Below are 57,671 nucleotides of genomic sequence, written 5' to 3'. Positions count from 1 at the left end.
CATCAGGCGCTGAGAAAGAGGCGTGGACAGTTGGCGATAAGGCGAGCCATAAGAAATGGGGCGTCGGAACGGTTGTCAGCGTGAAAGGAACGGGGAGCAACATGGAGCTTGACATTGCATTCCCAAGTCCAACTGGAGTAAAACGATTGCTGGCGGAATTTGCGCCTGTTGAAAAAGTATAAGTAGGTGAAGCGAAATGGCTGAAAGAAAACGTTATGAAGAATTAATTAAAGAACTGGAAAGGCTTAGCTATGAGTACTATGTTGCGGATAACCCAACAGCTCCGGATTCTCTTTACGATCAGCTCTTGCACGAATTGATTGGGCTGGAGGAGAAGAATCCGGACTGGGTAACACCAGAATCGCCTTCACAGCGTGTCGGTGGAGAGGTATTGGCTGGCTTTCAGAAGGTGGCGCACGAAACGCCAATGCTTAGTCTTGGCAATGCTTTTAACCATGAGGATTTGCAGGATTTCGACCGTCGGGTGCGTGAGAAGGTAGGAGATGATGTCGCTTACATGTGCGAACTCAAAATTGATGGTTTAGCGGTTTCTTTGCAATACGAAGCAGGAAAGTATAAACGTGGCGCAACACGTGGTGACGGAACGATTGGTGAGGATATTACATCGAATTTGCGAACCATTCGCTCGATTCCGATGTCACTCAAAGAGCCGTTCACGATTGAAGTTCGCGGCGAAGCGTTCATGCCGAAACAGTCATTTCAAAAACTAAATGAAAAGCGAGAAGAAGATGGCTTAGAGGTTTTTGCCAATCCTCGTAATGCAGCAGCAGGATCTCTACGCCAACTAGATACTAAAATTGCTGCATCGCGGAACTTAGATATTTTTTTTATATGCAGTTGCGGATTTTGGCGATATGGGTGTCGCGTCACATAGTGAAGGATTGGCACGCTTGGAGAATTTGGGCTTGAAGGTGAATAAGGAGCGTCGCTTGTGTCAGTCTCTAGAAGAAATTTTTGCATACATTGAAGAATGGACGGCAGGCCGTGCAAACCTTGCTTATGACATCGATGGAATCGTGATTAAGGTAGATAGCTTAGCGCAGCAACAAGCACTTGGATTCACTGCAAAATCACCGCGCTGGTCGATTGCTTATAAATTCCCAGCTGAGGAATTGGCAACGAAACTGCTAGATATCGAGCTTGGTATTGGACGAACGGGTGTCGTGACGCCGACTGCGATTTTAGAGCCCGTGCGTGTGGCAGGGACAACGGTTGGTCGAGCTTCACTTCATAATGAAGATTTGATTCGCGACCGAGATATTCGGATTGGCGATACTGTGATGATAAAAAAAGCCGGTGATATTATTCCGGAGGTCATTCGAGTGGTGGCAGAAGACCGAACAGAAGAACAAGTGCCATACCAAATGCCCACGCATTGTCCAACATGTGAGAGTGAGTTGGTTCGTCTGGAAGGTGAGGTGGCACTACGCTGTATTAATCCAAAGTGCCCAGCACAGTTAAAAGAAGGCTTGATTCATTTCGTTTCGCGCAATGCGATGAACATCGACGGTTTAGGTGAAAAAGTAGTCGTGCAGCTATTCGAACAAAAATTAATTACAGATGTGGCAGATTTGTTTTTCCTTTCGGGCGAAAAGCTGGTAGAATTAGAGAGAATGGGCGAGAAGTCTGTTCAGAATTTATTAGCTTCCATCGATAAGAGCCGCGAAAATTCGTTAGAGAAATTACTGTTTGGTCTTGGTATTCGTCATGTTGGCGCAAAGGCTGCGAAAGTTTTAGCCCAGTATTTCGAAACGATGGACGCGCTTCGTACCGCTGAAAAAGAAGCATTGATTGAGGTGCCTGATATTGGCGAGAAGATGGCTGACTCGGTCGTTGCTTATTTTGAGAATGAGGAAGTACATGATTTGTTAGCGAAGTTAGAAAAAGCCGAAGTAAATATGATTTATACAGGCCCAAAATTAGAATTAATGCCGGAAGAAGCGCTAGTTTTTGCAAATCAGAAAGTTGTTTTAACAGGGAAATTAGAGCATCTGAAGCGTGAGGAAGCAAAGGCATTAATTGAAAGTTTAGGTGGAAATGTAACGGGGAGCGTAAGTAAAAATACGGACGTTGTTGTGGCAGGAAGTGATGCGGGTTCCAAACTGGCTAAGGCTGAAGAACTGGGGATACCAGTATGGAGCGAGCAAAAATTAATGGAATATTTACCAGATGAAGGTGGTCAAAACAAATGAAAAAATTACTAGTCGTTTCCCTTAGCACCGCTCTTTTACTTGCAGGTTGTGCCCCGAGTCTCGATTCGGATGAACAGGTTGTGCAGAAAAAAGACACGCAACAAGCAGAAACAGGAATTATGACAAAAAACCAGATTTCCGCGAATTACTATAAAACAGTTTTACCATATAAGGCGAGTAAATCACGTGGGTTAGTCGTTTCAAATATTAACTCCCGCTATGATATTAATGAATTAGAATCTGGATTGATGCGAGTTTCCCAGCAGAGTTATTCACCAGATGATTATCTATTTCAAGAAGGGCAATATTTGACGACGGAGACGTTAACGAAGTGGTTAGATCGCTCAAGTGATAAGAATAAGGATGGTCTGAATCCGAAAGATAACGGCAAGGATGGCGATCAGCGTGCCCCAATTTATTTGGCACATATTTTGGAACAGAATTATTTGAAGAAGACAGACAAGGATACAGTAGGACTGGGCGGTATTTCGATTGCACTTGCGATGAATTCTGTGGATTATTACCAGAAAGAGAAATTTGGTGCGACATTTGAGCAAAATATTTCTGATAGCCAATTATTGGCGCAAGGTAAAGAGATGGCTACGACCGTTTTGAGCCGGATTCGGGCGATAAAAGGCTTGGATTCTGTACCTGTGACGATTGCAATTTATAAACAAGGAAAGCGTGATGGCGTTGTGCCAGGTAATTTTCTTGCTTTTGCTAATGCAGATGGCGCGAGTCTTGGCAAATGGAAAACAATCGATGAGAAGAGTTATGTGTTGCCTTCTGCGGACGCGAAATCAGACCACAAGACGGATAACACTTCGTTTGAAGATTTTAAAGCCGACATCGAGAAATATTATCCAAACTATACAGGTGTCGTAGGGCGTGCTCGTTATGAGGACGGCGAGATGACAGATCTTAATATTGATATCCCATTGCAATTTTATGGAGAGGCAGAAATTATCGGATTTACGCAGTATGTGACGGATTTAATTGGAAAACATCTCTCGACAAATGCGGCAATTCAGGTTAATATTACTACAACCGATGGTACTGCGGCGCTTATCACGCGCAAGGCAAATGATGACACGCCAACAGCACACATCTTTGATTGATAAAATTTGGAAGGTGAGCACCGATTCACGCGGTGCTTCCTTCCAATTTAAAAAGGAGGAAAAATTTTGACAACTATTTCAAAAGAGACTGTAGAACGAGTGGCAAACTTGGCGCGCCTAGAAGTAAGTGACCAAGAGGCTGAAAACTTTGCAACACAATTAGGAAACATTATTCATATGGTGGAGAAATTGAGCGAGTTAGACACGGCTGATGTTGAACCAACGTCACACGCGATTGAAGTATCCAATGTATTGCGTGATGATATATCAATTCCAGGCCTACCGCGCGAAAAAGTATTACAAAATGCACCGAATCAACAAGATGGTATGTTTAAAGTACCGACGATTATGGAAGACTAATTTTAGATATATCAGGAGGGAATTAATTTGGGATTATTTGAGCATTCGGTAAAAGACTTACATGAAAAGCTTGTAAAAAAAGAGATTGCACCATACGATCTTGTGAAAGAGTCATTTGATCGCATCGATGCTGTTGAAGATAAAGTAAAATCGTTTATTACACTAAATCGCGATAAGGCGCTAGATGTTGCGGAAGAACTAGGAGATGCTGGGATTGACCCGAACAATATGTTAGCAGGCCTTCCGATTGGTATTAAAGATAACATTGTGACGAAAAATCTACGCACAACGGCTGCAAGTAAAATTTTAGAGAACTTTAATCCAATTTACGATGCAACGGTCATGCAAAAATTGAAAGCCGCGCAAACAATCAATATTGGAAAAGTGAACTTGGACGAGTTCGCTATGGGTTCCTCAACGGAGAATTCTTATTTTCATACAACGACAAATCCGTGGAATTTAAACAAAGTACCTGGTGGTTCTTCGGGTGGTAGTGCTGCAAGTGTTGCTGCTGGTGAAGTATTATTTTCATTGGGATCAGATACGGGTGGATCCATTCGTCAGCCAGCTGCATTTTGTGGTGTTGTTGGGATGAAGCCTACATATGGCCGTGTTTCTCGATATGGCTTAATTGCCTTTGCTTCATCGCTTGATCAAATTGGACCAATTACGCGTACAGTAGAAGATAATGCGTATTTGCTAGAGGCAATTTCCGGCGTCGATCCATACGACTCAACGTCTATCGATCAACCAGTAGAGAATTTCGCGGCTCATTTGACAGGAGATATTAAGGGGTTGCGTATCGGTGTACCGAAAGAATACATCGGTGAAGGTGTGGAACCAGGTGTGAAAGAAGCCGTTCTAAAAGCGTTGAAAACATTAGAAGATTTAGGCGCAACATGGGATGAAGTTTCTTTACCTCACTCTGAGTACGGCGTTGCAAGTTACTATATCCTAGCTTCCAGTGAGGCATCTTCCAACTTAGCACGTTTTGACGGTGTACGCTATGGTTATCAGTCGCCAAATGCGCATACATTAGAAGAACTTTACAAAAAAAACACGTGCTGAAGGTTTTGGTGATGAGGTAAAACGTCGCATTATGTTAGGAACTTTTGCTTTAAGCTCTGGTTACTATGACGCTTACTACAAAAAAGGACAACAAGCACGTACGTTGATTAAGCAAGATTTTGCGAAAGTGTTTGCTGATTACGACGTGATTATCGGCCCAAGTGCACCAACTGTTGCGTTTGATATTGGTGGTTTGATTCACGATCCAATCACGATGTATTTGAACGATTTGTTGACAATTCCGATTAACTTGGCTGGACTTCCAGCGATTTCGGTTCCTTGTGGGCTCTCAGAAGGCATGCCAGTCGGGCTACAAGTGATTGGTAACTACTTTGACGAGAAAACGATTTACCGTGTCGCACACGCGTTTGAACAAGCTACAGAATTCCATAAAGAAAAACCAAGTTTATAAGGGAGGGCGAGACATATGAATTTTGAAACAGTAATTGGACTTGAGGTTCACGTAGAATTAAAAACAGAATCCAAAATCTTTTCGCCGGCACCTGCTCATTTTGGCGCTGAACCGAATACAAATACACACGTGGTAGACCTTGGAATGCCGGGCGTTTTGCCAGTTTTGAATAAAAAAGCAGTAGAATACGGTATGAAAGCAGCGATGGCAATCAACTGTGAAATCGCAGAGCATACGAAATTCGATCGCAAAAATTATTTTTATCCAGATAATCCGAAAGCATACCAAATTTCGCAATTTGATAAACCAATCGGCGAACATGGTTGGATTGATGTGGAAGTGAATGGCGAGAAGAAACGTATCGGTGTAACCCGTCTTCATTTAGAAGAAGATGCTGGTAAAAATACACATACATCACACGGTTATTCACTTGTTGATCTTAACCGTCAAGGTACGCCACTTGTGGAAATCGTTTCTGAGCCAGATATGCGTACAGCTGATGAGGCTTACGCTTATCTCGAAAAAATTAAATCAATCATCCAATATACCGGCGTGTCTGATGTGAAAATGGAAGAAGGATCGATGCGTTGTGATGCTAATATTTCGATCCGTCCAGTCGGACAAAAAGAGTTCGGCGTGAAGACCGAGCTTAAGAACTTGAACTCGTTTACAAACGTGCGTAAAGGTATCGAATATGAAATCAAACGTCAAGCAGAAGTTTTGATGGCTGGTGGAATTATCGAGCAAGAGACGCGCCGTTTTGAAGAAGCAACTGGTAAGACGACATTAATGCGTATTAAAGAAGGTTCAGATGATTATCGCTATTTCCCAGAGCCAGATTTGGTAGATTTATATATCGATGATGCTTGGAAAGAACGCATTCGTGCTGAAATTCCCGAGCTTCCAGATAAACGCCAAGCGCGCTATGTTGCTGACTTAGGTCTTCCAGCATATGATGCGATGGTTTTAACACTAACAAAAGAGATGTCTGATTTCTTTGAAGCGACAATCGAAAAAGGTGCGGACGCGAAACAAGCATCTAACTGGTTGATGGGTGAAGTTTCGGCCTATCTAAACGCAGAGCAACAAGAACTTGCTGATACGAAATTAACGCCTGAAAATCTAGCTGGCATGATTGGTTTGATTGAAAAAGGTACGATTTCATCTAAAATCGCGAAGAAAGTTTTCCGTGAGCTGATTACAAATGGTGGGGATGCTGAGGAGGTTGTGAAAGCAAAAGGACTTGTTCAAATTTCTGACGCTGGTGAACTTCGTAGTATTATTTCCGGAATCCTTGACCAGAATGAGCAATCTGTTACCGATTTTAAAAATGGAAAAGATCGTGCAGTAGGTTTTCTCGTTGGACAGGTAATGAAAGCAACGAAAGGCCAAGCCAATCCAACGATGGTTAATGAAATTTTAGTGGATGAAATGAATAAGCGTTAAATAGCATTATATATCAGACTGTAGATAAACCTACTTTACATGATTTCTTGCCAAACCTCAGCGTTTATCGACACGCTGGCATTATATATTACTGGGAGCCGTATTTAGCTCCCGGTATTTTTTTGCATATCAACTGTCTTCAAAATGGGTTTTTGAGTAGAAATTTGGTATAATGAAAAGTATTCGGGGCTGAGATGGGCGTAACAGCGTTTATATTCAGATTTGAGAGGACGGAGAATATACTATGCAAAAAAGAGCACGGGTGATTTATAACCCAACATCAGGACGGGAAATCATTAAGAAAAACTTGGCTGATGTGCTGACTATATTGGAGAATGCAGGCTATATAACGAGTTCCCATGCAACGACACCAGAAGAGAATGATGCCAAAAACGAAGCACGGAAAGCTGTTGAGGATCGTTATGATTTGGTTGTGGCAGCAGGTGGCGATGGCACGATTAATGAGGTTATTAATGGTATCGCGGAGCAGGATTACCGACCAAAAGTAGGGATTATTCCGACTGGAACGACAAATGATTTTGCAAGAGCGCTGAAAATTCCACGTGATGTGATTAAAGCGACAGAAATTATCGCAAACGGCGCTAGCGTTGCGATGGATATTGGTAAAGCGAATGATACGTATTTTATTAATATTGGTGGTGGTGGTCGAATTACCGAACTGACATATGACGTGCCAAGTCGCTTGAAAACGATGCTTGGACAGCTGGCTTATTATTTGAAGGGCATTGAAATGTTACCTTCCTTGAAACCAACGCAAGTCAAGGTTGCCTATGATGATGGCGTTTTTGAAGGTGAAGCGATGTTTTTCTTGCTGGGCCTAACGAATTCAATTGGCGGTTTTGAGAAAATTGCGCCTGATGCTAAGTTGGATGACGGTAAATTTTCATTAATTATCGTGAAAAAAGTGAATTTGGCGGAATTTATTCGATTAGTGACACTGGCTTTGCGAGGCGATCATATTAAAGAGCCGAATGTTATTTATGTGAAGTCAGAGAAAGTGATTGTGCATTCGGAAGATCAAATGTTAATTAATTTGGACGGTGAACTTGGTGGTGAGACACCGATGACATTCCAGAACTTGCGCCAACATATTTCGTTTTTCGCTAATGTAGCGGATATCCCAGCGTCAGATTTAAACAATAAGCAAATGGAAATGATTGATTAATACAGGATATAGTGGCCGAATGTCTCTTGAAATACTATGAGATATTCGGTTTTTGTAATATGTTTCGCGATAAATGTAACTTTTGTAAAGAAGTTGTATTAATTCGTAAAATGTGATATACTTGCAGAAGCCTCCAGTGGGCAGTCAGAAATAAGGAAGAAGGTGTTTACGACTTGAAGAACAGTCGTGTAAGCCGTTTTATTATTGGTTTGTTGGCATGCATAGCCGTCGGTGGTGCAGCCTTTCTAATATTTTGGAATGTACAGGCGGAAGAAATGACACCTGTTGTTGATCAAGCGAAATTAATGGATAGTAATAGAACGTGGATTAAAACAAACACTAGCATTGCAATTGGGCCGAATTTAGTTCTTCCAATTAAGGGCGACGATACAGTAACGAGTATCGCGAGCAATGGTGATTTAATTCTCGACACAACGAACAAAGCTGTTTTAGCAAAAATGGCTAAAGTGGATACAAAATATCAAGCTATAGATCGTTTTCGAGTGCGAATTTTCGCGAATAAGGTATCGACAGTAATGAATCCAGCTGCTTTTCAGTATACGCATGACAAAGTGGATGGTTTCTTGACGAGTTATTCTATTTTGAGTGGGACACTAGACAAAACTGCGGGTAAAAGTTTTGAACTCACCGCAGAAGTTGGAATGCCGATACAGGTGAACGAGAAGTTAGACACAAAATATTCTAGCGGTCTTGCTGAGAAAGTTGCGCCAGTTTTGGGAATCGATCCGAAAATAGAGTGTCAGTACTTAGAGGATGAGTTTAACATTGTAGCTGGAGAAACGGTGAGAGCTTTCCCTAGACAATTGGCGTATCATTTTAGCGCTGAGAAAACGTCTTTTGCCTTTTTTAAAGGAAATAGCAATGAGGAAATCACACAACCAGTTGGATTGGAATATGTGATTAAGGAAAAAAGATAGGTGTGCGCCTATCTTTTTTTTGGTATAATGTGAGGAGTTGAAATATGAGAGGGAGGGCAAGTATGGGTGCTCCAGTGAGTAAGAATGAGTGTATTGATGTTGTTTTTGAGGATTTGACACATGACGGTAATGCTGTCGCTAAGATAAATGGATATCCGATTTTTGTGCCTCAAGGTTTGCCGGAAGAGATGGCGCGAATTAAGGTTATTAAGACGAATAAGAACTATGGATTTGGCAAAATTATCGAGTTGATGAAAGAAAGCGCGGACCGGGTAAGACCGCCTTGTGTTGTTTATGCGCAGTGTGGTGGTTGTCAGTTGCAGCATTTGAGCTATGATGGGCAATTGCGTGTCAAGCAGAAACAAGTGGAGCAAGTGATGAAACGGATTGGGAAACAGGATGTGGAAGTATTACCGACGCTTGGAATGGCAGAGCCTTGGCGCTATCGGAATAAGGCGCAGGTTCCAGTTGGATTTGTGAATGGGAAGTTGGTTGCAGGCTTTTATCAGCAACGGACGCATCAAATTATTGATATGGATACATGCTTGATTCAGCATGAGCAAAATGATGCGGCGATTCAGATGGCACGTGGAATTTTTGCGAAATATCATGTGGAGCCTTATGATGAGGTGACTCGAAAAGGAGTACTGCGCCATTTGATGACGCGTTTTGCGACATCAACGGGTGAGTTGATGCTTGTGATTGTTACGACAAAGCCAAATTTTCCGAATAAAGAGCAGATCGTTGCGGACTTACAGGCAGCGATTCCAGGCCTAACATCGCTTGTTCAAAATGTGAATGCGGCGAATACAAATGTGATTTTTGGCGACCGTACAGATGTTTTATGGGGCCGTGAGTATATTATGGATACGATTCATGGCATTTCTTTTGCAATTTCGGCTCGTTCGTTTTATCAGGTAAATCCGGAGCAGACGGAGATTTTGTATGCAGAAGCGTTACGTATGGCGGGACTTACAGGAGATGAGACAGTAATTGATGCGTATTGTGGCATTGGTTCGATTTCACTTTGTTTGGCGAAAGAGGCGAAGCATGTTTATGGTGTAGAGATTGTGCCACAAGCGATTGAAGATGCGCGTGCTAATGCAAAGTTAAATCATATGGATAATGTGACTTTTGAAGTGGGGAAGGCCGAGGAGATTATTCCAGCTTGGTTTAAAGATGGCATTGTGGCGGACGTGCTCGTTGTCGATCCACCGCGTAAAGGTTGTGATGAAGCATTACTCGAAACGATTTTGAAAATGAAACCGAAGCGGGTTGTATATGTGTCGTGTAATCCATCAACGTTGGCGCGGGATATGCTTGTGTTGACGAACGGTGGGTATGAGGCGAAGGTGGTTCAGCCTGTTGATATGTTCCCGCATACCGCTCATGTGGAGTGTGTGACGGTGCTACGACTAAAAAACTGATAGAAATGAAATCCTTAGTTTTAAATACTTTTAATTTTGATAGGGCGAGAGCTTTATTGAAAAAGAATATGGTAAAGAACTTCCGCCATTTAAAATTAATCAAATAATAGACACGCAGCTCAGAAAGTTTATTTTAGAAAAGTAAATTGTTTCTGAGTTTGGTTAAGAATCATAGTAGAATAAAGAAGAACAGGATTTTCTGAAGAAGAGAATCCTGTTTTTACGTATGTTCTGCTAGCAGTTTTTAATTACCATATGGAATGGTATAATTAAGAGGATATAAGAGAATACGATCCAATTATCACACAGACAATCCAACTAGAAAAGGAGGGCAAGTTAATGTCGAAGAAAATCCAATTACCAAGTGGGCGGTTATCGGAGCACGCAAAAGAAATCAGCAATAGCGCCAATGATATATCATTCCATTTAAGCCCTACGATGTCATATTCAACGAGTTCTGCACGTCAATTAGTACAAAGTAGTATGGACGCAGCAAACATGATTAAAAGTATGCCAGAAGCCTTTAACAAGGACGTTCAAAATTTAAAAAAATGTCGAACAAGCTTTTGTTGCCTCGGAGAAAGCGATGGGGGACATGTGGAGTAAAGCGCTCCACTTAGACAAATAAAAAAAGACATGAGGAGTGAACATAGGGAATGAAACAGCAGGAAGATGCGGTAAGAAGGAGTTTAGAGAAACAGCGGGAATTAGAAGATGTTGAGCGCGAGTTTCGGCAATTAAAACAGCAACAAGAAAACTTACTCGCACAAATTGGGAATGCGTGGCGAGGAAATCATTCGGAGAACAAATTAGGTGCCATCGCATTAGATTTAACACAAGAACAACGCATGACACAAAAGAAACTCTACAACCTAGATGACCAACTGCAAGCCGAATCCAAACAAGCAAAAGCCGACGTCGAACGAGCGAAAGAGGCGAAAGCGGATGCCACGCATTGATATTGGCGAAGTACGTTATTTTGTGGAACAGTTTTTAAGAGAATCTCAACAATTGAAAGAAGCACTGACAAATTATCGAAAAGCCGTCGCAAAAATTGTTGCGGACAATGACATCAAAGGAGAAATGGCAGACAGCGCGAAAGACTATTACCAAACGGTTCATTATCCGATTGTGGATACAACGAAATCGTGTATGACTGATGCCGAAGAAATTCTTAAAAAATATGTTTCGGATTTTCATAACCAAGTCGATCCATCCATGAACGCCCGAATTGATTCTGATGAATTACAGGAACTCCAAGGCGAAGTGCGCAAATGTCAAAATCGCTATGAAGATCTGCTAGTGAAAATGAAATCCATGGCAGGGGGCTCGTTGTTAGGACAACAAATTGGGATGCAATTAGGGATGCAAACGGCGATGGGACAATTACAGCATGAAATGCAAATCATTGAACGGTATTTAGATTTTGATATGAGCCATCAAAATGTGATGTACGACGTCCTATCTAAGTTGCATCAAGTGAAGCAAGGCTTAGCGGAAATTCAAAGTAGTAAAGCCTTTAATACGGTCAGTCATACATTCAATACGAAAGCAATACATATGGGATGGCTGAATGGCTTGGTAACCGAGAAAAAGCCGAAACAATATAACTTTGACGACTACACGAAAACACTAGAAGGAAGTTATTGGGTACTAAGTAAGAATGGCATCACCGACCAAGAAAGCGCCAAAGCCACCATTGCTTTCAATGATGCCTTAAAAGATGGTACAATTAAACTAGCCGATGAAGAATCAGGCGACTTTATGACCGATTATATGATTGGTGCTGTTAAAGGAATCAATATACTGAATCCAGATCAGCCATTAACCAAGATGCAAAGTTTCTCCATTATTGCAGGTGTTATGACTAGTATGGTTGCGGTTAGGGGAAGCCGAAGCATAATGTATTCTAAAAAAAAATATTTCGAAAATAGAATCGGATTTAGTAATAAAACAACCGAAAAAAGAAAAAAGGAGCCAAACACATCAAAATTAGAACCTGTAGTTGTTCCGAAAAATGTAAATAAAGCACAATACAATGTCATTAGAGATGTTGAGAGCGGAGCAGTCAAGCTCATAACAACAAAGAGAAAAGGGAATTATGGCGAGATGAAAATGGATGTACACTATGAAAGTACTACCTACACTCGAATTAGCTCAGATAGGGCTACTAGCTTAGATGATAAAATAGTAAAAGGAATCGATGGTATTTATGAAAACGCGAGTCCACCGCCCAAATATGTTATTGCAGAGGCTAAGTATAATACATCACGTTTAAGTAAGACTCAAGATGGACTACAAATGAGTGATACATGGGTGGAGCAATCAAGAAGGCTTGAAAAAGCTGTTGGCAAGTCAAAAGCTGATGAGATTATTCAAGAAACACTTCTAAATCCAGAAAATGTTGAGAAAGTATTAATCAATATTGATAAAAATGGAAAAGTTGTAGAAAGTGTTTTAGATGAAGCAGGTAAAAAAATAAAAAAATTAGAATAGAGGTCACACGCATGAGGGATACAAGAAAAAACAAGCAATATTATGAAGAATATTTAAATGAAGAAGATCAAAGAATTGCTAATTATAAAGATTTAGTGATAAAAGTCCAAGATAAATTTCCCAATGATCATGAAAGAATTAAAAAAGCATATGGGATGGTACTCAACTTATCAGTATTTAGACTTAATGCTCTGTACTCTATGGGGACGGAAATAGAGACAATTAAGGATTACTATTATGAAGTTGTCGAATATATGCAGAAAGGGTGGAATTCTGAAAACTATACTACCATGCTATGGATGGTGTCATGGGGGATTTTACTTGGAGCATCTCATGAAAGCATGCAATCATTGTATGAGTTACAGAGTAAAGCGAAAAAAGAAGATTTTCTAATTGAATATTTATTTCATGCAAACAACTCTATCTGGGGAATTAACACAAAAAATCTTTTGTTTCCCGAGGATTTTAAAACTCTTATGGAGGTAGTTCAATTAGAAGATAAGAAAGTAGCGATAAATAGACTAAAATTTTATTTAGAAAATGAATGGTATGAAATGTATGATGATACAGGTTGGTATGAATCACATAACCATTCTGAAAAAAATATATAGTGGATATTGGAGTTATGAAAGTGGTGCGATTGCTAAAGTATTACAGCTTGATGATGAAGTACTGAAAGAGGTTAAATATTACCCGTATGATCTAGTGCATTACAAATGATGCAACATGAATAATACATGATAACCTTCTAGCAGAAATGTAAAATAAACGGTTTAGATAATGAATCCTAGGGTTATTTTCTAAATCGTTTTTTCTCTTTTGTACCAAGAGCACACTTCTTATTTCATAGATTATATATGTGGCAGTTTGCTATAAAGTTAAGGTCAAAGGAGTAGATCAGTGAAGAAAATTAACGATGATTTATTCGGTGAAATAAAATTCGATTTATATTGGAGTGGAAAAAAATCAATCAACATGTTCGGAAAAAAATATGACGTTATTTTAAGTATTGATGGGGAAGAAGATGCTGATTTTTCACCAATTCAGCCCAAGGCATACACACGTATGTCAAATGGAAGATTAGATTTACCAGAAGGTTTAAGGAGATAATTAGATGAATAGTAAAAATTATGCTTCACTATGGTTAGGTAATATGGATGAAACAACTTTTAATGAGTATTTTGAAATAAAGTACATAAAAGATGGAGATAGTATACCGTCTCCATTCGAAAAAGATTTTACGATCGGGTATTATGACCGAGATTTAGTTGAAAAATTTTGGGCGGAGGAAGGCTCTGATAATATTGAAATTCTGCTAGAAGATTTTTCATATGATGAGCAATTGATAGAGCAATTTCGCAATGTGAGTTTGAGTGAATCTTTTAATGCAATAGTTTTAGTGTATGGTTATAATTATATTGGTAAGACCAAAATAAGTACTTATAAAAATGGGATTCTAAATTTCATAGGTGTTTCCACATATATGGACGAATAAGTTAATTAGCAGAAAATGATTTACTAGAGGCAGCGGGTAAAAATATTTTATGACTAATCACAAAATGTTTTTGCACCAAGGAGCGAAGAAATAATGAAATATAATTTTTTAACAGAAAATCCAAATAATAAATTTTATCCAGTAGATTCAGAGGATATTGACATAGTACAGACTGACTTAGATATTATCTTCCCTCAAGAACTATTCGGTATGTATACAAACATTGGCTATAGATTCATAAAAGGTTCGAGGCATAATGTGAACAGGCTGATGGACCCGTTATCTGTTAGAGATTTTCGTTTAAAGCAAAATGATTTTGAACTCTTCCCTGATATTGATGTGTATGATGATTTAGAGGATGAATTGATTTTTTTCGAGGCAAATGAAACTGCCATGATATCAATCAAGCTAGTAGACAGTGAGTCAAGTCCAATTTATTATGATGAATTTAAAATTGCCAATTCTTTAGCTGAATTTTTACAAAAAGTTGCCCTAAATAAGGAAGGATTATGATGATTACAAAATATAGAACAGAAAATCTTGATAGCTGTGTATCCCTATTAATAGAAAGTTACAATTGTGAACCTTGGAATGATTGCTGGACCCCAGTAACTGCCAGAAAGTACTTGGAGGAATTTGCAGAGGCAAGAAGGTTTATTGGCTTTTTATTTTGGGATGGAAACGAAATTATCGGTGTAGCATTTTCGCATGAGAGAACGTGGATGGATTCTAGTGAATTATATATCGATGAATTCTACATTTCGCCTCATCACCAAAGAATGGGGATTGGCAAAAAAAAAATTAATGAGAGCGTTGGAAGACTATGCAGTTGAAAATGGCTGTGAGAGTATAGCTCTAGTTACAGATAAAGATAAACCAGCGTTTGAGTTTTATAAAGAATTTGGCCTGTCCAGTTCACGTCATACTGTTTTCATGTTTAAATCAGAATTGAATTAATAGGAGTTATCTAGGAACCAAATTTGCAACTCCTCCTAAATTAAGTTAAAATGACACGTGATACGGAAAATAGAAATTTAGAGTGAGGTGTTCTTTATGACAGCAGGTGAAATGACGCCTAAAGTGGATGAGTATCTAGGGAAGGCGAAGCGATATAAGGACGAATTTACAGAGTTGAGAAGAATCGCACTTGAATGTGGTTTAACGGAAGATATTAAATGGAAAAATATTTGTTTCATGTCTGAGGGCAAGAATGTGGTGCTGATTCATGGCTTTAAAGAATATTTTGCATTGCTGTTTATGAAGGGCGTTTTAATTAAGGACCCAAATAGTATTTTGATTCAGCAAACGCCAAATGTGCAGTCAGCACGCCAGATTCGCTTTACGAGTTTGGAGCAAGTTACAAAAATGGAGCCGATTATTAAGGCTTATATCGAGGAAGCGATTGCGGTCGAAAAGTCGGGTGTTGAGGTAGAATTCAAAAAGCAAGAGGAGACAGACATTCCAGAAGAGTTACAGCGGAAATTCGATGAGATGCCTGCTTTTAGAGAGGCTTTTGAAAAGTTGACGCCTGGACGTCAGCGGGCTTATATTCTGTTTTTTGCGGCTCCAAAACAAGCAAAAACGCGGGAATCACGGATTGAAAAAAATGTGGATCGGATTATGGATGGCATTGGCTTGAATGACCGATTTTAATGAGGAGGAGATACAAAATGGAAAAATTATTTGATGAAACACATGAATCGGAAGCTCGCTATTATCGTACGATTTGGTATGGTTATTTCGAAGGTGATTTAGATCAGGCATTGCAAGAAACCATCATAGCAACGGTTCAAAATGATTTAGCACAAAAGCAGGAAAATCCGCCGACTGCAACGCATTGGGTATTTTATAGCGGGGAAACGAATAGAGATGCGGTTGATGCTTCGGTTCGTGCTTCTTTCATGGTTCGTTATCGTGATGGTGAATTTGTGAGTAACTACAACATGAGCGATTTTAATTTTGTGATTGCTTTTGATAGTATTATGGCTTTTAAAGAAAACTTGGAAAAGAAACTAAACGCGTAAAGGTGCAGATTTTATGATTACAGTCAGTCAATTATTTTGGTTTGTACTTGTTGCTTTACTCTCACATGTCGTTGGTTTCATACCAAAAGATAAAGGACGTTCGTGGATTACGATACTTATCTTGGTATTACGTATTTACTGGTCGATTTTTTTGCTTGGCATAGGTGTTCAGGCGACGATAATTTTGGTTGCTTTTGAAGTGATTACGGTTATTATTGCTGCGATTTACATGGCTGCAACCAAGAATGAACGGGCGAGTTATAAGTGATTACGTACTTTTCAAAAAAGATGCCACACTGTACAATTTTTTTGTGCAGTGTTTTTTTGCTCGGTATATGTTTATTTTTATATGGAAATGGCTATATACATATAATTAGTGAGGAGTGATTATTATGCGGGAACTTCATTTTCAAGAAAAGATGAATGGTTTTCAAATGAGATTAGTCTCCGAAAGCACCAAGATGTATACGCATATTACAATCATTGCTAGAAATGATGTGGGTGAGAGCTTTGAGAATAGTACGAAACATCTCACATTTTTGTTGCACCCAGAGATAATGCTCGGCCGTGCAACAAAGAAATTCAATCGTAAAAATCCGTACGGCATCAGGTTCGATTGGAAAAGGAAGGCGGATATGATATGAGGAGTCCATGACAAAACTCACAGCTATTACCAATCCTTTTTGTATTCATAATTGTCAAAAATCTACATTGACAAACGTTGTTGTTAGCTATAAAATGAGAACAATCAACTGGAAAGGGTGACATCAAAATGGTACAGATAATTAAAAAAGGCACACCGATTTATGCGATGGATAAAGCGAATAAACCGGTTGCAACTGTGAAAGATGGCGATCGATTGATTTTTGAAGCATATGATTGCTTTGAAGACCAAATTACAGACGAACAAGGCGCTTTTGAGAAGTTGGACTGGAATCGAATTAATCCGGCAACAGGCCCAGTTTTTGTAGAAGGGGCAGAGGTTGGCGATATTCTTGCAGTGACGATTGAAAAGCTTGATATTGGTGACACGGCGACGCTTTTTACAGGTCCTGATTCGGGCGTTATGGGTGATGAGCTAACGGAAAATACAATTCGTCGCCTCCCGATTGTAAATGGATCGATTGAGTTTTCAGAAAATATCGAACTACCGCTAAATACAATGATTGGTGTCATTGGGACGGCGCCTGCTGGGGATGCGGTTTCATGTGGAACGCCTGATTCGCACGGTGGGAATATGGACTGTAAAGAAATTGGCGAAGGGACGACATTATTTTTGCCAGTGAATGTTGCGGGAGCTTTGCTTGCGATGGGTGATTGTCATGCGGCAATGGGTGACGGTGAAGTTTCGGTTTGCGGAGCAGAGGTGCCTTGTGATATTACAGTGACAGTAAAGGTTATCAAAAATAAAGATTGGCCGACACCGTTTTTAATTCGTGATGGGAAGTTGGCGACGATTGCTTCGGCGAAAACGTTAGATGAAGCAAGTGTGATGGCAACGAAGCAGATGGCTCACTTTGTGGAGCAGTACACAGATTTGTCAAAAGGAAACGCGATTCATTTGCTATCATTAGCAGCAGATTTGCGCGTTTGTCAAGTTGTTGATCCGAATAAAACAGCGCGGATGGTATTACCACTTACGTATCTTACAAAATGGAGCACAGAGGAGCTGAACTAACATGGCACAACCAGAAAAAGGGAGCTTGGAGTCATTTGGCTACAAGCAGGAATTAAAGAGAACACTAACATTGAAGGATTTAATTATTTATGGACTTATATTTATGGTCCCGATTGCTCCGTTCGGTATTTACGGAGAAGTCGTAACAGCATCAAAGGGAATGATTGTGCTAACGTACATGATTGGTATGGTTGCGATGCTGTTTACGGCACTTAGTTATGGCTCGATGTCACGGGCTTTTCCAATCGCTGGTTCGGTATATGCTTATGCTCAGCGCGGAATTAATAAAACAGTCGGATTTCTCGCAGGTTGGATGATTTTACTGGACTACGTTTTTGTGCCGGCGCTACTTTATGTCGTTTCGGCGAACTCGTTAAAAGCGATTGTGCCGGATGTGCCAGTTTGGATTTGGCTTGTAATATTTATTTTAGTAAACAGTTGGATTAACATTCGCGGGATTGCATTTACGGCGCGTGCGAATATTATTTTCCTAGTTGGAGAATTGATTGTGCTGGCGATTTTCATTGCGGTTGGTGTTGTTGCCATTTCGAATGGTGCGGGCGATGGTGTGACGATGAAACCGATTTATAACGCCGCTGATTTTAACTTGCCATTCGTGATGACTGCGGTTTCTGTGGCGGTGCTTAGCTTCCTAGGTTTTGACGGGATAAGCACGCTTGCCGAGGAGACAAAAGGTGGCAATAAGACAGTCGGAAAAGCGATTCTGTGGGCGTTGATGTTAGTCGGATTTTTATTCATCATTCAAACGTACATTGCAGCTTTGATTCATCCAGATTATCTTAATTTTGACAATATTGACACGGCATTCTACCAAATTGCCGGAGAAGCTGGTGGACCGTTTCTGAAAAATGTAACGATTATTGCAACGATTCTTTCTTGGGGTTTTGCGAATGCACTTGCTGCACAGGCAGCCATTTCAAGAATTTTATTCGGGATGGCGCGCGATCAAAATTTACCTAAGTTCCTGGCAAAAGTACATCCACGTTTCCAAACACCATATTTAAGTACGCTTATGGTTGGATTCGTATCTTTAATAGTCGGACTGATTTTCGTAAATGATATTGGAATACTGTCATCCATCGTTAACTGCGGTGCATTGACAGCATTTCTAGTTATTCACGTTTCGGTAGTGTACCATTACATCATCAAAATGAAGTCGAGAAATTATCTGCTACATTTATTAGTCCCAGTAATCGGCTTCTTGATTATTTTGTACGTAATGATAAATCTTGATAATCTAGCGAAAATTATCGGTATTTCCTGGCTTGCCGCTGGGGTTGTCTATTACACGATTCTGCGTCTGACTAAAAAGAAAACAACGATTGATATGGATTAATTAAAAATAATGCCAATACTATTATTTCGTCATGATACAAAAAGTTCCTAATCAGTGTCCTTGTCACGATGTTTCTTGATGCATCACTATGTTTAAAAGAAGTGGAGAGGCTTCGGCGCACAGTCACAAAACGAACATAGGAATAAAAAACTCAAGTCTAGAAAAAAGCTAAACAAGATAAAATCGCCTTACTCATTTTTGGTTGAGTAAGACGATCATTATGCTTGGTACAAATCGAGTGCTTGTCGCCGATTTATTTGGCCTATATTCTAGACTCGAGCTTTTTTTCGTGTCAGGAGGCTTACAATAAGCGTTATAATAACATTTGCTGCCAGTGGTAAGAAACCAATGTTGATATCGCTTATCGCAGTTGGCGCATCTGGCAGTAGCGTGGCAAGTGTCATGCTGTAATTACTAATGAAAATCGTAATCAGTATACCGACGATAATTCCCGCAAGCGCACCTTGTTTTGTCACTGGGTTATTTTTCATGAGACTGGCGAACAATGACGGGCAAAGTTGCACAATCAAACTATAACCAACTTGCAGAATCGCGGCAAGGGCATTTCCACCTTGAAACACAAATAAGCAAGAAATAATTGCGAGAATTGGGACACAAAACTTAGATAGGCTTGCAATCTTAGCATCGGGTGTATTTGGTTTGTAGCTATAAATAATGTTTTTCGTTAGTAGCGTAGCAGCGCTCATGAGTAGCATGGAACCAGGAACGAGAGCCGTTAGCATACCCGCAGCGCCAATAATTCCAACGAACCACGGATCAAAAGTCTTCATAGCGAGTTGCAATAGTGCAAGGTCGCTGGCGTCACCTTCTAGCCCAGGAATCTGCAAAACAGCGGCAAGTCCGATAAAAATAACAAATAAGAGCATTAATGTGTAAATTGGACTAACAATTGCATTTTTGCGGAAGGTTCGGGCATTTTTAGCTGTGAAAGTGGATGCGAAAACTTGGGGCCACATGTAGAAACCAAGTACGTAAAACAGAACGGTTGAAATGAACCAAGTTACGGTATATGTCGTGTGTGGAAATGTGAGTAGTTCTGGTTTTACCGTTGCAATTTGGTCGAACATTTGGCCAATACCGCCGTAATAGTGAATCGGCAAGTAAATCCCCATAAAAACAATAACTGCAAGAATCATGAAATCTTTGAGAACGGCAATCCAAGCGATACCTCGGACACCGGAGATAACCGAATAAATAATGATGGCAATTGTACCCACGACCACAGCAACTTGCATCGGAATCGTGCCATAAGAAGTCAAGGAGACGATAATGCCGAGCCCTTTTAACTGGATGACAACGATTGGAATAATCGCGATAACACCAACGAGCGCTACGACAACACCGAGCAAATTACTATCATATTTTTTGGCGAAAAAATCAGATTGGGAAACGAGCCGGTGTTCGTGTGCATATTTCCAGATGAGTGGCAATAAAAAATAAGATGTGACGTAGGATAGTGCAATGTAAACCATCACGTATACCGCAGATATACCTTTGGAGTATGCCCAGCCGCTTCCTCCAAGAAAAGAAAATGTCGTGTAAACTTCACCTGCTGTAAGTAGGAATACGAAAACGGTATTAAAACTACGGCCACCAACGGCCCAATTTTCCAGATTCATTTTTTGTTTTTGGCGTGCCCTTATTCCGATGACTAAAGTAAGCAGGAAAAATGCGGTTAAGATGATGAGTGCGGTCATTTTTCTTCCCCCTTATTTTGCTTATCGAAGTGGTAGACGATGCCTAGAATGCATGTGGAAAGTAGGATTCCTGCAGCGACCCAGAATAAGTTGAATGGCATTCCAAGAATCATCGGCTGTATCCGGTTAGCAAAGGGCATTCCGGCTAATATAAAGATAAATGGAATAATGAGTAGCAACTTTGCCATGACATTCCCTCTTTTCCTAATTGAAAACTGCTTTCATCTTACATTATTATAAGTATTTTTTCAATGAGAAATGACTTTGTTTTAGGAAAATGAAATGGATACACGAAAAGCTCACGAGCTGTTATCTAAATCGTGGGCTTTTCGTGTATCCAACTAGTTAACAAACGTTGTATTTTTTGCTTTCCAATCTTCCAATTTAATAAAGACCCAGAAAGAATAGATGCCAAGTGTGATGATGATGAGTAATAACCATTTTATCCAATTGCCAAATAAACCAAACGCAGAGCCACTGAATTGCATTCTGCGTCCTTCGATGACAGTATGGTTTATTTTCCAGCCGTAAATCATCGTCAATGCCCAAGGGTAACAGATACCAAACGTAATAGCAGTTACAATAATTCCTAGGATACTCCAACCGATAAATTGCAATAAACCACCATCAAAAAAAGAGGTTCGTCCGTTCTTCGTTTCGTAATAATCTTCTCTGTTCATTTTTATCCACCTCCATTACATTTAGGCTTATTTTAACGTAAAAAAGGAAAGTTTGTCGAGGATAACCCTATCTTTCTCGTTTTATTCAAGGTACAATAATAGTAAGTCTAAATTTAAATGAGGTTTTTATTTTGATCGAAAATTTTGGAGAAAAGATTGCAAGTGGAGAAAAGGCACAATTTAAGGTGAATCATCTATTAGTTATTTCAAGTAGCTTGTTGTGGATTGCGATAGGGCTATTATTATATGTTGTTTTTGATTATGTAAAGGCGATAAATGGCACCGAAAAGCTGATTTTACTAATTTTTATTGGCTTTGTTGTGTTACGTCCGTTATTTCGTTTGCTTAATTTGTCACCGACGCTGGAGCTTTCTATGGACGGAATCGCGTATCGTGGTGATTTTCAAGCATGGAGCCAGGTTGAGGACGTAAAGATTGTAATTCCATCGTTTAAGCTTTTTTCACAAGGTAGGATGCTGGTTTATACAAAAATCAAGGATAAACGGGAAATGGCCTGGGATATCGTTGCGGCGGATGTGAATATGCCACTTGCAGATTTAGAAATATTAATTGAAGAATGTATGTCATTGTACAAAAAGGAAGAATAAGCATAAATAGAGCTTTTCTTGATTGATTTGGAGTCGTCATGAAAGGCTTTTTTTTGTAACTACATCTTAAGGTCAGGTGGGCAAGCAGGTGTCATTTAGTGTACAATAGATACAAGAGATTTTGGAGCGGAGGTTTTTTGGTGGATGGGGGTTATTTTGCAAGCGAAGAATGTTCGAAAAGTATATGGCTCGAAAAGTACGCTTTTTCCTGCGCTAAATAGTGTCAGCTTAGAGGTGCATGAAGGTGAATTTGTCGGTGTAATGGGGCCGAGCGGTGCTGGGAAATCGACGTTATTGAATGTGCTGTCAACGATTGATAAAGCAACTTCTGGTAGCATTGAAATAGATGGTAAACCTTTTGAGGATATGCGCGCAAAAGAGATGGCTGTTTTCAGAAGGGATAAGTTAGGCTTTATTTTTCAGGATTATAATTTGTTGGATACGATGACGATTAAGGATAATATTGCGCTACCATTGTCGCTTTCGAAGGTAAAGCCAAGCGAAGTTGAGACACGTGTTGGGGATGTGATGCGTCAGTTTGGAATTGCTGATTTAGCGGATAAGTATCCGAATGAAGTTTCTGGTGGGCAGAAGCAAAGGACAGCGGTTAGTCGGGCGATGGTGACCAATCCGGCACTGATTTTTGCAGATGAGCCCACAGGAGCACTAGATTCGAAAGCTGCGACAAATTTGCTGGAAAGCCTAGTTCAGGCGAAGGAGGCGCGAGATGCAACAATTATGATGGTGACGCATGATGCCTTTGCAGCGAGTTTTTGTGAGCGGATTTTGTTTATTAAGGACGGGGAGTTGTTCACGGAAATTTATCGGGGAACGGCGACACGGAAGCAATTTTTTCAGAAGATTTTAGATGTGTTGGCGATGCTTGGTGGTGGTATGAATGACACTATTTAATATTGCTTTTACGAATGTACGCAAAAACTTTAACCAGTTTTCGATGTATCTTGGTTCGTTAATTCTAAGCGTGTTGATTTATTTTACGTTTGTATCGTTGGCGTACAATAAGAGTATCGGACTGATTTTTGATAAGTGGGGAATCGGCGGGCAAGGTGTCTTTTTGGCAGCGGCGATTGTATTGATATTGTTTGTTGCTTTTTTTGTTTTTTATTCTAGTAATTACTTTACGCGGAGTAGGAAACGGGAATTAGGGCTGTATTCTCTGTTAGGGTTACGTAAGGGGCAGATTGGCCGAATTATTTTTTATGAGAATTTGATGATGCACCTTATGGCGGTTGTCGGAGGAATCTTGATTGGGATTTTCTTTTCTAAGTTTTTCTCGATGTTATTATTCCGGATTATGGATTTATCGATTCCGAGTGGTTTTACATTCTCATTTTCAGCGATTTTGTCTACGATTTTCGTGTTTGGAATTATTCTTGTCGTAACGACTGCGAATGGATATTGGATTGTTTATCGGCATAGCATGGTGGAACTATTTAAAGCAGATGCGCGGGAAAAAAATCCTGCGAAAGGCTCGCTTACGTTATCTATCGTGGGTATCTTTTTGATTGGATTTGGTTATTTTTTAGCAACCAGCTCGGTGGAAAGTTCAATCTTTTGGTCGAATAACTTTTTTTTTGGCGACGACTGTATTTGTATTGTTCGGTGTGGTTCTAGGGACTTGGCTTGTACTGCGTTTTTTTGTTCCCATATGTTGTGTATAAATTGTTTTTAAACAAGTCGTTTTTCTATAAAGGAACGAATATCTTAACCGTGACTTGGCTTCGCTATCGCATGAAAAAGACGGCAGGGACACTAACGATGATTGCTGTGTTGAGTGCCACAACTTTGACGATTATTGGTGCGCTGGGATCGATTTATATGAATATCATTTCTTTTGCGGAGAGTTCCAACCCAAACAGTTATCAAACGCTGTGGAGTACGCAAACGGAGCGAGAAAAAATTTATGAGGCGATTAAGGAAAGTGACTCACATACGTTGATTTACCATGAGACAGTAGATCTTTATGAGGCGGATGTATTAGAGAATGTGAATGAAAATGTGCCTTTTGAGGAACAGCGGATGACGTATTTTGAGGTGATGTCGCTCTCAGACTATAACAGGCTGGCGAAGAAATTGAACAATCATTCGCAACAAGTGAAGGAATTGGCAGCTGGAGAAGCCATATATCTTAGCCCGAGTGGTCGTTTTGAGAATAAGAAGCGTATGCACTTGTATATGGAGAAACCTTATACATTACAGTTTAGAAATAATCCAAATAAGTATACATTAGAAATCGTAGATGTTTATAGTCATGCCGTGTTGAATACGGATATGGCTATCTCGGTTTTAGTTATAAATGACGCGCTTTATAAGGAAATCAGTCAGAAATCGATGCCAAGACATATCGACATTTTTCAGGTAACAAATGCAGATAAGGCAGAGGCGTTAGATCATAAAATTCAGGATATCGTTGGTGGAGATCCCTACATGTGGAATAGAAGCTTGTCAAGTTTTTATTCGAATTATCATTTGATTAGTACGCTTATCGGCGTGATGCTTTATATCGGGATGTTTATGGGCTTTGTATTTTTTGCTGCAACTGGGAGTATTATTTATTTTAAGCAAATTACGGAAGCGGTGGATGAAAGACCACGTTTTGCTGTGCTTCAAAAGATGGGCATGAGTCATAAAGAGATTCGTACTGTTATCGCTAAGCAAGTGTTACCGGTGTTTTTAATCCCGCTTATTTTGGGGGTTTGTCACAGTATAGCAGCGATGGTTAGTTTGTCGGTGAATCTGATGTACAGTATTGGTGCGCCTGTGCTAATTAGTACGACGATTTATACGGTATTTTTCATTATTTATTATTTTGTTTGTGTATCAACATATACGAATATGGTATCGAATGGCGATGATTAACGTTTGAATGGTGGCTGAATTTTCTGTACAATGGAATGAAGCGAAGGAGAGATGAGTATGGTAAAAGTATATATAGTGGAAGATGACATCGTTATTCGTGATACGATACAAAAACATTTGTCAAAATGGGGATTTGAGGTCGCGGTTGTGACTGATTATAACAATATTTTGAATGAATTCTTGAAAGTAGAGCCTCAATTGGTGATTTTGGATGTGAATTTGCCATACTTTGATGGGTTCTATTGGTGTAATAAAATTCGTGAAGTATCCAATGTGCCGATTATTTTCTTGTCGTCGCGGGATTCGCGAATGGATCAAATTATGGGGATGAATATGGGGGCGGATTATTACATCGAAAAACCTGTGGATTTAGATGTATTAATGGCGCGAATTAATGCACTGATTCGCCGTACGTATTCGTATGCGGAACTGGAAGAGCCGAATGTGATGGAGCATAATAATGTTTTCTTGCATATTGATACGAATACATTGACGTATTTGGATGAAAAAGTGGAATTGACGAAAAATGAATTCTTGATTTTATATGAGTTATTGAAGCAAAAAGGACGAATTGTGAGCCGTGATGAGATTATGCGTGTGTTATGGGAAGATGAGAGTTTCGTGGATGATAATACACTGACGGTAAATGTTGTTCGGATTCGCAAAAAATTGACGGAGATTGGTTTAGCGGACTTTATTACGACTAAAAAAGGACAAGGGTATATGATTGAGTAAGGGAGTGCTTCATTTGAAAATTTTAGTTTTTGGTGGAACGCGTTTTTTTGGTAAGAAATTGGTCATGCGATTGCTTGCAGATGGGCATGATGTGACGATTGCGACACGCGGCAAGACGGCGGATGATTTTGGTGATTCGGTGAGGCGAGTGAAAATAAAGCGTGAGGCTCGTGAGGATTTATTTTGTTTGGCGCAGGAAAAGTGGGATGTTGTTTATGATAATATTTGTTTCTCGCCACAAGATGCGCTTTATTCGATTGCAGCTTTTCGGGATAAGGTCGGAAAATACGTATACACATCTTCGCTTTCGGTCTATCGGATGCGAGATCGGGCGCTAGTAGAAGCAGATTTTGATCCGTTTCATTATGAGATTGTGACAGGATCGCGTGAAGATTTTGATTATGGTGAAGGAAAACGTTTGGCGGAGGCGGTATTTTTCCAAAAGGCGAATTTTCCTGTCGTTGCGGTTCGCTTTCCGATTGTGCTTGGTGAGGATGATTACACGGGAAGGCTTGAGTTTCATATCAATCATGTGCAAGCAGGTGAAGAGATTGGAATGCCAAATGAAGAAGCTGAAATGGGCTTTATTTCGTCGGATGAGGCGGCTGATTTCTTGGTTTGGATTGGCACGAAGTCAGATGTCGTCGGCCCGATTAATGCGGCGAGTAATTCGGTCTATCGATTGTCTGAGCTAATGAATTTAATTGAAGTAGCGACTGGAAAACCCGCCATTGTAGAGGTGAATACAGAGGATAATGATGATTCTCCTTTCGGTGTTGAAAAAACGTATTATTTGGATAACGCAAAGGCAAATGAGGCTGGGTTTGAATTTCGCGACTTACGAGAATGGTTGCCGAAGTTGATTGACAAAAAAAATATAAGTATGTGAAAACAGGTGTCTTTTCGTTGGGCGCTTGTTTTTATTTTTTTTCACGTTTTGTATGTGAATTTAGTGTATAATAAGGCAGTGAAGAAAAATGAGAAAAAGGATGTGACGAAGGAATGCTTTCCTTTGAAGAGAAAAAGAATATTATTGATGAATACACTGAACTAGAGGCACATCCCGTTTCGATGGGGCGGATTAATTATCATTTTCCTAATAGTGTGCGTGAAAAAAGAATTGCGGTCAATCATTTGCATCCGAATGGTAATGCGTTTGTTTATGCGCCTTATCTAGATGATGCGGACAAGAATGGCTTTGTTAATATTCGTGAGGCGACGGAGAGTGAGATTCGAGAACTTGTGTCGGGCGCCATTTCATTTTTGAGTACGGATGGGGATGAATTTGAAGAAGGGTATGAGGAAGAATTTCGTGATGCGTACCGGACTGTTCTAATTTTGCGTTATGAGAATAAGATGTGGGCGATTTATTCGGATGATCATTTGGAGGCAATTTTTCCTTCTCGCGAGGCGGCAGATGGTTATTTGGAGGACGAAGGTTTCCAAGCAAGATAAGAACGGTTAGGGCGTGAGAGGGGGAAACGTTGATGCGGAAAGTGAAACAATTACAGGAACGGGTCGCGGTGAGTGATTTGCGTGTAGCGGCGGATATTGTTATTAAGAATGGTCGAATTGTGAATGTTTTTTCGGGTGAAATTATGGAAGGCGATGTCGCGATTAAGAGTGGGTATATCGTTGGGATTGGCGATTTTGAGGATGCAGCGGAGATTATTGATGCTCGCGGTCAGTTTATTGTTCCTGGTTTCATTGATGCGCATGTCCATGTAGAGAGCGCGATGGTGCCTCCTTCTGAATTTGCGCGTGTGTTGTTACCAAACGGAGTGACGACGATTGTGACGGATCCGCATGAGATTGCTAATGTGGCAGGGGTAGAAGGCATTGAGTTTATGCTGGCGGATGCGCAAGAATCCCCGCTCGATATGTATGTAATGTTGCCCTCTTCTGTTCCTGCGACGCCTTTTGAGCATAATGGTGCAACGCTTGAGGCAAGCGATTTACGAGCGCTTTACCAGCATGAAAAAGTGATTGGGTTGGCCGAAGTCATGGATTTTCCTTCTGTGGCGCATGGTCAAAAGGATATGCTACAAAAAATAGTGGATGCTGAGCGACATGGTGGTCGGATTGATGGACACGGTGCTGGGCTTTCGAAGGCGGATTTGAATAATTATTTAGCTGTTGGAATTCGGACGGATCATGAGAGTACAACGGCAGTTGAGGCGATGGATCGTTTGCGTGCTGGCATGTTTGTGATGCTCCGTGAGGGAACAGTTGGACGTGATATGATACACACGTTGCCTGCTGTGAATCCGAAGAATAGCCATCGTTTTTGCTTTTGCACGGATGATAAACTAATTGACGATTTGTTAGAAGAGGGCTCAATCAATTACAATGTGCGTCTCGCGATAGCCAATGAAATCGATCCGGTGATGGCAATTCAGATGGCGACGATTAACGCGGCAACATGTCACAAATTACCGCATATTGGCGCTGTTGCAGCGGGTTATCAGGCGGATATTTTGTTTTTGCGTGATTTGGAGACAGTGACGATCACGAAAGTAATGAAGCGTGGCCAGGTTGTTGTCGATGATGGCATACGCGAGGAAGCTTTGTTTAAAAAGGCGGATAGTGCGTTTCAGTCACCGATGATTAGACATTCGCTACAACGTGATGATTTGAAGCTTGCCATGAAGCATACTACTGCGAATGTGATTGGTATGCAACCAAATAGCTTGTTCACGGAACATTTGGTGGAAACGGTTAATGTTCAAGATGGTGAATTTCAAGTTTCGGTGGATGCGGATCAGTTGAAAATGGTCGTTGTCGAGCGCCATAAGGGAACGGGGTGCGTCGGTGTTGGGATTGTGAAAGGCTTTGGTATTCGAAATGGAGCAATTGCGACGACGGTTGCGCATGATTCTCATAATATTGTGGCAGTCGGTTCATCGGATGCAGACATTATGCTAGCTGTTGACCACATTACGAAAATTGGTGGTGGCGTTGCAGTCGTAAAAGATGGAAAAGTAGCAGCAGATTTAGCATTGCCAATTGCTGGACTATTGAGTGTGCAGCCGTATGAGCAAATTCAATATCAGCTTGGACGACTAAATGATGCTTTCCGTGATGTGAGTGGGAAACAAGGTTTTGATCCATTTTTGACGTTATCTTTTTTGACTTTACCAGTTATTCCAAATTTGAAATTGACGGATCAGGGATTGTTTGATTTTAATCAGTTTGGCTTTATTGAAGTGGAGGTTTAATATGAATTGGTGGAGCTATGTACGCGATAAGAAATTTTTTCTATTGTTCTTTGTGGTCGTGATGTTTTTTATTGGTGTTTTGCTTGCAGTTGATCCGAACAGTCAGTTGACACTCGGTAATATCATTTATTTGTACGTATTTATGTTACTGTTTTTGCTGGCGTATTTGGTACTCGGTTATTCGTTTAAACGTACGTATTGGAACGAGATGAAGAAATTGGTAGATGGCGAGATTGAGGAAAATATTCTGGAGTTACTGCCAAAACCACGGACGCGCGAACAGGCTTTTTTCAATGAATTGATGCGGAAAAAACATTTGGAGGAACAGCGGGCACTTACGAAGCTACGTGATAAACAAGAGGAGTATCACGATTTCATTTTATACTGGGTACACGAGGTGAAAACGCCGATTGTGGCGAGCAAAATGCTGATTAACAATCCCGATTTGAACGATCCTGCGACGATTTATCGCGGTGTGGAGGCGGAGCTTGATTCGATCGATCGACTCGTCATGCAGGCGCTTTACTATTCACGACTGGACACGTTTGCAAAGGATTACTTTATTCAGGAAATGGCGTTAGGGCCTGTGATTCGAGATTGTGTGAAGCGACATTCAAAACTGTTTATTTCGAAAAAAATGAAGCTTGATTTGGCGGAAATTAAGGTCGATGTGCGCAGTGATAGCAAATGGCTCGGTTTTATTTTGGATCAGGTGATGACGAATGCGCTGAAATATACGGATGATGGTGGCGAAATTAAGGTTTGGTGTGATGTGAGTGCTTCTGATGGAACTGTGGCGCTACATATTCGTGATAATGGCATCGGAATTAAGGATGAGGATTTACCACGCGTTTTTGAGCAAGGCTTTACTGGAATGATTGGTCGGACGGAGAAGAAGGCAACTGGAATGGGGCTTTATTTAGCGCGACAAATGTCGGGTAAATTAGGACATCAGATTGCTATATCTTCGGAAAATGGTGTTGGAACAGAGATTGTAATTACGTTTCAACAAAAAGAGGATTATTTATTAATTGCAAAGGACTGAGGGCTTGTGGAAAAAAGTTTGATTGTTCGCGGTGCACCGCAGGAATTTGAATGTCGCGTTGGTGCATGGGAGGCGCTTGGCGAGCATTTGGAACGTCGTGATGTGAAGCGTATTTTGGTGATTCATGGTGGTGTTTCTTGGGAGAAAGCGCGCCGTTTTTTTCCAGAATTGCCAGGTGTGGAAATGATTTTTGAGCAATATGGCGGCGAATGTTCGTTTGAGGAACGAGATCGGATGGTTGCTGTTGCAAAAACAGCGAATGTGGAAGCAATTATTGCTGTCGGAGGCGGAAAAGTTGCGGATTTGGCGAAGGCGGTTGCGGTTTGTTTGGTGGTACCGGTCGTTATTTTACCAACCTTGGCGGCTACTTGTGCTGCTTGGACGCCGCTTAGTGTGATGTATGACGCGCGCGGGGAAATGTTGCAATATGATATTTTTGCGCGAAGTAATGCGCTTGTGTTGCTCGATCCTTCGGTGATTTTGGATTCGCCAATCGAGTTGATGGTCGCTGGGATTGGTGATACATTGGCTAAATGGTACGAGGCTGATGTGATTATTTCGCAACTTGCGGAACGTTCTGTGGAGATTGATATTTCGCTTTACACGGCAAAATTATGTCGGGATATTTTGCTGGAATCGAGTGCTGCGGCGCTTGCAGCGATGCGTGATGGAGAACTGAGTGAGGCGTTTGTGAAAGTAGTTGAAACGAATATAATGATTGGTGGCATGGTCGGTGGTTTTGGCGATGATTATGGCAGGACTTCTGGCGCGCATTCGATTCATGATGCGCTGACGGCTGTGGAGGCGACGCATCATTTACTGCACGGGAATAAAGTGGCATACGGTGTTTTTGTGCAATTGATGATGGAGGGACGGTCGGATGAGATTATGAGATTGATACCATTTTATCGGGAGTTAGGGCTTCCGACGTGTTTGTATGACATGGGATTGGATAGCTTGTCGGACATGGAATTAAAGCAGGTGGCAGAGCGTGCGACCGCGGTGGATGAGACGATTCACTTAATGCCGGGCGTGATTACGGCGGCCACTGTTTTGAGAGCAATCAAAGAATTGGAAGTTCTAATGACAGGAGTGCGTTCTATATGATTACGATTGATGTAGTAAAGCAAGAAGATACAATCGGAGTTCGTGAGGTACTAAAAGCAAGTTTTCCAACGCATGCGGAAAGCCATTTAGTGGATGCAATTGTTGATTCTGAACATTACGTGCCGGAACTGGCGCTTGTTGCGAGGACTGGCGCAGAAATTATTGGCTATAGTTTGTTGAGTGAGTGCTATGTTGGTGAGGAGCTAATTCTAGTATTAGCACCAGTTGCTGTGAAACCCGAATGGCAAGCCAAAGGTATTGGTGCACAGTTAATTGAGGCTGGGATTGTAAAAGCGAAAGCCACAAAATACAGTTGTATCAGCGTTTTAGGACATGAAACCTATTATCCACGATTTGGGTTTGAGTTAGCAAAAAACTATCAAATTACGGCACCTTTTGATGTTCCGGACGTGAATTTTATGGTGTACCCGCTAGCAGAACCGGTTCCATCCGGAATGGTTCGTTATCCAGCGAGTTTTGATGTTGTTTGATAAGTGAATAGTGCTTAAAAAAGGAGTTATTAACAATGGATAATAAAGTGAAACGCTCTTCAGAAGCGGAAAATATCTTAGCTCAGATTAATAGTCAAACGAAGCTAGGCGATTTAAGAAAAATTGCGAAAGATACTAAAAAAAAATCACGACCTGGCTATGGAACTTTGGTCAAGCGAAGCCTTTTTGCCGAGACTACTAGCCATCTTAATTATGGACAAAAAAACTGCTCACGCAAGCTACTTTAAATAAGCTGGATAAAGATATGCTGACGCACCCTTTCAATGAGCGAAATAATTTAATGGACTGGTTAATGGCTAACCAGCTTGCCAAAGATAAGAAAACAATTGCATTGATGGAATCATGGAAAGACAGTGATTCTGCTCTCCAAAGACGCATTTTTTGGTACTATCAAGCACGCCTTAGATGGACTGGACAAACACCGCCAGATAATACCGAGGATTTGTTATCTTTCATAGAGGCCGATATTATGAAAGAGGAGCCGGAAGTGAAGTGGGCCATGAATTTTCTAGCAGGTTGGATTGGCGTATATGATGAGAAAATGCGTGCCCGTTGTATTAAACTAGGCGAGAGAACGGAACTTTATAAAGATGAAGTTGTCGCAAAAGGATGTACTCCTAGCTATTTGCCAGAATTCATTACAATAGAGGTTAATAAACGACAGAATAGCTAGGCTCCTTAAAACTTAATGGGTTCGTATTATTTAATCTCGACTTAGCGCTTGTAGTTCCTTCACCAGTAAATCCACATATGTGAATGTTTCGCGGGTAATGAAGTAATCGAGCAGAGCTTCCTCTTTAAAATCAGGAAGTTCTGTTACATAGCGTTTTTTGTCACGCGCACTGCCAGATAGGATAATTCTCCGAGATTTTTTTGCATTGGCGCTGGCTGCTCGTAAATTGGTATAGAGTCGCCCGCGTTCTTTGATGTACCAGCGTTCTTTTTTTGTATAGTCTCGGGCAACGGTTTTATTAAGTGCAGCTTGGGAGATGAAGCGCTTCGTGTAGACGCCGTGGTACATGCAGAGCCAAACTTCAAAACTGCGACCGGAAACGAATAGTTGAGCATTATCGCCTAGACTTGCCAGATTACGGATTTTTTTCTTGACGTATCGCAGGTTAGAGCGGTCTTCTGTAAAATCCAAGTCGGTTATAATGAAAAATTTATCATCAGGATGGGCGCTGAATTTCAGTGCTTTTTTGAATTTGGTTTCTTGCGCGTGTGTGTAAATTTTTAGCTGGTAGTTTTTAAGTCTGCGTTGGAAAAGTAGTTTGAAATAGTGGGCTTCGCAGCTGTTTGGTTTGACACCACCACTATCCTCTGGGATGAATAGGTGGACGATTTTACGAATTTCGCGGCTCATTTAAAACACCTCCGGAACGGCTCCAAAGCGACCGTCTAAATAAAGCGTTATCCAATTATGATTATCGTAGGTGACCTCTTTAAATTCGCTAAGGCTAAACACTTCACTAGTCTGAGTTTCACGATCTTTCTGGATGAAAATAACTTGTTCTTTGGCGAAACGGTCGGGATTTAGCAGGAGTGGATTGTGAGAGGCGATGATGAACTGGGCTTGTTGTTCGTTTTCTTGATGGATAAATTTGTTCAGCAAGCCTTCTTGGATTTTGGTGTGGTATTTGTTGTCGAATTCATCGCTAATAAAGAGAATTTCGTTCTCTAACGCATCGAAAAACCGAATCGAGCTTTCTAGGAATTTCTTTGTACCATCGGACTCCATGCTCATACTTAGTGGATAATTTACGTCATCGACAACATGTGCAGTGCTGATTTCATAGCGCCTGTTCTTTTTTGTTGTTGTAATTAATTGCGCTTTAACTTCATCAGAAAAAGTAGCTTGTTCAATAGATGCCACCAGATTATCTGTCATATCAGTAACGGAAAAATCATGAATCGCAAAATCGAAGTCATAGAGTGTCTCGAGAATTTTATTTTTGAAATCGCTATCATTGTTTATTTGTTCGGCAAATGCTTCTAGGGAATCACCATCGAATTGCTTTGTTTGGAAACCTTTTGTGATTTGGCGTGCTAGGCATTGGGCTACTTTGTAGGCAGGTGAGGCTGTTTCTTTACTGAAATAGGCTGTGTTGATGTCGTGAATGAGCATGGATAGAATGGATTTATGAGTCATGTTTTCCTGTTCGATTTTATTGAAAAGCGCTTTTAAATTAGTGTTTTTTTGGGAAATACGACTTTGAAATCTTTCAAAAATGGTAATCGGTTTTGATAATGTTGTTTTGAGCATTTTTTTGTATGTTAAGGATTCTTGTTGGATTTCCAAGCTCACCGCATCGATGGCCAGTTCGTATGTGTATTGGATGTCTTGGTTTTCCTGAAAATTTGGCTCAATAAACGTCACAGAAAAGCGGCTTGTCGTATCTTTTGTTTCTGAGAACTTGAAGCTGTCGGGCGTGATTTCAAAATCAGTTTTTTCGGTGTACGTGTGGCTTTTTTGCAGCATTGTGCGAATGAATTCAAAGGCATAGAGAAGATTGGTTTTACCGGATGCATTGGCGCCGTACAGGATTGCCCCGTTTAGGATGCATCTTTTTTTTCTGATTATCATAGTAGGTATAGAGCGTATTTTGGGTGAACGTGCTGGCTGAATTATAGCTATGATCGAGGTTCAAGGTTATTTTATCATGAATGGAAAAGAAGTTTTGGATGGTGATTTTGGAGAACATGGGACTCGACTCCTGTCTTTTTTTTGTTTATTATACCATCTGTGGAAAAAGAGTGTGTTTTTTGTGTTAGGTATTTGAAATTATTGAGAGAGATTATGTTTATCTATATTTTAATATATCAAGCAGATGAACGTACTACACGTGGTCTTTGATACAAGCCATGTAATATCCATTTCCCTGTTATTTATTGGCTTATTATGGATGAGCTTATCTGATATACGTGCTGGTTGTTGGATAGCGATTGCACTACCAATGTATGTTATTGGTTTAGATAAAGGATGGACTTTAGCGCCAGTGATATCAGTTAGGGTTCACAATGCGCCGAGAGAATTAGCAGGAAACAAATGAATATATGCAATTGGATTAATAGGGCTGTTCATTATTGTAGCTTCAACATCCAAGTTTCAAATGAAAATTACTTTCATGGAATTGTGATGCAGCATCAAGCGCTAGCTTGTGGAATCCCTGCTATCAAAATACCCCAACAAAAAATCACGGAACAACGTCTCAGACGGTGACATGTTCCGTCTTTTTGTCGTGATAATCCCGACCGACCGCCGTAATTCTTGATCCATCAGCGCAATACTCCTCGTCTCTTTAAATATCGCCCCATCCAAAATCATCTCTGGTAAAATACTAATCCCGAGCCCGGCACCAACCAAACCTTGAATCGTATGGAAATCCCGACTTTGAAAAATAGTCTCGAGCACCAGTCCTTTCATCCGCGCCGTATCTTCTACTAAATGATACAAATCGAAATCTTCTGGGTATAAAATAAACTTCTCATCCGCCAAATCTTCAAGTGAAACCGAGTGCTCTCCAGCTAGCCGATGTCTACTCGGTACAATTAACTTCAATTTTTCATCAAAAAACCGATGTGGCATAATCTCGTCATCTTCTTTTGGAACTGGTGATAAAAACGTCATATCAAGTGCTCCATTCACCAACATCTGCTTCAAATCCCGATTAGAACCTTCCATAAAGCGATACGTAATATCCGGATACTTCTCCTGAAACGCGGAAATTACGGCGGGCAGAACTTTTGTAGCAATCGAATTCGGCAGTCCAACGCGAATTTCACCAATCGTTGGATCGGCGTATTCTTCTACGATTGCCTGCGCTTTTTGTAGTTCTTGTAAGCCGATTTTGGCCTGGCGCAAGAAATCCTGACCGACTGCTGTCAACTGCATATTGCGGCCAATCCGGTCAAATAACTTGATTCCGAGCTCTTCTTCAAGCTTTGTTATCTGCCTACTGACGGCAGATTGGGCAACATGTAAATTCTCTGATGCTTGGGTCATATGTTCGACGCGCGCGACTTCGATAAAGTATTTTAATTGTCGTAATTCCATAATCTATCTCCAATCCATCTCAAAAAGAGATCATTTTATTCTATTATATATATTGTTTCGATAAATGAAAAGGATTAGAATAGACATTACATCAAAACGTTATAAACTAGAAACTAATGGGTAGAATATAGAACGGGCTACATAATTATAACTTTAATTATTTGAACTCTTGAAAAATATGCACGACCGAGGAGGAATTAGGATGAAACAGACGAATATGCCTGAAAAACATGGCTTGTATGATCCAAAAAATGAACATGATGCTTGTGGTATTGGCTTTGTGGCTAATATTAAAGGGCGTTCTTCGCATAAAATTGTCGAGCAAGGAATTCACATGCTTTGTCAGTTGAAGCATCGTGGCGGGGAAGTCGGCGGCGATACAGGTGATGGCGCGGGTATTCTTCTAGAAATTTCGGATGACTTCTTCCAAGAGGCATGTGCGAAAATCGATATTGTATTACCTGAAAAGTATCATTATGCAGTTGGGATGTTTAATTTCCCGCAAAATGTCGAACAGCGCAAAATTTTGCAGGCAGCGACGGAATGCTTTATCGATCAGGAAGGGCAAGATTTCTTAGGATGGCGGAAATTGCCGACAGATGTGACGAAGGTTGGGCTGGGGGCGCAAAAAACAGAACCGGCTGTGTACCAACTTTTTATCGCGAAAGATGAGGCGCTTGATGAGGAAGCTTTTGAGCGGAAATTATATTTAATCCGTAAGCAAATCGAGAATTTTGCAGCGGGTGATGCACGCGTTACAGAGACGTTTTATGTGCCGAGCTTATCAACGCGGACAGTTATTTTTAAAGGGATGTTGACGCCAGAGCAAATCAATCAGTATTATTTGGACTTGGCGGATCCAGCTTACACGTCAGCTTACGCGCTCGTTCATTCGCGTTTTAGTACGAATACGTTTCCGAGTTGGGAGCGGGCACATCCGTATCGTTATTTGATTCATAATGGGGAAATAAATACGCAGCGTGGGAATTTGAACTGGATGAAAGCTCGTGAGAAACGTGCGGAGTCGGATTTGTTTGGTGCGGATTTGGCGAAAGTGATGCCGGTCATTGATGAGGATGGAAGTGACTCGGCGACGCTTGATAATGCGCTGGAATTCTTGGTGCAAACGGGACGTACCTTGCCTCATGCGGCGATGATGTTGATTCCGGAGCCTTGGGATAAAAATAAGGCGATGACAGATCCGAAACGGGCTTTTTATGAATATCATAGTACGTTGATGGAGCCATGGGATGGACCAACGTCGATTTCGTTTACGAACGGTCGCGTGATTGGTACAATTTTGGATCGGAATGGGTTGCGACCTGCGCGTTATTATGAAACAAGGGATCATACGATTATTTATTCTTCGGAGACGGGTGTTGTACCTGTAGAGCCCGAAGAAGTGATTCGCAAAGTTACGGTCGGTGCAGGCACGATGTTGCTGATTGATTTGGAAAAAGGCGAGATTATTTCGGATGACGTCATTAAATCGGAGTTGACAACGGAGAAGCCTTATCGTGAATGGCTGAACGCGGAGTTGACGGATATTGGGACGTTGACGGAACAGGATTGTTTGGAATATATTTCATTGAATAAGAAGGATTGCTTCAAATTGCAGCGGGCGTTTGGTTATACGCAGGACGAGTTGAGCAAAATCTTGATTCCGATGGTGACGGAGAAGAAAGATCCGATGGGGGCAATGGGGTATGATGCGCCGCTTGCTGTACTTTCTTATCGGCCACAGTTGTTGTTTAACTATTTCAAGCAGTTGTTTGCGCAGGTGACGAATCCACCGATTGATGGGTTGCGTGAGGAGTCAGTTATTTCGACGATGACGTTGCTTGGAAATGAGGGTAACATTTTAAATCCAACGGCTGAAAATGCAAACCGAATCCGTTTAGAGACACCGATTTTGTCTCGGAAACAGTATGCTTCGATTGCCTTACAGAAAAAATTCGCGAAACCGACGGCATTTATTAATGCGTTGTTTAAAGCGGAGGAAAAAGAGAATTTGGCGGAAGTGCTAGATCGTCTTTTTGCGGAGGCTGATGCGAAAATTGAGGCTGGTGCAGAGTTGCTTGTAATCACAGATGATGGCACGAATGACGAGTTTATCGGGATTCCAGCGCTACTTATGACGAGCGGTTTGCATCATCATTTGGTGAAACGTGGCACACGGATGAAGGTGAGCTTGATTGTAAAAACGGCGGAGGCACGTGATGTGCATCATTGTGCGATGCTGGTTGGTTATGGTGCAGACGCAATTTTCCCATATTTGGCGATCGATGTGTTTACGAACCTGATTAAAGATGGCCGGATTAAAGGGTTCACGGTCGATGAGGCCGAGTCGCGCTATATTGAGGCAATTACGGATGGGATTTTGAAAGTAATGTCGAAAATCGGTATTTCTACTGTGCAAAGTTATCGAGGTGCCCAGATTTTTGAAGCGATTGGTATTGGTAACGATGTGATTGCAGATTATTTCCCAGGAACGGCGTCACAGCTTGGTGGTATTCCTTTGGAAGTGATTGCACAGGAGTCGTGGTTGCGTCATCGTGAGGCATTTCATGATATCGGTTTTCAAGAATTTACATTAGATACAGGCGGTGAATATCAATGGCGTTCGAACGGTGAATATCATGTTTTCAATCCGCTCGCGATTCATTCATTGCAGCAGGCGACGCGTGAAAATAATCGCGAAACGTATGATTTATACTCGGACTTAATGCAAAATCAAAATAATGCGTTCCTTCGTGGCTTGCTAACCTTTAACTCGCATGGACGTAAGCCGATTCCAATTGAAGAAGTCGAACCTGCCGAAGCAATTTTCAAACGGTTCAAATCAGGTGCTATGTCTTACGGGTCTATCAGTCAAGAGGCACACGAGGCGTTGGCGATTGCGATGAACCGGATTGGTGGTAAAAGCAATAGCGGTGAAGGTGGGGAAAATCCGGACCGTTTTCTTCCTGATGCAAACGGTGATTGGCGTCGCAGTGCGATTAAGCAAGTTGCATCTGGTCGCTTTGGCGTAACAAGTCACTATTTGGTAAACGCGGATGAGCTACAAATCAAGATGGCACAGGGCGCAAAACCAGGGGAGGGCGGTCATTTGCCTGGTGAAAAAGTGTACCCATGGATTTCGAAAACCCGCGGATCAACGACAGGTGTTGGGCTTATCTCGCCACCGCCGCATCATGATATTTATTCTATCGAGGATTTATCTCAACTCATTTTTGACTTGAAAAATGCTAATAAAGACGCGCGGATTAATGTTAAACTCGTATCAAAAACGGGAATTGGCACGATTGCAGCGGGTGTTGCAAAAGGTTTTGCTGACGTTATCTTAGTTAGCGGATACGAAGGCGGAACAGGAGCAGCTGCGCGAAGCAGTATTCGTCACACAGGAGTTCCATGGGAAATCGGTTTGGCGGAAACACATCAAACATTGCTTTTAAATGGGTTACGTAATCAGGTTGTCGTAGAAACAGACGGTAAACTGATGACTGGAAAAGATGTGCTCGTTGCAGCTATGCTTGGAGCGGAAGAATACGGTTTTGCAACGGCACCACTTGTGACGCTTGGTTGCGTGATGATGCGTGTTTGTCATATGGATACGTGCCCTGTCGGAGTTGCGACACAAAATCCAGAACTGCGTAAGAAATTCGGTGGTTCAGCAGATTATGTTGTGAATTTTTTCAACTTCATTGTTGCTGAGATGCGCGAAACGATGGCGGAACTTGGCTTCCGGAGTCTCGAAGAAATTATTGGGCACAAAGAGTATTTGGAAACCCATGAACGAAAAGAATCGCATTGGAAAGCGAAGCATCTCGATTTTTCTAATATGCTTTATATGGATGACTTTTATAAAAACCAAGTCCAATTCTGCACGAAAGAACAGGACCACAAAATCGACCAAACATTGGATATGCGCGAGTTACAAGCCATTGTGGCACCTGCGATTGAATGTGGTGAGAAAGTCACTGGGCGCTTCCCAATTCGCAATATCGACCGGGCAGTCGGCACGATTACCGGTTCTTATATCAGCAGGAAATATGGCGCGGCTGGACTCCCAGAAGATACGATTGATCTTACTTTTACGGGAGCGGCTGGTCAAAGCTTCGGCGCCTTCGCTCCAAAAGGGATGACGCTACGCATTGAAGGTGACGCGAACGATTACTTTGGAAAAGGCCTATCTGGCGCAAAACTTATCGTATCACCAGATGCTGAGACACCGATTAATGCGCATGATTCCGCGATTGTCGGAAACGTAACGCTTTATGGTGCAACAGATGGAGAAGCATACATTCACGGAAAAGCCGGCGCCCGTTTTGCTGTCCGTAACAGTGGTGCCGACGTAGTTGTCGAAGGAATTGGCGATAACGGCTGCGAATATATGACTGGCGGAACAGTGGTTGTTCTAGGCGAAACCGGTGAGAATTTTGCGGCTGGGATGTCCGGTGGTGTTGCTTACGTTTATGCTCCAAACCAAGCCAATTTCACCGCAAAAGTGAATCCAGAACTTGTGACGTGTCGAGGGATTACGACGTCGCGCGAGGAACGGAAACTACGCGAATTGGTAGAAAATCACGTTCGCTACACCGGCAGTGAATACGCCCGCAAGTTACTGACAAACTGGGAACGCGAACTTGCTAACTTTGTTTACGTCATTCCGAATGAATTTGAAATCATGCTTACGCGCATTGAAAAATTACAAAGTGAAGGCCAAACGCATGAAGCTGCAGAGTTACAAGCCTTTTATGAGCATAAAGACGGACTGCTAGTGGAAGTTACTAAATAGGAACGAAGCTGAACAGTGGAAAGCTGAATCCGCTCGTTCAGCTCTGAAAAAAGCTGGAGCGGCCGCAGTAAAAATCCTTTTTTGATTTTTGTGGAGGGCGTGAAGTTTTCGAAAAGCTAGCGGATGAAGCTAGACTATGAACACTTGAAAGAGGCGAATAGCTCAGAATAATTTCAAAACAAGGAGTTGAATGCAATGGGAAAACCAACTGGATTTATTGATTATGACCGAATTCCAAGTCCTGTTCGCGATCCACTAACACGGACGCGTGACTGGAACGAATATAACTTGCCAATGCCTGTTGTCGATTTACAGATTCAAGCCGCACGTTGCATGGACTGTGGTGTACCATTTTGCCATACAGGGGAAGAGATTAAAAACGGTGTATCAGGCTGCCCGTTGCATAACTTGATTCCGGAGTGGAACGACGCTGTGTATCGCGGAGAATGGCGCGAAGCCTTGGATCTTCTTCTAAAGACGAATAATTTTCCTGAGTTCACTGGCCGCGTCTGTCCAGCACCATGTGAAGGCTCCTGTACGGTCGCGATTTCTGAGCCTGCGGTTGGTATAAAATCCATCGAAAAAGCGATTATCGATCGTGGCTTTGAAGAAGGCTGGATTAAAGCTCAACCACCTCAAAAAAGAACGGGAAAACGCATTGCAATCATCGGTTCTGGCCCAGCAGGACTTGCATGTGCAGATCAGTTAAACAAAGCTGGGCATAATGTTACTGTTTTTGAAAAGAGCGATCGAATTGGCGGCCTGCTCATGTACGGCATCCCAACGATGAAACTCGAAAAAGATTCGATTAATCGTCGCGTCAACTTAATGGCCGAAGAAGGCGTCGAGTTCGTGACCAATGTCGAAGCCGGAAAAGATATCACGATGGCGCAGTTGAAACAAGAGTACGACTCCATCGTGTTAGCTACAGGTGCCGGGAATGCTCGAGATGTCAAGCTACCAGGCCGTGATGCAAAAGGGATTTACTTTGCAGTCGATTACCTCACACAAAGCATTAAAGATAACCTTGACAATAAAGGCGTGCAAACATTGTCCGCAGAAGGCAAAAACGTCATCGTTATCGGAGGTGGAGACACAGGAGCCGATTGCGTCGCGACAGCTTTACGACAAGGCGCAAAAAGCATCTACCAATTTGGCTTACGCGATAAGCTACCAGACATGCGCGCTGTTCAAAACCCGTGGCCACAATTTCCGAAAGTATTCCAAATGGACTACGCTCATAGCGAAGCAGAAGCAGTATACGGTGAGGACCCCCGTCACTATTTAGTGAGTTCCACTGAATTTATCAAAAATGAAAGAGGGGAACTTACCGGGTTGCGAACTATCGATGTTGACCGAGTAGACGCCAACCGTAATATCCAAGAAGTTCCCGGTTCTGAGAAAATCTGGGACGCTGATATTGTACTAATCGCAATTGGGTTCGCCGGTGCTACACCATCCATTTTCGAGGATTTCCAAGTAGGTAAAACAAAAAGCCACACGATTGAAGCAGCAAAAGGTTTTTACCGTACCGACGTAGAAGGAATCTTTGCATGCGGTGACGCAAGATATGGTCAGAGCTTGGTAGTAACCGCGATTAACGAAGGGCGTGAGGCCGCTCGTGAAGTCGATTTCTACCTCATGGGCGAGACATTTTTACCATAAGCAATAAAAAAGGCTCAAAAATCTGTCGACCACCAGTAGTGTAAAAATTACGGGATATCGACAGATTTTCTTTGTTGACTGGTATGACAGGTGTGAAGGCGATTTTGAAAGAAATCGATGTAAGGTTAGACAACTGAAAAAGTAAACTTTGCTATCCGTCGACAGATTTGGGCTCTTGAGGTATTATGGGAGTAAGGCTGAAAAAGCACGGGTTTTTATCTAAGTAATGTGAAATGTAAATATGATAGATTGTTGTATGTAGCGAAAAAGTTGAATGTTTTTATCTAAGTAATGTGAAATGTAAATGAAGCTTGCTTCTCCTCGTTTTACATTCGTAACTGTGTTTTTATCTAAGTAATGTGAAATGTAAATGCGCCTATTGCGTCTACATGGTGTATTTCGCCCTGTGTTTTTATCTAAGTAATGTGAAATATAATTAAATTACTTTTTTATCTAACGAGCTGGAATACAAGGGGAATATTACCAATGAAAAACAATTCAAAAAAACTTTTAGTTGCGTTTCCCCTAAGTATTGTGTAATCTGAATAAGGAAGCATTGTAGCAGACAGAGGCGTGATGTTCTGAATTTTAAAAAAAAGCAGTCTATAAAGGTGGGATCGATATGAAGAAAGAAAAATCAGTATGAACGAATCTATTTACAATGATGATATATAAAGTAGTACTAGTCTTTCTCGGAATCATTTCGTGTATCACTTATGTCTTTGCTAAAAAGAAAAATTGATTAGAAAAAATATCCAATCTACTGTTATGCAGGTAACCTCAAAGTTATTTGTGACACGGTGGATTTTTTTATGTATAAGTAGTATTTATAATTGACTTGGAGTCCACTTCATGGTTTAAACTCTACCTATTAGCCAAAAATAGGGGGGGGATTACGGTTGTCTATCAGTAAGAAAGAGCAGGTTAACCACAATCAGTTATTTCTGAACGGCAAATCTAGATTAAAAGAAATAGATCCTGAACTCAGCGCACTTTTCGATCATTTTGTATTTGATGAAGTCTTGCAATATACACAACTTACAATTAAACAGCGAATGAAAGTGACGCTTGCCACTTTAATCACAATGCAGTGCGTGAACGAATTCAAAATAATGCTAAACGCGGCTTTTGATATTGGAGTGACTCCAATCGAGGCAAAAGAAATCGTCTATCAGACTGTGCGATATGTCGGGCTTAGAAAAGTATTTGATTTTTCGCAAGTAACTAATGATGTCCTGATAAAAAGAGGAATATGAAATAAGCACGTATCGCAATAAAACTATGACAAGAAGGAGAATACAAATGAAAAAAAATACTTTATCTCATGCGTCACGGTCAGACACTATTTAATGTACGAAAAAAGATACAAGGTTTTTGCGATGCGCCATTAACGGAATGCGGTATCAACCAAGCGAAAATAGCGAGCGAATATTTTAAGGAGAACGGGATTGTTTTTGATCAGGCTTATAGTTCCACATCGGAACGAGCTTGTGACACATTAGAATTAATCACTGACATGGATTATAAACGCCTAAAAGGGCTGAAAGAATGGAATTTTGGAACATTCGAAGGTGAAAGTGAAGACTTGAATCCGCCGTTACCGTACGGAGATTTTTTTGCAGGATTCGGAGGAGAGCGAGAAATGGATTTTCGTGTGCGCCTTGTTGAAACAATGGAATCAATGATGAACCAAGAAAATCACGATACTGTTTTGGCAGTTTCTCATGGTGCCGCTTGTGCTCAATTCGCCCGCCATTGGGAAGCACGCAGTAGTATTGGCCGGATCAGTGGTCTGAAAAACTGTTGTATTCTTAAATTTGAATATGAAAACGGTGAATTCACACTCGTCAGCTTTATAAATCACGATTTTGCAAAAGCCTAGCCAATCTTTTCGCAAATTTTCCGGTTTTCAGCTATACTTAAACAGGAGAACAAATGAAGAAGGGAAGTTTTGTTATGAAACTTGGTATTATGGGAACGAATTGGATTACAGATGCTTTTGTAGAAGGCGCAATCAACTCAGGTGAATGGGAACTAAATGCGGTTTATTCACGCACATTGGAAAAAGCATATGCCTTTGGTGAAAAATATAAAGTTGCGAATTATTTTGATGATATTGAAAAGATGGCGAGTTCAGACGTTATCGATGCGGTTTATATTGCGTCACCAAACGCGATGCACTACGAACATGCATTACATTTCTTACGTAACAAAAAACATGTCATCGTCGAAAAACCGATTTTTTCAACGGTTGCAGAACTAGAGGATGCGCATAAAGTAGCGAAAGAAAACGGCGTATACCTTTTCGAAGCTGCTCGCCATATCCAAGAGCCTAACTTTAAAATTTTGCAAGATAGCATCCAAAAAGTCGGAAAGCTTCACGGCGCGACACTTGCTTACATGAACTATTCTTCGCGCTATGACAACGTACTTGCTGGTGAAGAGCCAAATATTTTCTCGCTGAATTTTTCTGGTGGTTCGCTAGTTGACTTAGGCGTTTACCCAATGTATACGGCAGTTGCGCTATTCGGTGTTCCTGAAAAAGCAACTTATTTCGCGACAAAACTGCGTACAGGTGTTGATGGAGGCGGCCCAGTTATTTTTGAATATCCCGATTTCACGGTGACTATCTTGCAAGCGAAAATGTCGCAATCATTCTTACCAAGTGAAATATACGGCGAAAAAGGCACGCTCGTACTTGACCCATTAACAGGCATTAAGAGTATCCAATACGCGGATAACCACACGAAAGAAATTGAGGAGTTAGCAATGTCTACCATTCCAAATGACATGGAATTCGAAGCGACCGAATTTGCCAGAATCATCACAGAAAACGACAAATTGGCGTATGAAGACCTAGAAGATTTAAGCAAAGCAGTTTTGCAAATCTCAAACGACTTGCGCCACCAAAATGGTATTTGGTACAAGGTAGAGAAATAGTATTTTTGAAGCCAGATGATGCGAATTATCTGGTTTTGTTGATTCTCTGGAAACGTGGTATGATAAGAGTATCGAATTTAGAGGGAAAAAGGAGTTTATTATGACGATAAAAGAAGTACCTGAAATTTGGGCCGAACAGTGGGAAGCCCATAAATATGAAACGATGACAGAAATTCAGCAACAATTGTACAAGCCGATTAAAGAAGGTAAAGATGTCATTGCAGTTTCACCAACAGGAACTGGGAAAACAGTTGCCTATGCTTTACCAGCCATCGAAAAATTAGAAGTCAAACCGCATACACAATGGCTTATTTTAGCGCCATCACATGAGTTAGTTATGCAAATCGCAGACGTTGTACGTTCATGGTTGCCCGCGGGGGTGAAAGTCATCGGTATCATCGGGAGTGCCAATATCAAGCGCCAAATCGATAATCTGAAGAAAAAACCACAAGTCATTGTTGGTTCACCTGGTCGCGTTTTGGAACTGATTAAGCAGAAGAAAATCAAGATGCATGAAGTCAAAATGATTACACTTGATGAATGTGATCAATTGCTGATTCGCGAAAATGTTCCAACGGTGCTCGAAATCGTGAATAGTGCCATGCGTGATCGTCAATTAGTAATGGCATCAGCAACGAAATTGGACGACCCAATGATGTTTTACCGCAATAGTGAGATTGAGCCAGTGATGATTGAAGCAAAAGCTGAAGAGAGTAACGCCAATGTGAACCATCTTTATATGGATGTCGAGCAGCCTCGTGACAAAGCTATACTGCTACGCCGAATTTCCAACGTAGAAGGGATGCATGCGCTCGTTTTCGTGAAAGATAAAGTTCGGATGGATATTATTTTGGAGAAACTGCAATATGATGGAGTTGCAGCTGCCGGAATTCATGGTGAAGTGGACAAAGAAAAGCGCAAAAAATACTTAGCTGCCTTCAAAAAAGCAGAATTGACGTATTTAATCGTAACCGATGTAGCAGCACGCGGTTTAGACATTCCAGATTTACCATTCGTTATTCATTGCGATGTGGCGATGGATGCGAAACAATATACGCACCGTTCTGGTCGAACTGGGCGGATGGGTAAATCAGGTACGGTACTCTCGTTTGCTAACGAACGCGAAGCTCGGACATTACGTCAATATTTGAAGGAATTGAACAAAGATCCGATTAAAGTACGCTATTATGAAGGCGTTTTGACGGATGATTTTGAAAGTAAAGCAAAGCGTAAATAAAAAACCTGTAGAATGAGTCGCATCAAGTATGAAGTGTCTCACTCTACAGGCTTTATTTATACTCGGAATTAGCTTTGTTCTCAAATATATGATTGATATTCTCTTGTGTCCATTCAGTTAGCTGCAAAATTGTCGGATAACCTGAGGTGGTTTTTTCCTGACCTGCCACTGTATAGGTGACTTTTGGCTTCAGAATATACCAAGAATAGCGCTCTGGATCACCGCTCAAGGCTAGCGTATGGGAGATTGTTTTACCCGCTGGAACGGAATCAGCAACTGTATGAAGATGCATTGAGGCTAGTTCAGCTGTCACACTTTTAATAGCGACAGGCTCCATTTTTTCTGTATTTTGGATATTGAGTGTATATTCATCCATAGCCGTTTGTACTGCTGCACCAGAAAACACGAGATTTGTGGGTGTTCTGTCATTATTCACATCAAATACTAGTTTGCCGATGTTGACTGACACTGATTTATCTCCTGAAATGAGCGTCATTTCCTGAGCTTTAAAACTACCTGCTTTGTTAATTCGGATATCTACTTTCATATAACCGAGTTCAGCTGCCCCATATTGCTGCCCTGTTTTAGAAATAACATCCATTTCAGCTTTGATATCGTTAGAGTCAAAGGTTACCGCAGAAATGCCATCAATGCTTGAATCCTCAAATAAAAATGGCAAACTAAGCGAAAAAGTTTCCCCTCTATATAGCGAGATATAAGCGTTACCTTTCAAGAAAAACGGATTTTCAATGTTAGGTATGTTGACTTTACTAGCTTCTGTAACGGCATCATCGTTCTTTGGCGACCAGAAAATCGCAACAACAACGGTCAATGCAATACATAGGATTGTTGGTATTAGAAATCTATTCCCTGTCATCATCTAGCATATCCTCCTTTGTATTTAAATTATCAACAATAGTATCATACCATATCTAGAAATCCCGTAAATCAAGAAAGAACAATACATAACACATATTACGAATTAGGCTCTTTAGTTTGATGGAGTCTGCATCGAATTTTACAACCTATTGACTTTTTTTAGTTTGCCGAATGACCTTTATTACAGGTATAATAGAAGAATAGAGCTTTTAGTAAGGAGTCGGGGACATGCTTAGTAGAAGAGACGAAGTTTTTAAGCTTCTGAATAATGTAAACGGTAAACTAACAGCGAATGATGTAGCGGAGAAGTTACAGATGGATCGCGCGAATGCGAGCCGTTATTTGAACGAATTGTTTAAGGAGGGACAGATTGAGAAACTCCCAGGCAAGCCAGTTCTTTACCAAGCTTTCAAAAAAGAGGAGGCCAAATCAGGAATTAGTAGTACGAAAACGGCTTTTGATCGGCTCATTGGTTCTGCGCAAAGCTTAAAAGTGAGCATTCAACAAGCAAAAGCAGCGATTCTTTATCCACCGAATGGTTTACATACATTAATTCTTGGGAAAACAGGTACAGGGAAGTCCTTATTTGCCGAGTGCATGTACAAGTTCGCTCGTGAAGCTGATATGGTTAGCAAGAATGCACCATTCGTTTCGTTTAACTGTGCGGACTATGCACAAAATCCGCAATTGCTTTTCGGTCATATCTTTGGTGTGATTAAAGGAGCATACACGGGAGCAGAACAGACACGCGAGGGCTTGCTTGCAAAAGCAGATGGCGGAATTTTATTTTTGGATGAGATTCATCGGCTACCTCCAGAAGGCCAAGAAATGTTGTTCACGTTTATTGATAAAGGTGAATATCGACCGCTTGGTGAGAGTCAAGCAGTGCATACGGCGGCAGTGCAAATTATTGGGGCAACAACAGAATCACCGGATAATTTTTTATTAGAAACATTCACTAGGCGGATCCCGATGACAATCACGTTGCCACCACTGGCAGAGCGGCAGTTAGAAGAACGTTATGAGCTTATCGAATTTTTCTTATCACAGGAAGCAACGCGTTTACATCAAACGATTCGCGTTCATCGCCAAGCTTTGATGGCGTTTTTACTCTACCATGCGAGTGCCAATGTTGGTCAACTGCAACGTGATTTGAAATTAGCATGTGCGAAGGCATTTTTGCATTATAAGACAAAAGCGACGAATTATATTCTGATTGAGCAGGATGATTTGCCGATCTATGTTCAAAAAGGTTTACTTCATTTGAAAGATGAGCCGGAGAAAATGAACCGGTTAATTGATGTGAATAAGACGATTTTTAAATTTTACGATACGAGTGAAGCGAATGATATTGCGATTGAAGATGTGGATGACGTGTACCAAGCGATTCAAACAAAAGCTGATCAGTTGATGAAAGAAGGCAAGGACCAGTCAGAGCTTGAAGAAGCGCTTCACATGGATGTGGATCAGTATTTCCATGAGTACATGGGGCAGCTTCCGACGCAGCAATCGGCGAAGGAGATTATTAGTCCGGCAATTTGGCAACTTACAGATCAAGTATATGCTTTAGCAGAACAGCGCTTGGAACGTAAATACAATGAAAAAATGCGTTTTGCGTTTGCGCTCCACTTACAGAGTACCATCGAGCGGATTCGCGAACAAAAACATATTGTACATCCGGACTTGAACAATGTCCGCAAAAAATACTCGAAAGAATTCCAAGCAGCGATTGATATTTCGGCTCTATTAGAGCAATCACTAGGTATTGAAATTCCTTTTGATGAAATTGGTTTTTTGACGATGTTTTTAACAGAGGAAGTCGTGGAGTCGATGTTTACCCAAGAATCGCTAGTCGAAGTTATCGTCATGATGCACGGTCGCTCGGCGGCAACGAGTATGGTTGAAACGGTCCAAGAACTTCTCAACATTGAGTCTGGCACAGCGATGGATATGCCGTTATCAGTCGAAGTAAAAGCGATGTATGAAAAAGTAAAAGCTAAAGTACAACAATTAAATCCGACAAAGGGCGTCTTAATTCTTTCTGATATGGGCTCTCTGACGTCGTTTGGCAATATGCTAACCGAGGAACTTGGCATTCGCACTAAAACAGTTAGCATGGCGAGTACACCAGTTGTATTAGAGGCTATACGCAAAGCTTCGTTGGGACGCGGGTTAGAAGATATATATCAGAGTTGTCAACAACTCTTTGAAAATAAATACAAAGCACAAATTTTACGAACAAAACCAACGAAAAAACGCGGTTATACTTACATGTTTCACAGGAGAAGGTGTAGCAGAACAGTTACGAGCCCGCGTAGCCCCAGTTATCGACGAGTCAAAAGTGGAAATCATCGTCTTACAATTTTTGCATAAAGAAGCTTTCCGTGAGCGCATCGACCAACTGATGGAAGAATACAACATACTAGCCATCATGGGCTCTGTCGAGTTCCAGTACCGCGAAATCCCATTTTTCAGCGCCTTAGAGGTATTTTCTGAGGGGGGAATTGACATCGTGAAGCGAATTATTAATGATGAAGTACCATATGACCAGTTAATTTCCTCCCTAGAAGGTAATTTAAAAGAAGTCGAATCACCAGAACAGCTCGTCTACTTCTTGCGCAAAATCATTTCGGAGTTGCAGGTTCAGATGAATATAGTGCTTGAACCAGGTGTCGATATTGGGGTTATTTTACATCTAGCTTTCCTTGTTGAACGGATGAAGCTCGGCGGTGTCGATCGCGAATTTCCGAACATTGATACATTCACGAAACAGCATATGATTGAAATGCAGATTACGCAACAAATGATGGAAAACATCAATTTAGAGTATAATATTATCGTCCCTCAGTCAGAAATTGCTTATCTCACGCAAATGATGACAGCAAATAAAGTAATCGTGGAAGAAAATTAAACTAACGAGACAAGTGTGTACATAAATTACACACTTGTCTTTTGTTCTTGTGTAAGCTGATGTTTGGCTTTATCACACGCTTTTATCTTATTTTAAAAGTTGGCACGGAACTTGCATTTATAGAAGTGAGGGTTAAGAAATAGCGTTTTAGGGAGGATGAATCGAAGTGAAAACAATCTTGTTAGTTTGTTCCGCGGGTATGTCAACCAGTCTGCTAGTCACCAAGATGGAGGAAGCCGCAGAGGATAGAAATCTCGAAGCTAAGATTTATGCAGTATCAGAAGCTGAGGCGCCAGATAATATTGGCAAGATCGACGTTTTATTATTAGGGCCACAAGTTAAATTTTTAGAAAACAAATTCAAGAAAAAGCTAGAACCACTAGGGAAACCCGTCGCAGTTATTAATAGCATCGATTATGGTATGATGGACGGCGAAAAAGTTTTAAATCAAGCACTAACTTTACTTGGGGAATAAGCGGTACATTGTTACTGCTTAAATATAGGAGGGGGCAAACGTCTCGTCCAAAATAAAATTATTGGGGGAAATGCAAATGAATGGTTTTATCGCATTTATGGAAAAGTACTTTATTCCTTATGCAGCCAAAGTCGGAGGGCAACGTCACTTAGTTGCAATTCGTGATGGTTTCATCACAACAATGCCATTAATGATCTTGGGGTCATTAGGGACGTTAATCAACAACTTACCAATCAAAGCTTACCAAACATTTATGAATAACTTATTTGGGGAAGCGCTTTGGAAATCTTTTGGAGGGAATATTTGGAACGGGACATTCGCGATTCTAGCACTTTTAACTGCTTTTACTGTAGCTTATAACCTAGCGAAATCATATGATAAAGATGCTTTATCAAGTGGTGTTGTATCTGTTTCTTCTTTCTTTGCCATTGGTGGATTAACAGGGCTGAGCTCATCAGGATTATTTTTGGCCCTAATCGTAGCTTTAGTTTCAACCGAATTATTCACTCGTCTAAGTGGAAATTCAAAACTTATTATCAGAATGCCAGACGGTGTTCCGCCAGCAGTATCTAGATCATTCGCAGCGCTTTTCCCAGCGATGATCACAGTAAGTATTTTCGCAATGATTACAACTATCCTTTTTGGGCTTGGTGTAAAAGATATCGTTGGCGAATTCTACAAATTGATTCAAGAACCGTTCATGGGTCTTGCTAATACACTGCCAGCAGCATTATTACTTGCATTTATTTCTTCATTCCTATGGTTCTTCGGACTTCATGGTGCGAATATTATCGAGCCATTTATGCAAACAATCAACGTTGATGCGATTGCTAAAAATGTTATCGCTATTAACAAAGGCTTAGACGCTCCTTATATCGTTAACAAACCTTTCTTTGACTCTTTCGTAAACTTAGGCGGAACTGGTGCAACGATTGCAATCATTATTTCGGTGTTCCTATTTGGTCGTCGCAATAAACAATATGTAACAGTGTCAGGACTTGCCTCAGCTCCTGGAATATTCAACATTAATGAACCATTAATGTTCGGTCTACCGATTGTGTTAAATCCAATCCTATTTGTACCTTACATTTTGGCTCCACTAGTGCTTGTAACAATCGCTTACTTTGCGACATCACTAGGCATGGTACCAGCAGCAACAATCGTAACACCTTGGACTACACCACCGATTGTTGGTGGTGTGCTTGCTACACAAAGTTGGACAGGTGGAGTTCTAGCGGCGGTCAATATCGCAGTAGCCGTACTCATCTACGCACCATTCATTAAAGTAGCAGAAATTCAAGAAATTCGTCGTGAAAAAGCAGCAGCAGCCGGCGAACCAACAGAAGATAATTTTTAAAAAGAAGTGCTGAACATGCCCGTTAGCTCCGAAAGAAACTGGAACAGGCGCAGTAAAATCCCGTAATTGGATTTTAAGGAGGCTGTGAAGTTGCCGAGGAGCTGGCATGAGGAAGCCGGACAAAAAGAAGTGCTGAACACACCCGTTAGCTCGGAAAGAAACTGGAACAGGCGCAGTAAAATCCTGTAATTGGATTTTAAGGAGGCTGTGAAGTTGCCGAGGAGTTGGTGTGAGGAAGCCAGACAATATGACCCAAGGATGTGGAACTGAATGGAAGAATTAGAACTAACGATTATGAACCTAATTATGTTTGGTGGTAACGCAAAAAGCGATGCCATGTTAGCGATTGACGCAGCTAAAAAAAGGTGATTTTGCTTTAGCGGATGAACAAATCCAAAAAGCAGAACAATCATTGCTTGAAGCGCATCATTCTCAAACTAAACTAATTCAAGGCGAAGCACGTGGCGAAAAAACAGAAGTATCTTTACTTCTAGTTCACGCACAAGATCACTTGATGAATGCTATTACATTTAAAGATTTAGCAATCGAGATTGTAGAATTATATCGCGCTAAGTAACTATAAAAATGGGGGTGAGGAATTTTCCTCATCCCCATTTTAATTATTTATGAGAGAGGAAGTTTACTTATTATGAGAAAATTAGGTATTTCAGTATTCCCACAACATGCCCCATTGGAGGATTCTTTAAACTACATCGAAACTGCTGCAAAGTATGGTTTTAGCCGCATTTTCACATGTTTAATCTCGGCAAATGACGAAGAAGAGTTTGCAAAACTAGAAACAATCTGTCAAACAGCGAATACATTAGGTTACGAAGTTATTGCTGATGTCGATCCAGGTGTTTTTGCTTCACTAAATTTGACGTATCAGGACTTAGGACGCTTTAAAGAATTAGGATTATCCGGTTTGCGTTTAGATTTAGGTTTTTCTGGTGCAGAAGAAGCAGCGATGTCTTTTGATGATAATGATTTACAAATCGAGCTTAATATTTCTAACGGCACGAAATATGTCGATAATATTTTGTCCTATCAAGCGAATACAGCAAATATTATTGGTTGTCATAATTTTTATCCACGTCGTTATACAGCGCTTTCTCGTGAGCATTTCCTTCGTACAAGCGCCCAATTCAAAAAATTCAACTTGCGCACTGCAGCTTTCGTTTCGTCTAACGCAGGTAAATTTGGACCGTGGTTTGTCGTTGATGGTGGACTTCCAACATTAGAGGAGCATCGTGGTATGCCGATTACGGTCCAAGCAAAAGATTTATGGAACACCGGGTTAATCGATGATGTTATTATTGGTAATATGTACGCGTCAGAAGAAGAGTTAAAAGCACTTGGCGAACTAAATCGCAATGAGTTAGAACTTGCTGTGATATTTGTTGACGGCGCGACACCAGTCGAAAAAGAAATCGTGACAACACAAAAACATTTCAATCGTGGTGATGCTTCTGAGTATGTATTGCGCTCGACAATGACACGTGTAAACTTCAAGCAACACGAGTTTCCAGCGCATGACACAGACACAATCGAACTAGGTGATGTTACTATCGATAACAATGGCTACGAACGCTACAAAGGCGAAATGCAGGTGGCTTTGCGTGAAATGGAGAACTCAGGTAACACAAATATCGTTGGGCGCGTTATCCCAGAAGAGCGTTACTTACTAAAAACAATCCAACCATGGCAACATTTCCGCTTAAAAGAACATAAATAAAATAGTGAATACAAGCTAGGCGCTGTAAAAAATGTCTTAGCTTGTATTTTTTTTGTTTGCAGTTAACCTGCCTGCCCTGTATAATCGGACGTGAAGTAAGACAAGAGGGGTGCGATGAATGAAGAAAATTTGGGGTATTTTTATACTTGATTGGCGACGACTTTTTAAAGCTCCGATTGCGTTAATGTTGGTACTTGCACTTGTCATTTTGCCATCACTGTACGCCTGGTTTAATATTGAAGCACTCTGGGACCCTTATTCGAATACATCTGGTATTAAGGTGGCAGTTGTGATTGAAGACAAAGGTGCCGAAATTACAGTGCCAGGAAAAAGCCCGCAACAAGTTAATATTGGTACACAACTCAAAAAACAACTGAGAGAAAATGACTCACTAGGTTGGACTTTTACGAGCGAAGATAAGGCACGTGAAGCTGTGAAGAAAGGTGATTACTATGCCGCAATTATTATTCCTGCTGATTTTTCAAAAGATATTGTCTCGGTCGTGGGGGGCAATCTGACGAAACCAACAATTAACTATATGGTGAATGAGAAAATAAATGCGATTGCGCCAAAAATAACCGATAAAGGTGCATCAACCATCGTAGACCAAATCAGCTCGGAATTCGTCGATAAAGTCAGCAGTTCGGTTCTTTCAGAGCTTAATAAAGCTGGCATCGACTTGGAAAATGAGTTGCCAACTTTGCGACATATTAAAGATAAAGTTTTTCAAGTGAAGGCGAGTATGCCACAAATTATTGAAATGGGTAAGCAAGCAGTTATTTTGGAAGGGAAGCTACCAGACTTAAAAAGAAAGGCGAACCAAGTAGTTGATCTTAATAAGAGTATGCCTCAAATAAATGCTGCGGCACAAGACTTGTTACGTATCGAATCACAGTTACCGCAACTTGATAAACTCGGCGAAGACATCTTGACATTGCAGAAGAAAATTCCCGAAATTAAGCAAATTGCAACGGACGTAAAGGCAGTGAACGCCAATTTTGGGACGATTAAAAAGACGGTAAATGATGCACTTTCTGAATCCACCAAGGCACTAAGCATTATTTCCAGTGCAGAAAAAGCGTTACCCACTATAAAAAAAAATAGCAAATGATGGTTCCAAATATGCAGACAAAGTAGCCGGTTTTACGAAGCAAGTGGATCAGTCTTTCCAAACGGTAGCTCCGACAATCAAGCAAAATCTTATTTTGCTACAACAAGTCACAAGTAACGTTTATGAGCTAACCGAAGCGCTAAAAAATGGTGATATCAATCCAGATAAAGTTGTGACGGTAATCGACCAAATCGATACGCAATTAACGAGCGCAAGTAACATGTTGACGAAGCAAATCGAGTTGCTAACCTCGCTGAACGAAACTTTACCAAATAGACCACTCACAGGCTTTATCAGCAATTTAACGGCAATGAAACAAGACTTAGCGAATCAACAGCAAACATTGGCACAAATCAAAAAAAAATTATCCAAGCCGGTGAAGAAGCTAGCCAAGCACTGCTCAACCAACTGCACACAGAAGCTAAGAAAGTTAGTGATGACTTAACAACAATCATCAGTAAATACGACGCTAAAATCGTGCCAACAATCAATACCGCACTGAAAGAAATCAGCACAGGCCTTGCTAAAAGTAGTGCTTTACTAGATGACGCTAAAAACAAGTTGCCAGAAATCACATCGATTCTTCAAAATGCGAATCAAACTTTAGTAACAAGCCAAACGTATTTAAAAGAATTCCAACAACGATTACCAGAATTACAGCAAAACGTTGGCCGATGCAACGACATTTATCGATACGAAACTAGATACAGTTATTAGCGGTATAAACACAGCTGCGGTGTTTTACAAGTCTGAATATCCTGATGTAAAAGCTAAAATTCACAAAGCTGGTGACTTCGTGCGAAATGATTTGCTGTCATTGGAATCTGAAATAAATAATGCTGCCAAACTGATACAACAGAAGTTTCCTGAATTTGCAAAAGCAGTCCAAACGGCAGCAAACTTATCACGGATGGAGTTACCTCAATTCGAACAAGCCATCAATAAAGCGGCATCACGAATCAATGAATTTGACCAAAATTATGATATGCAACAAATTATTGCATTCTTAAGAAATGATGTTAAAAAAGAGAGTGATTTTATAGCACATCCGATTCAATTGAAGGAAACGAAGTACTATCCAATTCCTAATTACGGATCAGCCAGTGCGCCATTTTATACAGCACTTTGTCTATGGGTAGGAGCATTACTTCTCATCTCATTATTACGCGTTGACGTCGAAGTACCGCGTGGCATTTTTAACCACTACCACGTTTATTTTGGTAGGTTGCTTACATTCCTATCTATTGGACTTGCGCAAGCCCTCGTTGTGACGCTCGGTAACATTTTCTTGCTCGGAGTATCTATTGCAAGTCCAGTTTACCACGTTCTTTTTAGCATGTTTATCAGTGTTGTTTTCATGATTATCGTGTACACACTTGTTTCGTTGTTCAACAATGTTGGTAAAGGGATGGCCATCATTCTACTCGTCCTGCAAATTTCAGGAGCCGGTGGGAACTTCCCAATTCAAGTATCACCGCCATTTTTTCAAGCAATTTACCCATTCCTACCATTCACATACGCGGTTGGTCTCATTCGTGAAAGTGTTGGTGGCATCTACTGGCAAAATGCAACCCATGATATGTTGATGCTTACAATGTTTGGCATCCTGTTCATTCTCTTAGGAATACTACTCAAAAAACCACTAGATAAAATCATTCCAGCGCTTTCTGCAAAAGCTAAAAAAAAGTAAGTTAATTCACTAAAAATGGGCGTAAAAAAGATCTGGCAGAAAAACCAGATCTTTTTTAGGTTATTATGAGTATTCAGTAATGTAAAAGAAATTCATTTGTAATATTAAAGTAAAAAAAGAAAAATAAAGCTTTATTTTTGACATAAAAAACGTTATACTGAAACAGTACATAAAAGCTACGTCTTTTGATATGTATAGTAATATAGTTAACATCGAATAGTATGTAAAATGATAGTATCCTACAGTTCAAATAAGAATGTCCTGAGAGGGAATCGAACCCACGGCCTACAGCTTAGGAGGCTGTCGCTCTATCCTACTGAGCTATCAGGACACGATTGATTGAATCAACTCTATCATTTTAACATAAAACAGAGGCGGGGAGCAATCTGTTTGTAAAAATCAAGAGAGAGGAAGGAACAGATTGAAGAAATTAATACCAGTATTTATGGGAATATTACTTCTAGTCGTATTAGCAGCATGTGGCAAGGAAGGCATAGACAAAGCTCTTAGCGATAAATCATTGACCATGATACAAAAGGTGAAAACAGATTTAAAAGACTATCAGTTGGCCTATGTGAAGGATGACGATGATAAAACAGGTGTGCTTGAGTACTACAAAGATTCAAACAAACAAGACATCTCAAATATACAACTAGACTCCGCGCTTAAAAAACAAGATTCCGAAGTGAAAATTAACCTAATGAATGGGCTAGATGGGTTAATTGCTATGGTTGAAATTAGTGGCACAAAACTTGCGAAAGAGGCAACAGAACTCGTTTTGCTTGATAGTAATAAAGAGGTTGATGAAGCAATTGGCGTCTCTTTAACAAATAGAAGCGAGGTAAAGGATGGGAAAACAGTTGCTATTGTCGCAATTCCGTCCGTTGATGCCAAAACAGCAAGTAGCTTGAAACGCATTGAGTTACGAAATGGTTCCAATGAGATAATTTACCAAAATAACTTAGATTCGAGTAAAATAAAAGCACAAGCACTATCCGAGCGAGCGAAAAAAAAATGCTTTTTTCCCAAATGTGAATAAATATATAGCTGACAAAGGTTGGAAAGTAATCAGTAGTGCCACACAAAAAAAGCAAATTT

49 protein-coding genes, 1 tRNA gene and 7 pseudogenes (1 of these 57 running past the window's edge) are annotated in these 57,671 nt (G+C 40.9%); 49 read left to right on the top strand and 8 right to left on the bottom strand.

Features of this window, described 5'->3' with window-relative positions; all coding sequences use genetic code 11:
* The 24 genes and pseudogenes from pcrA to PROCOU_RS06950 all read left to right on the top strand — a co-directional run.
* Nucleotides 1–182, top strand: the final stretch of a protein-coding gene (pcrA, locus tag PROCOU_RS07060) for a DNA helicase PcrA (protein ID WP_036070895.1). The gene continues 2,014 nt to the left of window position 1, outside the view; the window shows 182 of its 2,196 coding nt (coding positions 2,015–2,196); the start codon falls outside the window, past its left edge; its stop codon occupies nt 180–182.
* A gap of 14 nt (nt 183–196) precedes the next feature.
* Nucleotides 197–2,213, top strand: a pseudogene (gene ligA, locus PROCOU_RS07055) (NAD-dependent DNA ligase LigA).
* Nucleotides 2,210–3,331 (top strand): CamS family sex pheromone protein, encoded by a 1,122-nt coding sequence (locus tag PROCOU_RS07050; RefSeq protein ID WP_036070892.1) that lies wholly within the window; start codon nt 2,210–2,212, stop codon nt 3,329–3,331. The pseudogene ligA and the gene PROCOU_RS07050 overlap by 4 nt, the downstream one beginning before the upstream one ends.
* 66 nt (nt 3,332–3,397) lie before the next feature.
* The gene (gene gatC / locus PROCOU_RS07045) at nt 3,398–3,691 is read left to right on the top strand and encodes an Asp-tRNA(Asn)/Glu-tRNA(Gln) amidotransferase subunit GatC (RefSeq protein WP_036070889.1); all 294 of its coding nucleotides are present in this window, start codon (nt 3,398–3,400) and stop codon (nt 3,689–3,691) included.
* Nucleotides 3,692–3,718: 27 nt separating this feature from the next.
* A pseudogene (gatA, locus tag PROCOU_RS07040) lies at nt 3,719–5,171 on the top strand (Asp-tRNA(Asn)/Glu-tRNA(Gln) amidotransferase subunit GatA).
* A 15-nt stretch (nt 5,172–5,186) separates the two neighbouring features.
* Complete coding sequence (gene gatB / locus PROCOU_RS07035; RefSeq protein ID WP_036070887.1) at nt 5,187–6,617, top strand: Asp-tRNA(Asn)/Glu-tRNA(Gln) amidotransferase subunit GatB; 1,431 nt, start codon at nt 5,187–5,189, stop codon at nt 6,615–6,617.
* A gap of 244 nt (nt 6,618–6,861) precedes the next feature.
* Nucleotides 6,862–7,803, top strand: coding sequence for a diacylglycerol kinase (locus PROCOU_RS07030; RefSeq protein ID WP_036070885.1), 942 nt, complete (start codon nt 6,862–6,864; stop codon nt 7,801–7,803).
* Between the two features lie 173 nt (nt 7,804–7,976).
* Nucleotides 7,977–8,741: a hypothetical protein gene (locus PROCOU_RS16485; RefSeq protein ID WP_051994261.1), complete on the top strand. Its 765-nt coding sequence runs from the start codon at nt 7,977–7,979 to the stop codon at nt 8,739–8,741.
* Between the two features lie 62 nt (nt 8,742–8,803).
* Nucleotides 8,804–10,168: a 23S rRNA (uracil(1939)-C(5))-methyltransferase RlmD gene (gene rlmD, locus PROCOU_RS07020; protein WP_036070882.1), complete on the top strand. Its 1,365-nt coding sequence runs from the start codon at nt 8,804–8,806 to the stop codon at nt 10,166–10,168.
* 339 nt (nt 10,169–10,507) lie between these two features.
* Nucleotides 10,508–10,774 (top strand): TIGR04197 family type VII secretion effector, encoded by a 267-nt coding sequence (locus PROCOU_RS07015; protein ID WP_036070880.1) that lies wholly within the window; start codon nt 10,508–10,510, stop codon nt 10,772–10,774.
* Nucleotides 10,775–10,824: 50 nt separating this feature from the next.
* The gene (locus PROCOU_RS07010; protein WP_036070875.1) at nt 10,825–11,127 is read left to right on the top strand and encodes a hypothetical protein; all 303 of its coding nucleotides are present in this window, start codon (nt 10,825–10,827) and stop codon (nt 11,125–11,127) included.
* Nucleotides 11,114–12,664: a T7SS effector LXG polymorphic toxin gene (locus PROCOU_RS16480; protein WP_051994260.1), complete on the top strand. Its 1,551-nt coding sequence runs from the start codon at nt 11,114–11,116 to the stop codon at nt 12,662–12,664. Before PROCOU_RS07010 ends, PROCOU_RS16480 begins: the two co-directional genes overlap by 14 nt.
* An 11-nt stretch (nt 12,665–12,675) precedes the next feature.
* Nucleotides 12,676–13,384: pseudogene (locus PROCOU_RS18040) on the top strand (PoNe immunity protein domain-containing protein).
* A 180-nt stretch (nt 13,385–13,564) separates the two neighbouring features.
* Nucleotides 13,565–13,774, top strand: coding sequence for a DUF6985 domain-containing protein (locus PROCOU_RS06995; protein ID WP_036070873.1), 210 nt, complete (start codon nt 13,565–13,567; stop codon nt 13,772–13,774).
* Between the two features lie 4 nt (nt 13,775–13,778).
* Nucleotides 13,779–14,159, top strand: coding sequence for an immunity 22 family protein (locus tag PROCOU_RS06990; RefSeq protein ID WP_036070870.1), 381 nt, complete (start codon nt 13,779–13,781; stop codon nt 14,157–14,159).
* A gap of 93 nt (nt 14,160–14,252) precedes the next feature.
* Nucleotides 14,253–14,672, top strand: coding sequence for an SMI1/KNR4 family protein (locus PROCOU_RS06985; protein ID WP_036070867.1), 420 nt, complete (start codon nt 14,253–14,255; stop codon nt 14,670–14,672).
* Nucleotides 14,672–14,992 (top strand): GNAT family N-acetyltransferase, encoded by a 321-nt coding sequence (locus PROCOU_RS06980; protein WP_051994258.1) that lies wholly within the window; start codon nt 14,672–14,674, stop codon nt 14,990–14,992. Before PROCOU_RS06985 ends, PROCOU_RS06980 begins: the two co-directional genes overlap by 1 nt.
* A complete protein-coding gene (locus tag PROCOU_RS19270; protein ID WP_425268385.1) occupies nt 14,907–15,116 on the top strand; it encodes a GNAT family N-acetyltransferase in 210 nt (69 codons plus the stop codon). The genes PROCOU_RS06980 and PROCOU_RS19270 overlap by 86 nt, the downstream gene beginning before the upstream one ends.
* A 96-nt stretch (nt 15,117–15,212) precedes the next feature.
* Nucleotides 15,213–15,812, top strand: coding sequence for a YdeI/OmpD-associated family protein (locus PROCOU_RS06975; protein WP_036070865.1), 600 nt, complete (start codon nt 15,213–15,215; stop codon nt 15,810–15,812).
* A 17-nt stretch (nt 15,813–15,829) separates the two neighbouring features.
* Nucleotides 15,830–16,183, top strand: a complete 354-nt coding sequence (locus PROCOU_RS06970; protein ID WP_036070862.1) for a hypothetical protein — start codon at nt 15,830–15,832, stop codon at nt 16,181–16,183.
* Between the two features lie 13 nt (nt 16,184–16,196).
* Nucleotides 16,197–16,451 (top strand): hypothetical protein, encoded by a 255-nt coding sequence (locus tag PROCOU_RS06965; RefSeq protein WP_036070859.1) that lies wholly within the window; start codon nt 16,197–16,199, stop codon nt 16,449–16,451.
* Between the two features lie 124 nt (nt 16,452–16,575).
* Nucleotides 16,576–16,827 (top strand): hypothetical protein, encoded by a 252-nt coding sequence (locus PROCOU_RS06960; RefSeq protein WP_036070857.1) that lies wholly within the window; start codon nt 16,576–16,578, stop codon nt 16,825–16,827.
* A 128-nt stretch (nt 16,828–16,955) separates the two neighbouring features.
* Nucleotides 16,956–17,861 (top strand): acetamidase/formamidase family protein, encoded by a 906-nt coding sequence (locus tag PROCOU_RS06955; RefSeq protein ID WP_036070855.1) that lies wholly within the window; start codon nt 16,956–16,958, stop codon nt 17,859–17,861.
* A 1-nt stretch (nt 17,862) separates the two neighbouring features.
* Nucleotides 17,863–19,218, top strand: a complete 1,356-nt coding sequence (locus PROCOU_RS06950) for an APC family permease (RefSeq protein ID WP_036070853.1) — start codon at nt 17,863–17,865, stop codon at nt 19,216–19,218.
* 269 nt (nt 19,219–19,487) lie between these two features.
* Here PROCOU_RS06950 and PROCOU_RS06945 read toward each other — a convergent pair whose 3' ends face one another.
* From PROCOU_RS06945 to PROCOU_RS06935, 3 genes are all read right to left on the bottom strand, one after another.
* Nucleotides 19,488–20,936 carry a sodium:solute symporter family protein gene (locus tag PROCOU_RS06945; RefSeq protein WP_036070851.1) on the bottom strand — a complete coding sequence of 483 codons (1,449 nt, stop codon included), beginning with the start codon at nt 20,934–20,936 and terminating at the stop codon, nt 19,488–19,490.
* Nucleotides 20,933–21,124: a DUF3311 domain-containing protein gene (locus tag PROCOU_RS06940; RefSeq protein ID WP_036070849.1), complete on the bottom strand. Its 192-nt coding sequence runs from the start codon at nt 21,122–21,124 to the stop codon at nt 20,933–20,935. The genes PROCOU_RS06945 and PROCOU_RS06940 overlap by 4 nt, the downstream gene beginning before the upstream one ends.
* 153 nt (nt 21,125–21,277) lie before the next feature.
* Nucleotides 21,278–21,616, bottom strand: a complete 339-nt coding sequence (locus PROCOU_RS06935) for a DUF898 family protein (RefSeq protein ID WP_036070846.1) — start codon at nt 21,614–21,616, stop codon at nt 21,278–21,280.
* 131 nt (nt 21,617–21,747) lie between these two features.
* Here PROCOU_RS06935 and PROCOU_RS06930 point away from each other — a divergent pair, with 131 nt between their 5' ends.
* The 12 genes and pseudogenes from PROCOU_RS06930 to PROCOU_RS06880 all read left to right on the top strand — a co-directional run bounded on the left by PROCOU_RS06930 (nt 21,748) and on the right by PROCOU_RS06880 (nt 32,394).
* A complete protein-coding gene (locus PROCOU_RS06930) occupies nt 21,748–22,224 on the top strand; it encodes a hypothetical protein (RefSeq protein ID WP_036070843.1) in 477 nt (158 codons plus the stop codon).
* Between the two features lie 144 nt (nt 22,225–22,368).
* Nucleotides 22,369–23,136: an ABC transporter ATP-binding protein gene (locus PROCOU_RS06925; RefSeq protein WP_036070840.1), complete on the top strand. Its 768-nt coding sequence runs from the start codon at nt 22,369–22,371 to the stop codon at nt 23,134–23,136.
* Nucleotides 23,123–23,917 carry an FtsX-like permease family protein gene (locus PROCOU_RS16475; RefSeq protein WP_051994257.1) on the top strand — a complete coding sequence of 265 codons (795 nt, stop codon included), beginning with the start codon at nt 23,123–23,125 and terminating at the stop codon, nt 23,915–23,917. The genes PROCOU_RS06925 and PROCOU_RS16475 overlap by 14 nt, the downstream gene beginning before the upstream one ends.
* 59 nt (nt 23,918–23,976) lie before the next feature.
* Nucleotides 23,977–25,104 (top strand): FtsX-like permease family protein, encoded by a 1,128-nt coding sequence (locus PROCOU_RS16470; RefSeq protein ID WP_149023627.1) that lies wholly within the window; start codon nt 23,977–23,979, stop codon nt 25,102–25,104.
* Between the two features lie 57 nt (nt 25,105–25,161).
* Nucleotides 25,162–25,839: a response regulator transcription factor gene (locus PROCOU_RS06915; RefSeq protein ID WP_036070838.1), complete on the top strand. Its 678-nt coding sequence runs from the start codon at nt 25,162–25,164 to the stop codon at nt 25,837–25,839.
* Between the two features lie 13 nt (nt 25,840–25,852).
* Complete coding sequence (locus PROCOU_RS06910; protein WP_036070835.1) at nt 25,853–26,728, top strand: NAD-dependent epimerase/dehydratase family protein; 876 nt, start codon at nt 25,853–25,855, stop codon at nt 26,726–26,728.
* A 113-nt stretch (nt 26,729–26,841) separates the two neighbouring features.
* On the top strand, nt 26,842–27,294 hold the full coding sequence (locus PROCOU_RS06905) for a hypothetical protein (RefSeq protein ID WP_036070833.1): 453 nt from the start codon (nt 26,842–26,844) through the stop codon (nt 27,292–27,294).
* A gap of 32 nt (nt 27,295–27,326) precedes the next feature.
* Entirely contained in the window at nt 27,327–29,057 is a 1,731-nt protein-coding gene (gene ade / locus PROCOU_RS06900) for an adenine deaminase (RefSeq protein WP_036070830.1), read from the top strand.
* A 1-nt stretch (nt 29,058) separates the two neighbouring features.
* Nucleotides 29,059–30,102 (top strand): sensor histidine kinase, encoded by a 1,044-nt coding sequence (locus PROCOU_RS06895; protein WP_036070827.1) that lies wholly within the window; start codon nt 29,059–29,061, stop codon nt 30,100–30,102.
* A 6-nt stretch (nt 30,103–30,108) separates the two neighbouring features.
* Nucleotides 30,109–31,209, top strand: coding sequence for an iron-containing alcohol dehydrogenase family protein (locus PROCOU_RS06890; RefSeq protein ID WP_036070825.1), 1,101 nt, complete (start codon nt 30,109–30,111; stop codon nt 31,207–31,209).
* Complete coding sequence (locus PROCOU_RS06885; RefSeq protein WP_051994255.1) at nt 31,206–31,700, top strand: GNAT family N-acetyltransferase; 495 nt, start codon at nt 31,206–31,208, stop codon at nt 31,698–31,700. Before PROCOU_RS06890 ends, PROCOU_RS06885 begins: the two co-directional genes overlap by 4 nt.
* 35 nt (nt 31,701–31,735) lie before the next feature.
* Nucleotides 31,736–32,394, top strand: a pseudogene (locus tag PROCOU_RS06880) (DNA alkylation repair protein).
* 30 nt (nt 32,395–32,424) lie between these two features.
* Here the strand turns inward: PROCOU_RS06880 and PROCOU_RS06875 are convergent.
* From PROCOU_RS06875 to PROCOU_RS06865, 3 genes are all read right to left on the bottom strand, one after another.
* Nucleotides 32,425–33,084 carry an RloB domain-containing protein gene (locus PROCOU_RS06875; RefSeq protein WP_036070822.1) on the bottom strand — a complete coding sequence of 220 codons (660 nt, stop codon included), beginning with the start codon at nt 33,082–33,084 and terminating at the stop codon, nt 32,425–32,427.
* Complete coding sequence (locus PROCOU_RS06870) at nt 33,085–34,305, bottom strand: AAA family ATPase (RefSeq protein WP_077913359.1); 1,221 nt, start codon at nt 34,303–34,305, stop codon at nt 33,085–33,087.
* A gap of 567 nt (nt 34,306–34,872) precedes the next feature.
* A complete protein-coding gene (locus PROCOU_RS06865) occupies nt 34,873–35,775 on the bottom strand; it encodes a LysR family transcriptional regulator (RefSeq protein WP_036070817.1) in 903 nt (300 codons plus the stop codon).
* A 202-nt stretch (nt 35,776–35,977) separates the two neighbouring features.
* Between PROCOU_RS06865 and gltB the strand changes: the two genes are divergently transcribed.
* The 6 genes from gltB (at nt 35,978) to PROCOU_RS06835 (ending at nt 46,415) form a co-directional block, all read left to right on the top strand.
* The gene (gene gltB / locus PROCOU_RS06860) at nt 35,978–40,573 is read left to right on the top strand and encodes a glutamate synthase large subunit (RefSeq protein WP_036070815.1); all 4,596 of its coding nucleotides are present in this window, start codon (nt 35,978–35,980) and stop codon (nt 40,571–40,573) included.
* A 195-nt stretch (nt 40,574–40,768) separates the two neighbouring features.
* Nucleotides 40,769–42,238 carry a glutamate synthase subunit beta gene (locus PROCOU_RS06855; RefSeq protein WP_036070813.1) on the top strand — a complete coding sequence of 490 codons (1,470 nt, stop codon included), beginning with the start codon at nt 40,769–40,771 and terminating at the stop codon, nt 42,236–42,238.
* A gap of 899 nt (nt 42,239–43,137) precedes the next feature.
* Nucleotides 43,138–43,494, top strand: coding sequence for a carboxymuconolactone decarboxylase family protein (locus tag PROCOU_RS06850; protein WP_036070939.1), 357 nt, complete (start codon nt 43,138–43,140; stop codon nt 43,492–43,494).
* Between the two features lie 68 nt (nt 43,495–43,562).
* On the top strand, nt 43,563–44,120 hold the full coding sequence (locus PROCOU_RS06845; RefSeq protein ID WP_036070809.1) for a histidine phosphatase family protein: 558 nt from the start codon (nt 43,563–43,565) through the stop codon (nt 44,118–44,120).
* Between the two features lie 74 nt (nt 44,121–44,194).
* Nucleotides 44,195–45,178 (top strand): Gfo/Idh/MocA family protein, encoded by a 984-nt coding sequence (locus tag PROCOU_RS06840; protein ID WP_036070937.1) that lies wholly within the window; start codon nt 44,195–44,197, stop codon nt 45,176–45,178.
* A gap of 100 nt (nt 45,179–45,278) precedes the next feature.
* Nucleotides 45,279–46,415: a DEAD/DEAH box helicase gene (locus PROCOU_RS06835; protein ID WP_036070807.1), complete on the top strand. Its 1,137-nt coding sequence runs from the start codon at nt 45,279–45,281 to the stop codon at nt 46,413–46,415.
* Nucleotides 46,416–46,467: 52 nt separating this feature from the next.
* Here the strand turns inward: PROCOU_RS06835 and PROCOU_RS06830 are convergent, their stop codons facing one another.
* The gene (locus tag PROCOU_RS06830) at nt 46,468–47,295 is read right to left on the bottom strand and encodes a hypothetical protein (RefSeq protein WP_036070805.1); all 828 of its coding nucleotides are present in this window, start codon (nt 47,293–47,295) and stop codon (nt 46,468–46,470) included.
* Between the two features lie 227 nt (nt 47,296–47,522).
* On the opposite strand from PROCOU_RS06830, the pseudogene PROCOU_RS06825 reads away from it, so the two are divergent.
* From PROCOU_RS06825 to PROCOU_RS06800, 6 genes and pseudogenes are all read left to right on the top strand, one after another.
* Nucleotides 47,523–50,205: pseudogene (locus PROCOU_RS06825) on the top strand (sigma-54-dependent transcriptional regulator).
* A 166-nt stretch (nt 50,206–50,371) separates the two neighbouring features.
* The gene (locus PROCOU_RS06820; RefSeq protein WP_036070802.1) at nt 50,372–50,680 is read left to right on the top strand and encodes a PTS sugar transporter subunit IIB; all 309 of its coding nucleotides are present in this window, start codon (nt 50,372–50,374) and stop codon (nt 50,678–50,680) included.
* Nucleotides 50,681–50,756: 76 nt separating this feature from the next.
* Nucleotides 50,757–52,037, top strand: coding sequence for a PTS sugar transporter subunit IIC (locus tag PROCOU_RS06815; protein ID WP_036070934.1), 1,281 nt, complete (start codon nt 50,757–50,759; stop codon nt 52,035–52,037).
* A 270-nt stretch (nt 52,038–52,307) separates the two neighbouring features.
* A pseudogene (locus PROCOU_RS06810) lies at nt 52,308–52,614 on the top strand (PTS sugar transporter subunit IIA).
* Between the two features lie 72 nt (nt 52,615–52,686).
* Nucleotides 52,687–53,772 (top strand): DUF871 domain-containing protein, encoded by a 1,086-nt coding sequence (locus tag PROCOU_RS06805; protein WP_036070800.1) that lies wholly within the window; start codon nt 52,687–52,689, stop codon nt 53,770–53,772.
* A 118-nt stretch (nt 53,773–53,890) separates the two neighbouring features.
* Nucleotides 53,891–56,586: pseudogene (locus tag PROCOU_RS06800) on the top strand (YhgE/Pip domain-containing protein).
* A 244-nt stretch (nt 56,587–56,830) separates the two neighbouring features.
* Here the strand turns inward: PROCOU_RS06800 and PROCOU_RS06795 are convergent.
* Nucleotides 56,831–56,904: transfer RNA gene (locus tag PROCOU_RS06795), tRNA-Arg, on the bottom strand.
* 90 nt (nt 56,905–56,994) lie between these two features.
* Between PROCOU_RS06795 and PROCOU_RS06790 the strand changes: the two genes are divergently transcribed.
* Nucleotides 56,995–57,612, top strand: a complete 618-nt coding sequence (locus PROCOU_RS06790; protein ID WP_036070798.1) for a hypothetical protein — start codon at nt 56,995–56,997, stop codon at nt 57,610–57,612.
* Nucleotides 57,613–57,671: the final 59 nt, after the last annotated feature.

This window comes from Listeria rocourtiae FSL F6-920 (assembly GCF_000525975.1).
Lineage (GTDB): Bacteria > Bacillota > Bacilli > Lactobacillales > Listeriaceae > Listeria_A > Listeria_A rocourtiae.
This window is presented reverse-complemented; position numbering and strand designations above follow the sequence as displayed.

Coding starts and splice junctions, on each gene's coding strand:
- PROCOU_RS07050 (WP_036070892.1), top strand. CDS start 2,210: ATGAAAAAATTACTAGTCGTTTCCCTTAGCACCGCTCTTTTACTTGCA.
- gatB (WP_036070887.1), top strand. CDS start 5,187: ATGAATTTTGAAACAGTAATTGGACTTGAGGTTCACGTAGAATTAAAA.
- PROCOU_RS07030 (WP_036070885.1), top strand. CDS start 6,862: ATGCAAAAAAGAGCACGGGTGATTTATAACCCAACATCAGGACGGGAA.
- rlmD (WP_036070882.1), top strand. CDS start 8,804: ATGGGTGCTCCAGTGAGTAAGAATGAGTGTATTGATGTTGTTTTTGAG.
- PROCOU_RS07015 (WP_036070880.1), top strand. CDS start 10,508: ATGTCGAAGAAAATCCAATTACCAAGTGGGCGGTTATCGGAGCACGCA.
- PROCOU_RS07010 (WP_036070875.1), top strand. CDS start 10,825: ATGAAACAGCAGGAAGATGCGGTAAGAAGGAGTTTAGAGAAACAGCGG.
- PROCOU_RS16480 (WP_051994260.1), top strand. CDS start 11,114: ATGCCACGCATTGATATTGGCGAAGTACGTTATTTTGTGGAACAGTTT.
- PROCOU_RS06990 (WP_036070870.1), top strand. CDS start 13,779: ATGAATAGTAAAAATTATGCTTCACTATGGTTAGGTAATATGGATGAA.
- PROCOU_RS06985 (WP_036070867.1), top strand. CDS start 14,253: ATGAAATATAATTTTTTAACAGAAAATCCAAATAATAAATTTTATCCA.
- PROCOU_RS06980 (WP_051994258.1), top strand. CDS start 14,672: ATGATTACAAAATATAGAACAGAAAATCTTGATAGCTGTGTATCCCTA.
- PROCOU_RS19270 (WP_425268385.1), top strand. CDS start 14,907: ATGAATTCTACATTTCGCCTCATCACCAAAGAATGGGGATTGGCAAAA.
- PROCOU_RS06975 (WP_036070865.1), top strand. CDS start 15,213: ATGACAGCAGGTGAAATGACGCCTAAAGTGGATGAGTATCTAGGGAAG.
- PROCOU_RS06970 (WP_036070862.1), top strand. CDS start 15,830: ATGGAAAAATTATTTGATGAAACACATGAATCGGAAGCTCGCTATTAT.
- PROCOU_RS06965 (WP_036070859.1), top strand. CDS start 16,197: ATGATTACAGTCAGTCAATTATTTTGGTTTGTACTTGTTGCTTTACTC.
- PROCOU_RS06960 (WP_036070857.1), top strand. CDS start 16,576: ATGCGGGAACTTCATTTTCAAGAAAAGATGAATGGTTTTCAAATGAGA.
- PROCOU_RS06955 (WP_036070855.1), top strand. CDS start 16,956: ATGGTACAGATAATTAAAAAAGGCACACCGATTTATGCGATGGATAAA.
- PROCOU_RS06950 (WP_036070853.1), top strand. CDS start 17,863: ATGGCACAACCAGAAAAAGGGAGCTTGGAGTCATTTGGCTACAAGCAG.
- PROCOU_RS06945 (WP_036070851.1), bottom strand. CDS start 20,936: ATGACCGCACTCATCATCTTAACCGCATTTTTCCTGCTTACTTTAGTC.
- PROCOU_RS06940 (WP_036070849.1), bottom strand. CDS start 21,124: ATGGCAAAGTTGCTACTCATTATTCCATTTATCTTTATATTAGCCGGA.
- PROCOU_RS06935 (WP_036070846.1), bottom strand. CDS start 21,616: ATGAACAGAGAAGATTATTACGAAACGAAGAACGGACGAACCTCTTTT.
- PROCOU_RS06925 (WP_036070840.1), top strand. CDS start 22,369: ATGGGGGTTATTTTGCAAGCGAAGAATGTTCGAAAAGTATATGGCTCG.
- PROCOU_RS16475 (WP_051994257.1), top strand. CDS start 23,123: ATGACACTATTTAATATTGCTTTTACGAATGTACGCAAAAACTTTAAC.
- PROCOU_RS16470 (WP_149023627.1), top strand. CDS start 23,977: ATGAAAAAGACGGCAGGGACACTAACGATGATTGCTGTGTTGAGTGCC.
- PROCOU_RS06915 (WP_036070838.1), top strand. CDS start 25,162: ATGGTAAAAGTATATATAGTGGAAGATGACATCGTTATTCGTGATACG.
- PROCOU_RS06905 (WP_036070833.1), top strand. CDS start 26,842: ATGCTTTCCTTTGAAGAGAAAAAGAATATTATTGATGAATACACTGAA.
- ade (WP_036070830.1), top strand. CDS start 27,327: ATGCGGAAAGTGAAACAATTACAGGAACGGGTCGCGGTGAGTGATTTG.
- PROCOU_RS06895 (WP_036070827.1), top strand. CDS start 29,059: ATGAATTGGTGGAGCTATGTACGCGATAAGAAATTTTTTCTATTGTTC.
- PROCOU_RS06885 (WP_051994255.1), top strand. CDS start 31,206: ATGATTACGATTGATGTAGTAAAGCAAGAAGATACAATCGGAGTTCGT.
- PROCOU_RS06875 (WP_036070822.1), bottom strand. CDS start 33,084: ATGAGCCGCGAAATTCGTAAAATCGTCCACCTATTCATCCCAGAGGAT.
- PROCOU_RS06870 (WP_077913359.1), bottom strand. CDS start 34,305: ATGATAATCAGAAAAAAAAGATGCATCCTAAACGGGGCAATCCTGTAC.
- PROCOU_RS06865 (WP_036070817.1), bottom strand. CDS start 35,775: ATGGAATTACGACAATTAAAATACTTTATCGAAGTCGCGCGCGTCGAA.
- gltB (WP_036070815.1), top strand. CDS start 35,978: ATGAAACAGACGAATATGCCTGAAAAACATGGCTTGTATGATCCAAAA.
- PROCOU_RS06855 (WP_036070813.1), top strand. CDS start 40,769: ATGGGAAAACCAACTGGATTTATTGATTATGACCGAATTCCAAGTCCT.
- PROCOU_RS06845 (WP_036070809.1), top strand. CDS start 43,563: ATGCGTCACGGTCAGACACTATTTAATGTACGAAAAAAGATACAAGGT.
- PROCOU_RS06840 (WP_036070937.1), top strand. CDS start 44,195: ATGAAACTTGGTATTATGGGAACGAATTGGATTACAGATGCTTTTGTA.
- PROCOU_RS06835 (WP_036070807.1), top strand. CDS start 45,279: ATGACGATAAAAGAAGTACCTGAAATTTGGGCCGAACAGTGGGAAGCC.
- PROCOU_RS06830 (WP_036070805.1), bottom strand. CDS start 47,295: ATGATGACAGGGAATAGATTTCTAATACCAACAATCCTATGTATTGCA.
- PROCOU_RS06815 (WP_036070934.1), top strand. CDS start 50,757: ATGAATGGTTTTATCGCATTTATGGAAAAGTACTTTATTCCTTATGCA.
- PROCOU_RS06805 (WP_036070800.1), top strand. CDS start 52,687: ATGAGAAAATTAGGTATTTCAGTATTCCCACAACATGCCCCATTGGAG.